Source organism: Enterobacter sp. RHBSTW-00901, from assembly GCF_014103115.1.
GTDB classification, from domain to species: domain Bacteria; phylum Pseudomonadota; class Gammaproteobacteria; order Enterobacterales; family Enterobacteriaceae; genus Enterobacter; species Enterobacter cloacae_P.
The window spans coordinates 1,030,121-1,087,791 of sequence record NZ_JABXPB010000001.1 but is presented as its reverse complement, the minus strand read 5'-3'; the positions used below and the strand labels follow the sequence as shown (position 1 = coordinate 1,087,791).

The 57,671-nt window shown below is 51.9% G+C and carries 57 protein-coding genes, 3 tRNA genes and 1 pseudogene (2 of these 61 running past the window's edge); 39 read left to right on the top strand and 22 right to left on the bottom strand.

Annotated features, from left to right (window positions below; translation table 11 throughout):
- Together fliG and fliF are read right to left on the bottom strand one after the other, a co-directional pair.
- Window positions 1-109: the start of a flagellar motor switch protein FliG gene (gene fliG / locus HV318_RS05360; protein WP_182271887.1), read on the bottom strand. 890 nt of this gene lie to the left of the window's left edge; 109 of the gene's 999 nt are visible here — the first part of the coding sequence; its start codon is at window positions 107-109; its stop codon lies off the left edge, out of view.
- Window positions 102-1,784 carry a flagellar basal-body MS-ring/collar protein FliF gene (fliF, locus tag HV318_RS05355; RefSeq protein ID WP_182271886.1) on the bottom strand — a complete coding sequence of 561 codons (1,683 nt, stop codon included), beginning with the start codon at window positions 1,782-1,784 and terminating at the stop codon, window positions 102-104. Before fliF ends, fliG begins: the two co-directional genes overlap by 8 nt.
- Before the next feature lie 228 nt (window positions 1,785-2,012).
- Between fliF and fliE the strand changes: the two genes are divergently transcribed.
- Together fliE and yedD are read left to right on the top strand one after the other, a co-directional pair.
- Window positions 2,013-2,327: a flagellar hook-basal body complex protein FliE gene (gene fliE / locus HV318_RS05350; RefSeq protein ID WP_182271885.1), complete on the top strand. Its 315-nt coding sequence runs from the start codon at window positions 2,013-2,015 to the stop codon at window positions 2,325-2,327.
- Window positions 2,328-2,402: 75 nt separating this feature from the next.
- Entirely contained in the window at window positions 2,403-2,816 is a 414-nt protein-coding gene (gene yedD, locus HV318_RS05345; protein WP_182274536.1) for a lipoprotein YedD, read from the top strand.
- A gap of 103 nt (window positions 2,817-2,919) precedes the next feature.
- Here yedD and amyA read toward each other — a convergent pair whose 3' ends face one another.
- From amyA to fliD, 4 genes are all read right to left on the bottom strand, one after another.
- Window positions 2,920-4,407: an alpha-amylase gene (amyA, locus tag HV318_RS05340; protein ID WP_182271884.1), complete on the bottom strand. Its 1,488-nt coding sequence runs from the start codon at window positions 4,405-4,407 to the stop codon at window positions 2,920-2,922.
- Between the two features lie 98 nt (window positions 4,408-4,505).
- Window positions 4,506-4,877: a flagella biosynthesis regulatory protein FliT gene (fliT, locus tag HV318_RS05335; protein WP_182271883.1), complete on the bottom strand. Its 372-nt coding sequence runs from the start codon at window positions 4,875-4,877 to the stop codon at window positions 4,506-4,508.
- A complete protein-coding gene (gene fliS, locus HV318_RS05330; RefSeq protein WP_182271882.1) occupies window positions 4,877-5,287 on the bottom strand; it encodes a flagellar export chaperone FliS in 411 nt (136 codons plus the stop codon). The genes fliT and fliS overlap by 1 nt, the downstream gene beginning before the upstream one ends.
- Window positions 5,288-5,317: 30 nt before the next feature.
- The gene (gene fliD, locus HV318_RS05325) at window positions 5,318-6,727 is read right to left on the bottom strand and encodes a flagellar filament capping protein FliD (RefSeq protein ID WP_182271881.1); all 1,410 of its coding nucleotides are present in this window, start codon (window positions 6,725-6,727) and stop codon (window positions 5,318-5,320) included.
- Between the two features lie 269 nt (window positions 6,728-6,996).
- Between fliD and HV318_RS05320 the strand changes: the two genes are divergently transcribed.
- The 8 genes from HV318_RS05320 to sdiA all read left to right on the top strand — a co-directional run bounded on the left by HV318_RS05320 (window position 6,997) and on the right by sdiA (window position 14,154).
- Window positions 6,997-8,295, top strand: a complete 1,299-nt coding sequence (locus tag HV318_RS05320; RefSeq protein WP_182271880.1) for a FliC/FljB family flagellin — start codon at window positions 6,997-6,999, stop codon at window positions 8,293-8,295.
- Between the two features lie 163 nt (window positions 8,296-8,458).
- Window positions 8,459-9,178, top strand: coding sequence for an RNA polymerase sigma factor FliA (locus HV318_RS05315; protein ID WP_181619939.1), 720 nt, complete (start codon window positions 8,459-8,461; stop codon window positions 9,176-9,178).
- A 54-nt stretch (window positions 9,179-9,232) separates the two neighbouring features.
- Window positions 9,233-9,784, top strand: coding sequence for a flagella biosynthesis regulatory protein FliZ (fliZ, locus tag HV318_RS05310; RefSeq protein ID WP_182271879.1), 552 nt, complete (start codon window positions 9,233-9,235; stop codon window positions 9,782-9,784).
- 86 nt (window positions 9,785-9,870) lie between these two features.
- Window positions 9,871-10,671, top strand: a complete 801-nt coding sequence (tcyJ, locus tag HV318_RS05305) for a cystine ABC transporter substrate-binding protein (RefSeq protein WP_182271878.1) — start codon at window positions 9,871-9,873, stop codon at window positions 10,669-10,671.
- Window positions 10,672-10,777: 106 nt separating this feature from the next.
- Complete coding sequence (gene dcyD, locus HV318_RS05300; RefSeq protein WP_182271877.1) at window positions 10,778-11,770, top strand: D-cysteine desulfhydrase; 993 nt, start codon at window positions 10,778-10,780, stop codon at window positions 11,768-11,770.
- Window positions 11,771-11,791: 21 nt separating this feature from the next.
- Window positions 11,792-12,460: a cystine ABC transporter permease gene (gene tcyL / locus HV318_RS05295; protein WP_182271876.1), complete on the top strand. Its 669-nt coding sequence runs from the start codon at window positions 11,792-11,794 to the stop codon at window positions 12,458-12,460.
- Window positions 12,457-13,209, top strand: coding sequence for an L-cystine ABC transporter ATP-binding protein TcyN (tcyN, locus tag HV318_RS05290; RefSeq protein ID WP_182271875.1), 753 nt, complete (start codon window positions 12,457-12,459; stop codon window positions 13,207-13,209). The genes tcyL and tcyN overlap by 4 nt, the downstream gene beginning before the upstream one ends.
- Window positions 13,210-13,431: 222 nt before the next feature.
- Window positions 13,432-14,154, top strand: coding sequence for a quorum-sensing transcriptional regulator SdiA (sdiA, locus tag HV318_RS05285; RefSeq protein ID WP_182274535.1), 723 nt, complete (start codon window positions 13,432-13,434; stop codon window positions 14,152-14,154).
- Between the two features lie 66 nt (window positions 14,155-14,220).
- Here the strand turns inward: sdiA and HV318_RS05280 are convergent, their stop codons facing one another.
- Both HV318_RS05280 and HV318_RS24490 read right to left on the bottom strand, forming a co-directional pair.
- The gene (locus tag HV318_RS05280; RefSeq protein ID WP_182271874.1) at window positions 14,221-14,445 is read right to left on the bottom strand and encodes a DUF2594 family protein; all 225 of its coding nucleotides are present in this window, start codon (window positions 14,443-14,445) and stop codon (window positions 14,221-14,223) included.
- Window positions 14,432-14,512, bottom strand: coding sequence for a hypothetical protein (locus HV318_RS24490; protein WP_419195719.1), 81 nt, complete (start codon window positions 14,510-14,512; stop codon window positions 14,432-14,434). The genes HV318_RS05280 and HV318_RS24490 overlap by 14 nt, the downstream gene beginning before the upstream one ends.
- A 401-nt stretch (window positions 14,513-14,913) precedes the next feature.
- On the opposite strand from HV318_RS24490, the gene uvrY reads away from it, so the two are divergent.
- From uvrY to HV318_RS05245, 7 genes are all read left to right on the top strand, one after another.
- Window positions 14,914-15,570 (top strand): UvrY/SirA/GacA family response regulator transcription factor, encoded by a 657-nt coding sequence (gene uvrY, locus HV318_RS05275; RefSeq protein ID WP_182271873.1) that lies wholly within the window; start codon window positions 14,914-14,916, stop codon window positions 15,568-15,570.
- Complete coding sequence (gene uvrC, locus HV318_RS05270) at window positions 15,567-17,399, top strand: excinuclease ABC subunit UvrC (protein WP_182271872.1); 1,833 nt, start codon at window positions 15,567-15,569, stop codon at window positions 17,397-17,399. The genes uvrY and uvrC overlap by 4 nt, the downstream gene beginning before the upstream one ends.
- Before the next feature lie 56 nt (window positions 17,400-17,455).
- Window positions 17,456-18,004, top strand: a complete 549-nt coding sequence (pgsA, locus tag HV318_RS05265; RefSeq protein ID WP_006176115.1) for a CDP-diacylglycerol--glycerol-3-phosphate 3-phosphatidyltransferase — start codon at window positions 17,456-17,458, stop codon at window positions 18,002-18,004.
- 152 nt (window positions 18,005-18,156) lie between these two features.
- Window positions 18,157-18,232: transfer RNA gene (locus tag HV318_RS05260), tRNA-Gly, on the top strand.
- Between the two features lie 51 nt (window positions 18,233-18,283).
- Window positions 18,284-18,357, top strand: a tRNA-Cys gene (locus HV318_RS05255).
- 11 nt (window positions 18,358-18,368) lie between these two features.
- Window positions 18,369-18,455, top strand: a tRNA-Leu gene (locus HV318_RS05250).
- A 321-nt stretch (window positions 18,456-18,776) separates the two neighbouring features.
- On the top strand, window positions 18,777-19,460 hold the full coding sequence (locus tag HV318_RS05245; protein WP_182271871.1) for a DUF2076 domain-containing protein: 684 nt from the start codon (window positions 18,777-18,779) through the stop codon (window positions 19,458-19,460).
- A gap of 496 nt (window positions 19,461-19,956) precedes the next feature.
- Here HV318_RS05245 and HV318_RS05240 read toward each other — a convergent pair whose 3' ends face one another.
- The 6 genes from HV318_RS05240 to HV318_RS05215 all read right to left on the bottom strand — a co-directional run bounded on the left by HV318_RS05240 (window position 19,957) and on the right by HV318_RS05215 (window position 26,481).
- A complete protein-coding gene (locus HV318_RS05240) occupies window positions 19,957-21,000 on the bottom strand; it encodes a sensor domain-containing diguanylate cyclase (RefSeq protein ID WP_182271870.1) in 1,044 nt (347 codons plus the stop codon).
- A 458-nt stretch (window positions 21,001-21,458) separates the two neighbouring features.
- Window positions 21,459-22,175 (bottom strand): ABC transporter ATP-binding protein, encoded by a 717-nt coding sequence (locus HV318_RS05235; protein WP_182271869.1) that lies wholly within the window; start codon window positions 22,173-22,175, stop codon window positions 21,459-21,461.
- On the bottom strand, window positions 22,172-23,047 hold the full coding sequence (locus HV318_RS05230) for an ABC transporter ATP-binding protein (RefSeq protein ID WP_182271868.1): 876 nt from the start codon (window positions 23,045-23,047) through the stop codon (window positions 22,172-22,174). Before HV318_RS05230 ends, HV318_RS05235 begins: the two co-directional genes overlap by 4 nt.
- Window positions 23,044-24,333, bottom strand: a complete 1,290-nt coding sequence (locus HV318_RS05225; protein ID WP_182271867.1) for a high-affinity branched-chain amino acid ABC transporter permease LivM — start codon at window positions 24,331-24,333, stop codon at window positions 23,044-23,046. Before HV318_RS05225 ends, HV318_RS05230 begins: the two co-directional genes overlap by 4 nt.
- Before the next feature lie 11 nt (window positions 24,334-24,344).
- Window positions 24,345-25,259 carry an ABC transporter permease subunit gene (locus HV318_RS05220; RefSeq protein WP_182274534.1) on the bottom strand — a complete coding sequence of 305 codons (915 nt, stop codon included), beginning with the start codon at window positions 25,257-25,259 and terminating at the stop codon, window positions 24,345-24,347.
- Window positions 25,260-25,359: 100 nt separating this feature from the next.
- On the bottom strand, window positions 25,360-26,481 hold the full coding sequence (locus HV318_RS05215) for a branched-chain amino acid ABC transporter substrate-binding protein (RefSeq protein WP_182274533.1): 1,122 nt from the start codon (window positions 26,479-26,481) through the stop codon (window positions 25,360-25,362).
- A 416-nt stretch (window positions 26,482-26,897) separates the two neighbouring features.
- On the opposite strand from HV318_RS05215, the gene HV318_RS05210 reads away from it, so the two are divergent.
- A complete protein-coding gene (locus tag HV318_RS05210; protein ID WP_182271866.1) occupies window positions 26,898-27,566 on the top strand; it encodes a YecA/YgfB family protein in 669 nt (222 codons plus the stop codon).
- 31 nt (window positions 27,567-27,597) lie between these two features.
- Here the strand turns inward: HV318_RS05210 and tyrP are convergent, their stop codons facing one another.
- Complete coding sequence (gene tyrP, locus HV318_RS05205; RefSeq protein ID WP_182271865.1) at window positions 27,598-28,809, bottom strand: tyrosine transporter TyrP; 1,212 nt, start codon at window positions 28,807-28,809, stop codon at window positions 27,598-27,600.
- Between the two features lie 204 nt (window positions 28,810-29,013).
- Here tyrP and HV318_RS05200 point away from each other — a divergent pair, with 204 nt between their 5' ends.
- Window positions 29,014-29,250, top strand: a complete 237-nt coding sequence (locus HV318_RS05200; protein ID WP_182271864.1) for a YecH family metal-binding protein — start codon at window positions 29,014-29,016, stop codon at window positions 29,248-29,250.
- A gap of 37 nt (window positions 29,251-29,287) precedes the next feature.
- Here the strand turns inward: HV318_RS05200 and ftnA are convergent, their stop codons facing one another.
- The 3 genes from ftnA to HV318_RS05185 form a co-directional block, all read right to left on the bottom strand.
- Entirely contained in the window at window positions 29,288-29,785 is a 498-nt protein-coding gene (gene ftnA / locus HV318_RS05195) for a non-heme ferritin (RefSeq protein ID WP_182271863.1), read from the bottom strand.
- A gap of 203 nt (window positions 29,786-29,988) precedes the next feature.
- On the bottom strand, window positions 29,989-30,327 hold the full coding sequence (gene yecR / locus HV318_RS05190; RefSeq protein WP_182271862.1) for a YecR family lipoprotein: 339 nt from the start codon (window positions 30,325-30,327) through the stop codon (window positions 29,989-29,991).
- A 104-nt stretch (window positions 30,328-30,431) separates the two neighbouring features.
- Entirely contained in the window at window positions 30,432-32,597 is a 2,166-nt protein-coding gene (locus HV318_RS05185; protein WP_182271861.1) for an HD domain-containing phosphohydrolase, read from the bottom strand.
- Between the two features lie 246 nt (window positions 32,598-32,843).
- Between HV318_RS05185 and HV318_RS05180 the strand changes: the two genes are divergently transcribed.
- Window positions 32,844-33,482, top strand: a complete 639-nt coding sequence (locus HV318_RS05180; RefSeq protein ID WP_182271860.1) for an RpiB/LacA/LacB family sugar-phosphate isomerase — start codon at window positions 32,844-32,846, stop codon at window positions 33,480-33,482.
- Between the two features lie 134 nt (window positions 33,483-33,616).
- Window positions 33,617-33,868: a DUF2766 family protein gene (locus tag HV318_RS05175; RefSeq protein WP_008500405.1), complete on the top strand. Its 252-nt coding sequence runs from the start codon at window positions 33,617-33,619 to the stop codon at window positions 33,866-33,868.
- Window positions 33,869-33,942: 74 nt separating this feature from the next.
- Here HV318_RS05175 and HV318_RS05170 read toward each other — a convergent pair whose 3' ends face one another.
- On the bottom strand, window positions 33,943-35,286 hold the full coding sequence (locus HV318_RS05170) for an anaerobic C4-dicarboxylate transporter (RefSeq protein WP_182271859.1): 1,344 nt from the start codon (window positions 35,284-35,286) through the stop codon (window positions 33,943-33,945).
- Window positions 35,287-35,458: 172 nt separating this feature from the next.
- Window positions 35,459-35,962, bottom strand: a complete 504-nt coding sequence (locus HV318_RS05165; RefSeq protein WP_182271858.1) for a non-heme ferritin-like protein — start codon at window positions 35,960-35,962, stop codon at window positions 35,459-35,461.
- Between the two features lie 883 nt (window positions 35,963-36,845).
- Between HV318_RS05165 and araF the strand changes: the two genes are divergently transcribed.
- The 5 genes from araF to otsA all read left to right on the top strand — a co-directional run bounded on the left by araF (window position 36,846) and on the right by otsA (window position 42,792).
- A complete protein-coding gene (gene araF / locus HV318_RS05160) occupies window positions 36,846-37,835 on the top strand; it encodes an arabinose ABC transporter substrate-binding protein AraF (protein ID WP_182271857.1) in 990 nt (329 codons plus the stop codon).
- Window positions 37,836-37,906: 71 nt separating this feature from the next.
- Window positions 37,907-39,421: an L-arabinose ABC transporter ATP-binding protein AraG gene (araG, locus tag HV318_RS05155; RefSeq protein ID WP_182271856.1), complete on the top strand. Its 1,515-nt coding sequence runs from the start codon at window positions 37,907-37,909 to the stop codon at window positions 39,419-39,421.
- 14 nt (window positions 39,422-39,435) lie between these two features.
- The gene (araH, locus tag HV318_RS05150; RefSeq protein WP_032666953.1) at window positions 39,436-40,416 is read left to right on the top strand and encodes an L-arabinose ABC transporter permease AraH; all 981 of its coding nucleotides are present in this window, start codon (window positions 39,436-39,438) and stop codon (window positions 40,414-40,416) included.
- 176 nt (window positions 40,417-40,592) lie between these two features.
- Window positions 40,593-41,393, top strand: coding sequence for a trehalose-phosphatase (otsB, locus tag HV318_RS05145; protein ID WP_182271855.1), 801 nt, complete (start codon window positions 40,593-40,595; stop codon window positions 41,391-41,393).
- A complete protein-coding gene (otsA, locus tag HV318_RS05140; protein ID WP_182271854.1) occupies window positions 41,368-42,792 on the top strand; it encodes an alpha,alpha-trehalose-phosphate synthase in 1,425 nt (474 codons plus the stop codon). The genes otsB and otsA overlap by 26 nt, the downstream gene beginning before the upstream one ends.
- Before the next feature lie 15 nt (window positions 42,793-42,807).
- Here the strand turns inward: otsA and uspC are convergent, their stop codons facing one another.
- The gene (gene uspC / locus HV318_RS05135; protein WP_182271853.1) at window positions 42,808-43,236 is read right to left on the bottom strand and encodes a universal stress protein UspC; all 429 of its coding nucleotides are present in this window, start codon (window positions 43,234-43,236) and stop codon (window positions 42,808-42,810) included.
- 797 nt (window positions 43,237-44,033) lie between these two features.
- Between uspC and flhD the strand changes: the two genes are divergently transcribed.
- The 7 genes and pseudogenes from flhD to HV318_RS05100 form a co-directional block, all read left to right on the top strand.
- Window positions 44,034-44,375 carry a flagellar transcriptional regulator FlhD gene (gene flhD, locus HV318_RS05130; RefSeq protein ID WP_220471151.1) on the top strand — a complete coding sequence of 114 codons (342 nt, stop codon included), beginning with the start codon at window positions 44,034-44,036 and terminating at the stop codon, window positions 44,373-44,375.
- Window positions 44,376-44,386: 11 nt separating this feature from the next.
- Window positions 44,387-44,965, top strand: coding sequence for a flagellar transcriptional regulator FlhC (flhC, locus tag HV318_RS05125; protein WP_010432486.1), 579 nt, complete (start codon window positions 44,387-44,389; stop codon window positions 44,963-44,965).
- 123 nt (window positions 44,966-45,088) lie between these two features.
- A complete protein-coding gene (motA, locus tag HV318_RS05120; protein WP_008500417.1) occupies window positions 45,089-45,976 on the top strand; it encodes a flagellar motor stator protein MotA in 888 nt (295 codons plus the stop codon).
- A complete protein-coding gene (motB, locus tag HV318_RS05115; RefSeq protein WP_182271851.1) occupies window positions 45,973-46,902 on the top strand; it encodes a flagellar motor protein MotB in 930 nt (309 codons plus the stop codon). The genes motA and motB overlap by 4 nt, the downstream gene beginning before the upstream one ends.
- Window positions 46,903-46,906: 4 nt before the next feature.
- Entirely contained in the window at window positions 46,907-48,943 is a 2,037-nt protein-coding gene (gene cheA, locus HV318_RS05110; protein ID WP_182271850.1) for a chemotaxis protein CheA, read from the top strand.
- Between the two features lie 19 nt (window positions 48,944-48,962).
- Window positions 48,963-49,466, top strand: a complete 504-nt coding sequence (cheW, locus tag HV318_RS05105; protein ID WP_182271849.1) for a chemotaxis protein CheW — start codon at window positions 48,963-48,965, stop codon at window positions 49,464-49,466.
- A gap of 217 nt (window positions 49,467-49,683) precedes the next feature.
- Window positions 49,684-49,911, top strand: a pseudogene (locus HV318_RS05100) (IS4 family transposase); the annotation flags it as partial.
- Window positions 49,912-50,011: 100 nt separating this feature from the next.
- On the opposite strand, the gene HV318_RS05095 reads toward HV318_RS05100, so the two are convergent.
- A complete protein-coding gene (locus HV318_RS05095) occupies window positions 50,012-51,271 on the bottom strand; it encodes a dicarboxylate/amino acid:cation symporter (RefSeq protein ID WP_182271848.1) in 1,260 nt (419 codons plus the stop codon).
- 419 nt (window positions 51,272-51,690) lie between these two features.
- On the opposite strand from HV318_RS05095, the gene HV318_RS05090 reads away from it, so the two are divergent.
- The 6 genes from HV318_RS05090 to tar all read left to right on the top strand — a co-directional run.
- Window positions 51,691-52,263 (top strand): Csu type fimbrial protein, encoded by a 573-nt coding sequence (locus HV318_RS05090; protein WP_182271847.1) that lies wholly within the window; start codon window positions 51,691-51,693, stop codon window positions 52,261-52,263.
- Between the two features lie 14 nt (window positions 52,264-52,277).
- A complete protein-coding gene (locus HV318_RS05085; protein ID WP_182271846.1) occupies window positions 52,278-52,826 on the top strand; it encodes a Csu type fimbrial protein in 549 nt (182 codons plus the stop codon).
- Window positions 52,827-52,842: 16 nt separating this feature from the next.
- Window positions 52,843-53,601, top strand: coding sequence for a fimbrial biogenesis chaperone (locus tag HV318_RS05080; protein WP_182271845.1), 759 nt, complete (start codon window positions 52,843-52,845; stop codon window positions 53,599-53,601).
- The gene (locus HV318_RS05075; protein WP_182271844.1) at window positions 53,577-55,961 is read left to right on the top strand and encodes a fimbria/pilus outer membrane usher protein; all 2,385 of its coding nucleotides are present in this window, start codon (window positions 53,577-53,579) and stop codon (window positions 55,959-55,961) included. Before HV318_RS05080 ends, HV318_RS05075 begins: the two co-directional genes overlap by 25 nt.
- Window positions 55,958-56,920, top strand: coding sequence for a Csu type fimbrial protein (locus HV318_RS05070; protein ID WP_182271843.1), 963 nt, complete (start codon window positions 55,958-55,960; stop codon window positions 56,918-56,920). Before HV318_RS05075 ends, HV318_RS05070 begins: the two co-directional genes overlap by 4 nt.
- 84 nt (window positions 56,921-57,004) lie before the next feature.
- Window positions 57,005-57,671: the 5' portion of a methyl-accepting chemotaxis protein II gene (gene tar, locus HV318_RS05065; RefSeq protein WP_182271842.1), read on the top strand. It continues 1,001 nt past the right edge of the window; the window shows 667 of its 1,668 coding nt (coding positions 1-667); it begins with the start codon at window positions 57,005-57,007; the stop codon falls past the right edge of the window.

Sequence of the window (57,671 nt, the reverse complement as noted above, 5' to 3'; positions counted from 1 at the left end):
TTTGTACTTCTCGTTGGGAGAGGTGTTTAAACACCTCTGCCGCACGGTCTTCACCAATGGTCATCAGCAGGATGACGCTTTTATCGGTGCCTGTAAGCGTGTTACTCATGTTCGTTACCCATCCACTGACGGATGACCAGCGCGACGACGCGCGGATCGTTATCTGACATTTCGCGAATGCGCTGGCTCATCACCTCGGCACCCATGCGCTGGTTAGCACGACGCTGCTGCGTTTGTTCGTCTTTACTCAGACGGACTTCAACCGCTTCTTCCACTTCCTGACGCGAATTCATCTGCTCCAGAGCGGCTTTCTCGGCTTCAGCACGACGCTGGAGCTGCGGACGAACGCCCTTACGCCACAGCAGCCACGCGACAATCAGAACCAGCAGCCAGCGACCAGCGGACATCAGTTGATCAATAAACGCCTGCTGTTTCCAGAACGGCAGCTCGCCACCCGTTTCATCAACGGAGTTGAACGGTGAGTTCACCACGTTGAGGGTATCGCCACGTTTTTCCGTGTAACCCATTGCTTCGCGGGTCAGGTTTTCGATCTGCTTCATCTGCTCGGCCGTCAGCGGCAGCGATTTACCGTCCGGCAGCGTTTTGTAGTTCACGACCACGGCAACAGAAAGACGCTGAATATCGCCCACGTTCAGTTTGGTGTGGCGGATAGTACGGTCAACTTCATAGTTGGTGGTTTCGTTACGGCTGCTGGTATGCGGGCCTGCATTGCTGCTTGCCGTAGAGGTCGTCTGCTGATTATTTTGCTGTCCGTTCTGCTGGTTTGCCGGAGGAGTAGAAATAGGGGCAGCGTTAGCCGGAGCCGGTTGGTTCGACAGCGCACCCGGCACACCGCCAGGGTAAGGGCCACCGACCTGCTCGTTCGAGTTGATCTGGCGAGAACGCATGACGGCCTGAGACGGTTCACCGTTCGGGCTGTATTGTTCTTCAGTTTGTTCTTTATTAGCGAAGTCAATTTGCGCGGTCACCTGCGCATGCACATTGCTGTTACCCACAACCGGGCCAAGGATCGCTTCAATACGGCGCTGGAGGCGGTTTTCCACATCGGCTGCGTATTTCAGCTGAGCATCGTTCAGATCGCGACCCGCGGTATTGGACTGGGTCAGCAAATGGCCGCTCTGATCGACCAGCGTCACGTTACCCGGCGGTAAGCCTGCAACGGCGCTGGACACCAGATGCGTCACGGCGCTGATTTGCCCTTCATCCAGCGCGCGGCCAGGTTCAAGGTTAACGGTAACGGAAGCCGACGGGGATTTTTGCTCACGAACAAACAGAGACGGTTTAGGCATGGCCAGATGCACGCGGGCACTCTTCACCGGGCCTAAGGTTTCAATCGTACGGGCCAGTTCACCTTCCAGCGCGCGCTGGTAATTCACCTGCTCGCTGAACTGACTGATACCGAATTTTTCCTGATCCAGCAGTTCAAAACCGACCGCACCCCCCTTCGGCAGACCTTGCTGAGCCAGACGCAGACGCAGCTCATGTACCTTATCCGCGGGCACTTCAAGCGCACCGCCGTTATCGGCAAAGCGATAAGGGATGTTCATCTGGGTAAGCTGGGTGACGATGGCACCGCCATCCTGATCGGAAAGGTTGCTATAGAGCGTGCGGTAATCAGGGCTTTTTGCCCACAAGACCATCGCTACAAGGATCGCAATTGCGGCAGCGCCTGCCACGATCAACGGGATTTTAGGGTTCGCGCGAAGGCGGTTCATCCACTCGAGTGATTTATTTTGTGGCGCTGTTGATGCTGTTGCAGTCATTGCGCACCTCTTAAATCCTGGTGGTTTACGTTATTCGTGTAGAGAAACAAAACTGACTCCCGGGTCGGCAAACACGACAAAAGTTCCATATTGATGGCCCTGCCATTATTTGATGATTCGGGATTTTCTATGCGTCAAATAACCTGGTTTTTTCACGTTATTTACCGCCATTATCTTATTGACAAGCTGTTAGTCTTGACCGCGTAAAAAACCATCCAGGGGAGAGTCATGGCTATACAGGGCATTGAAGGGGTAATCAGTCAGTTGCAGGCAACGGCGATGACGGCCCGTAATCAGAACGTGGCAGCAGAACAGCCGGCCATCAGCTTTGCGGGGCAACTGCACGCCGCTCTTGACCGTATCAGCGATACCCAGACCGCTGCGCGTACGCAGGCGGAAAAGTTCACCCTCGGTGAGCCGGGCGTGGCGCTAAACGATGTGATGACCGATTTGCAAAAAGCATCGGTCTCCCTGCAAATGGGGATCCAGGTGCGTAATAAGCTGGTGTCTGCGTATCAGGACATCATGTCCATGCAGGTGTAGGCGCTTCATATCTTCTTCTGGCGGCTTCCGCGCTTTAATGCCACAATATTTTTTTCTTCGCATGCAGGAAAGATGATGAAAAAAATAGCAATTATGGGTGCGCTGCTGGCACTGACCGGGTGCGCTCAGGTTGATAACTATCAGGACGTGATAAAACATCCTGTTCCGGCGCATCTGGCGGGATATTGGCAGTCAAAAGGGCCGCAGAGCAACATGGTCAGCCCGGAGGCGATTGCCACGCTGGTGGTGACGGAGGAGGGCGATACGCTGGATTGCCGTCAGTGGCAGCGCGTATTGGCCGTGCCGGGTAAAATTATGCTGCGTTCAGAAAACTATTATAACGTGACCCGCAAGCTGGATATCTACCCGCTGGCGCGTGATGGCCTGACGCTTGAGTATGATGGTATGGTGTTGCAGAAGGTTGACCGCCCAACGGTGGAATGCGCAGATTATCTGAGCAAAAACCCGCTGGAGAGTAAGCTGCCCTGAGGGTAAAAGCAAAACGGCAACCTTGTTGCCGTTTTTTGTGTTTTCGTCCTCTCCTTGTGGGAGAGGGACGGGGTGAGGGCATCAGGTTGTACTTTTTCCAGCGCTACAGCACATCCTCCATTACCCACACGCTCACACTTCCACCTTTGCAGGTAAACGTACCTTCACCGTCCGCCGCTGTTATGACGCTTTCTTCGCAATTGCCCAGAAAATCACGCCACGTTCTGTTGCCGTAGTTTTCCCCGAGACAAATGACCTTCTCACCATCATCACCATTGGAAAGCACCACCACACAACCGGGATCGTCCTCGGTGCCGCTGCGGCTAAAGGCGATACAGTTAGGATGGTCAAAAAACAGCGTCTGAACGCCGTGGGCAAAGCGCTGGCGCGCCAGAATCAGCTCGTGAAGCTGTTCAATAACCGGCATATCAATGTGATACGTTTTACCGTCGCCCCCGGTATCGTCATAGCGTGCGCCGAACAGATCCGGATAAAACACGCTCGGCACACCGTTTTCCCGCAGCAGGATCAGCGCATACGCCAGCGGTTTAAACCAGGCTTCAACCGGCGCTTCCAGCGCCTGCAAAGGCTGGGTGTCGTGGTTGGCAACCAGCGTCACCGCATGAAACGGATCGGCTTCCACCAGCGTGCCGGTGAAGATCTGGCTCATGTCATAGTTTCGCCCCTGGCGCGAAGCTTCATGAAATTTCATCTGCAGAGGGGCGTCGAACAGCATTGTTTTTCCGTCGACCTGGTTGATGTAATTCTGCAGTTTATCGACTTCATGCGACCAGTATTCGGCCACGATAAACAGCGGCTTACTGGCAACCTCCTGAACGTGTTCAATCCACTCCTTATAAAACCAGGCTGGAATGTGTTTTACCGCATCCAGACGAAAGCCGTCGCACTGTGTTTGCGCCATCACCCAGCGCGCCCAGTATTTTAATTCCTCCGTAACGGCGTGATTGCGAAAATCGATATTTTCGCCCATCAGATAATCAAAATTACCCATTTCATCATCGACCTGGTCATTCCAGCCTTCGCCAGTGTAGTCGTTGACGATTTTAAAGATGTTGTCTTCAGTGGGGTTTTCGATGTGGTCGATACCGCTGAAGCATTTAAAATCCCAGATAAACTGTGAATATTGCCCGGCGCGGGCAGGGAAGGTGTAGCGCGTCCAGGCCTCGCATTCGATAACGTCATCATCGATTTGCGTACGATCCTGCTCGTTCACACGCTGCACGCGGATGGACTCTTTTTCATCTGCCCCCATTTTGTGGTTCACCACCACATCAAGCAGCACGGCGATTTGATTGCTCTTTAAGGCGTCGAGGGCTTCCAGAAGCTGGGGTTTATCACCGTATTTTGTCGCGATGCTGCCTTTCTGGTCGAATTCACCCAGGTCGAAAAGATCGTAAGAGTCGTATCCAACCGAATACCCGCCTGATGCGCCTTTATACGCCGGGGGTAACCAGATCATATTGACCCCAATTTCATTAAGATTAGGGGCCAGGGCCGTAATTTCCCGCCACAGTTCACCGCCAGCGGGGTAATACCAGTGAAAGCATTGCAGTAAGGTGGGATTGCGCATGCACCATCTCCATGAGGTCGCGAAACTCAAGTATGGCGTAGCGGGGGAATAAATGCCTGGCGAACGACGCGAGAGGAGTTCGTTCGCCAGTAAAGTGGCTAACTGACTTCAGGATTACCTTGCGGAACCAGAACGTGACCGCCCTGGTTGCTGTAGGTCGACAGAACGGTTTTTTGCATGGAGGATTGACCCACCAGCTTTGCCAGCTCATCCATTCTGGCTTGCAGCAACGTTTTAACCTGACTTTCATTATCCAGAATCACCCGTAGCGTCGGACGAAGCTGCTCCTGCAATTGTGCGGAAGGGGCGGTTTCCTGAGTGAGTCTGGCCAGAGAGTGCACCGCATTAACATAATCGGTTTCACAGGTGATGAGATCATCCCATAACCCCTGACGAGCAAGTCGCAGCATCAACTGGCTCTGCTCAAGGAGTTGTTGATAGAGAGAATAAAGTTGCGGTGCATTACTCATTAGACGGCGTCCTGAATCAGTTGTGGCGAACCGGCAACCTCCTTCCAGCCGTCAGCGATATTGCGCAGCAAGATTTCCACCTCTTCGATGGCGCTGGCATCATTATTCACGTTGGCATGCAGGAGTCGTCTTACCATATAGGCATAAAGGGCAATCAGATTTTGTGTCAGCTCATCACCATTCCCTTCAACCAGGCCGATTTTGAGCCCGTTTTCGATAATGTTGATGGCTTTTGAAAGCGCCAGCCCTTTTGCCGGGATGTTGCCGTCCTGCAGAAACAGACGCGCGCGTACCAGCGCGCTGAGGGCTCCATCAAATAGCATGATAACCAGCTGATGCTGGCTGGCGCTCATCACCGCGCTTTCAACTTCTATTTTTGCGTAGGCTTGCGTGCCTTTTGCGCCGTACATGTTATCCCCCTCGGGTCTGGTTAGCGTTTACTACTTGCTTGACGAGCTGGTATCAAACTGCTGCGTCAGGTAGCTGCTGGTGTTGTTCAGCGAGGTCATCATGATGTCCAGTTGGGTAAACTGGGCTTTATACTGTGCAACTGTCGCATCGATGCGATCGCTCACGGCGTTGTACTGATCCGTCAGCTTGTTTAGCGTTTTGCTGACACCATCTTTTGCTGTCTGAATAATGCCTTTGCTGGACAGCCAGTCAGTCATGTGAGTCGCCATGTTGGTAGTGATACCGGTGGTTTTACCGTCACCCACCACCAGGTCTTTCACAGCCTGCGAGTTATTGGTCAGCGCAGTTTGCAGCTTGGTGTTGTCCAGCTGCAGCTTACCGGTAGACGGATCGGAGGTAATGCCCACCTGCGACAGCGTTTTATAGGCCGTTCCACCTACTGAGGTGCTCAGCATGGTTTTCAACTGGGTCTGAATCGTACGCAGCGTGCTGTCACCCAGCAGAGCACCGTTGTTGGCATCCTGCGTGGAACCTACATCCACTGCCGTATATTTGGTCAGCGCGGCAAAGCTGTCCTGCAGGGTGTTGTAGGCATCAACCCATGCTTTAATCGTGGTTGATGCTTTAGACGTATCCTTGCTGATCGTCAGCGTCTGGTTACCACTCGTCACATCGTTCAGGTTCAGGGTGATATCTTCCAGCGCATCACTGATAGTGTTGCTGCTGTTTTCGATATCAACGTTGTTAACCTTCAGTTTTGCGTTTTGCGCGGTCACGCTTTCGCTCATACCGTTGCTGGCGTCGGTATTGGTACCGTTGTAACCCATGAAGGACTGCAGGGCACTGTCACCACTTACGCCAATGCTAACGGCATTTGCAGAACCGGTATTGGTTGAGGTAATGGACAGACGGTACTGACCATTGCCAACGTTGATAATACTGGCGCTCACACCCGCTTCAGCTTTGTTGATCGCATCGCGGATACCGGTTAACGATGAGTTTGCTGCGCTGATGCCGATGCTTACCGGCGGTTTACCATTACCGGCGGTAAAGGTGATTGTGCTGTCAGCCGAAGCGATAGCGGTTGTGTTATCTGCCCGGGTATTTTTCGTGGTCAGCGTCTGCGCCTGTGCCAGCTGTGACACGCTGATGGTGTATTTCCCGGCGATCGCACTCCCGGTTGTGGTTGCACTAAACGCGGTGGTGCTGCTTGCCGTGCTGGTCGCGGTAAACAGGTCGGCGTTATTTAGCGCGGTGTTGGCCGTCTGAAACGCTGCCAGCGAACTATTTAACGTGCCGTAGGCGCTGAGCTTGGCGGTATAGGAGGTCTGCTGTTTGGAGATCGGCGTCAACTGTGCTTTTTCCGCAGTCGTCAGGCTATCCAGAATGTCCGCTAACTTTAGGCCCGAACCGATTCCCAATGATGAAATACTTGCCATATTTATTCCTTAATGTATCGACACGTAGAACGAATAATGGGGTTATCGGCCTCAACAGGGGAAAGTTTACGATTAATTTCTTTTTTCTAATGGCAGGAATAAGGCATATAGAGAAGAGTATTTCCGTGGCTAAAAAAATTATCGAGATCCTGAAAAAAAATCTAAAGGTTGTTTTGGGGCAGACGATAACACCTTTGACGGCGATGAAGCCGAAGGGTGGAAACCCAAATCTAACCAAACAGATTTGATGAACAACAGGAAACGTAATCATGGCACAAGTCATTAATACCAACAGCCTCTCGCTGATCACTCAGAACAACATCAACAAGAACCAGTCTGCTCTGTCTTCTTCTATCGAGCGTCTGTCTTCCGGTCTGCGCATCAACAGCGCAAAAGATGATGCTGCGGGCCAGGCGATTGCCAACCGCTTCACGTCTAACATCAAGGGTCTGACTCAGGCTGCACGTAACGCAAACGACGGTATCTCTCTGGCGCAGACCACTGAAGGCGCACTGTCTGAAATCAACAACAACTTGCAGCGTGTTCGTGAACTGAGCGTTCAGGCAACTACCGGTACTAACTCCGCTTCTGACCTGACTTCAATCCAGGACGAAATCAAATCCCGTCTGTCTGAAATTGACCGTGTATCTGGTCAGACTCAGTTCAACGGCGTGAACGTACTGGCTAAAAACGGCTCTATGGCGATTCAGGTTGGCGCGAACGATGGCCAGACCATCAACATCGACCTGCAGAAGATCGACTCTTCTACTCTGGGCCTGGGCGGTTTCTCTGTATCTCAGAACTCCCTGAAACTGAGCGATTCTATTACTCAGATCGGTGATACCAGTGCAGCGTCTCTGAACGTTAACCTGAGCACCGTTGCTACTACTCTGGGCGTGAACGCAAGCAGCCTGAGCCTGCACGAAGTTCAGAACAACGCTGGTGCAGGTACCGGTACATTTGTAGTGAGCTCTGGCAGCGATAACTACGCTGTATCTATCGACAAGGCTACTGGTAATGTTAACCTGAACACCACTAAAGTCACTTATGATGACTCTGCAAACGGTGTTACTGGCGCGGTGCAGAACGGTCAGCTGATCAAAGTGACCTCTGATGCTAACGGCGCAGCTGTAGGTTTCGTCACCATCCAGGGTAAAAACTATCAGGCTGGTACTACCGGTGTTGACGTTCTGGTGAACAGCGCGGCAGCAGCTCCAACGACTGGCGTAGCTACCGGTACTCTGCAGCTGAGCGGTGCAACTGCAACGGCAGAACTGAAAGGTACTGCGACTCAGAACCCACTGGCTCTGCTGGACAAAGCTATCGCTTCTGTAGATAAACTGCGTTCTTCTCTGGGTGCGGTACAGAACCGTCTGAGCTCTGCTGTAACCAACCTGAACAACACCACCACTAACCTGTCTTCTGCTCAGTCCCGTATTCAGGACGCCGACTATGCGACCGAAGTGTCCAACATGTCTAAAGCGCAGATCGTTCAGCAGGCGGGTAACTCCGTGCTGTCTAAAGCTAACCAGGTTCCTCAGCAGGTTCTGTCTCTGCTGCAGGGCTAATTGCCTGAATAAGCTCAAACCCCGCTTCGGCGGGGTTTTTTTCCGCTAAAATTTGCCCGTAACCCCTAAATAACCCCTCATTTCACCCACTATTCACCCAATTAAAACCCCTGCAGAATCGGATAATCATGCCGATAACTCAATTAACGCAGGGCTGTTTATCGTGAATTCACTCTATACCGCTGAAGGTGTAATGGATAAACACTCGCTGTGGCAGCGTTATGTCCCGCTGGTGCGTCACGAAGCATTGCGCCTCCAGGTGCGTTTGCCGGCGAGCGTGGAACTGGACGATCTGCTACAGGCGGGCGGTATCGGGTTATTGAATGCAGTTGACCGATACGACGCTCTGCAAGGAACGGCATTTACTACTTACGCAGTTCAGCGTATTCGTGGTGCGATGCTGGACGAGCTGCGCAGCCGCGACTGGGTGCCGCGCAGCGTTCGCCGCAACGCGCGCGAAGTGGCGCATGCGATGGGGCAGCTGGAACAGGAACTGGGACGTAACGCGACGGAAACTGAAGTAGCGGAACGTCTTGGCATTGCTGTTGAAGAGTATCGTCAGATGTTGCTCGACACCAATAATAGCCAACTCTTCTCTTATGACGAGTGGCGTGAAGAGCATGGCGATAGCATCGAGCTGGTGACGGATGAGCATCAGCAAGAAAACCCGTTACACCATTTACTGGAAGGTAATCTACGCCATCGCGTCATGGAAGCGATTGAAGCTTTACCCGAACGTGAACAACTGGTGTTGACCCTCTATTACCAGGAAGAGCTTAACCTCAAAGAGATTGGCGCTGTTCTGGAAGTGGGTGAATCGCGGGTGAGCCAGCTGCACAGTCAGGCCATTAAACGCTTACGGACGAAACTGGGTAAGTTATAGGTGATTGATTCATCTGAAAAATGCCGCACAACGTATTGACAACCAGGAGTTATCATGACGGTGCAGCAATCTAAAAGACGGCCTTTAAGCCGCTACCTGAAAGACTTTAAACACAGCCAGACGCATTGCGCCCACTGTAACAAGTTACTCGATCGTATCACGCTGGTTCGTCGCGGTGAAATCGTTAATAAAATTGCGATTTCTCGTCTCGACACGTTGATGGATGAAGCCGCATGGCTCGAAGAGCAAAAAGAGTGGGTGGCGCTTTGCCGTTTCTGTGGCGATCTTCACTGCAAAGAACAAAGCGATTTCTTCGATATCATCGGCTTTAAACAATTCCTGTTTGAACAAACGGAGATGAGTCATGGCACTGTACGCGAATATGTGGTTCGCCTGCGTCGTCTTGGCCAGCATCTGACCGTACAAAACATTTCTCGCGATCTGCTTAAAACTGGGTATCTGGATGAGAATCTGGAGCCGTGGTTGCCTGCAACCAGCACCAACAACTACCGTATTGCGCTGCGCAAGTATGCACAATATAAGGTACAAATGCCCGGTGCTGTAGAGCAGAAAGTCCACGCCGGAACAACTTCTGATATATATTAAAAAGGAATAAGATGTAGCGCAGTTGCCTTTGACGTTGCAGGCGATTTCACTACACTACTCAAAAATTCCACTATATCGGGGTACTTATGAAATTAGCACTTCTGGGTCGTCAGGCGCTGATGGGCGTAATGGCCGTTGCGCTGGTCGCGGGTATGAGCGTGAAAACGTTCGCGGCAGAAAACCTGCTGAATAAAGTGAAAGAGCGCGGCACATTGCTGGTCGGGCTGGAAGGAACCTATCCTCCGTTCAGCTTCCAGGGTGATGACGGTAAACTGACCGGTTTCGAAGTGGAATTTGCACAGGAACTGGCGAAACATCTCGGCGTGCAGGCATCCCTGAAACCCACTAAATGGGACGGCATGCTGGCATCGCTGGATTCCAAACGTATTGATGTGGTGATCAACCAGGTGACCATTTCTGACGAGCGTAAGAAGAAATATGATTTCTCTACGCCGTACACTGTGTCTGGTATTCAGGCGCTGGTGAAGAAAGGCAACGAGGGCACCATTAAGTCCGCTGCTGACCTGAAAGGTAAGAAAGTGGGCGTCGGCCTGGGGACGAACTACGAAGAGTGGCTGCGCCAGAACGTTCAGGGTGTGGATATCCGCACCTATGATGATGACCCGACGAAGTACCAGGATCTCCGTGTTGGCCGTATCGACGCCATTCTGGTTGACCGTCTGGCCGCGCTGGATCTGGTGAAGAAAACGAACAATACCCTGGCGGTGGCTGGTGATGCGTTCTCTCGCCAGGAGTCGGGTGTTGCAGTGCGTAAAGGTAACGAAGATCTGGTGAAAGCCATTGATGCCGCCATTGCGGATATGCAAAAAGACGGCAGCCTGAAGGCACTCTCTGAGAAGTGGTTCGGGGCTGACGTGACTAAATAAGTCTCTGACGATAAAAAAAGGCGCTTTTAAAAGCGCCTTTTTTATTTCTGGCACGACAACGTGCATAATAAAAATATTACATAAAAACAGCGTTACCGGAGGATCCATGTCACTACAGAATTTAACGCGTTTTCCCCGTCTGGAGTTTATCGGTGCACCGACGCCGCTGGAGTACTTACCGCGGTTTTCTGATTATTTAGGACGCGATATTTTTATTAAGCGTGATGATGTGACGCCAATGGCGATGGGCGGTAACAAGCTGCGCAAACTGGAGTTCCTCGCGGCCGATGCGCTGCGTGAAGGTGCGGATACGCTGATCACCGCAGGAGCAATCCAGTCTAACCACGTTCGTCAGACGGCTGCAGTTGCGGCAAAACTCGGGCTGCACTGCGTGGCGCTGCTGGAAAACCCGATCGGCACGCGCGCGGAAAATTACCTGACCAACGGCAACCGCCTGCTGCTGGATCTGTTTAATGTACAGGTCGAAATGGTTGATGCTCTGACTGACCCGGCTGCACAGCTCGGGGAGCTGGCCACGCGGCTGGAAGCGCAGGGGTTCCGTCCGTATGTCATTCCTGTGGGCGGCTCGAATGCGCTGGGGGCGATGGGGTATGTGGAAAGTGCGCTGGAAATTGCCCAGCAATGCGAAGGTGCTGTTAGTTTGTCCTCCGTGGTCGTCGCTTCTGGCAGTGCGGGTACACACGCGGGGCTGGCTGTCGGCCTGGAACAACTACTGCCGGATGTGGAGCTTATTGGCGTGACGGTATCCCGCAGCGTTGCGGAGCAGAAGCCGAAAGTGGTGACTTTACAGCAGGCGGTGGCAGAGCAGCTGGAGCTGAAGGCGAAGGCGAAGGCGGATATTGTACTCTGGGATGACTATTTTGCACCGGGCTATGGCACGCCAAATGAAGAGGGGATGGAAGCCGTGAAATTGCTGGCGCGCCTCGAAGGGATCCTGCTTGATCCGGTCTATACCGGCAAGGCGATGGCGGGTCTTATTGACGGTATCGCGCAGAAACGCTTTAAGGATGAAGGGCCGATTTTGTTTGTTCACACCGGCGGGGCACCTGCGCTGTTTGCCTACCATCCTCACGTTTAAAAGTCAGGTCGAAAAATAATAATGCAAGAAAGTATTCAACTGGTTATTGATTCGCTACCGTTCCTGCTCAAGGGGGTGGTGTTTACGTTACAGCTCAGTATCGGCGGGATGTTCTTCGGTCTGGTGCTCGGGTTTGTGTTGGCCTTAATGCGTATGTCGCCCGTCTGGCCGGTACGCTGGCTGGCGCGTTTTTATATCTCTGTGTTTCGCGGTACGCCGCTCATCGCTCAACTCTTTATGATCTACTACGGTTTACCGCAGTTTGGTATTGAGCTTGATCCGATCCCGGCGGCAATGATTGGGCTGTCGCTGAATACCGCGGCGTACACCTCGGAAACCCTGCGGGCGGCCATCTCGTCTATTGATAAAGGGCAATGGGAAGCTGCGGCCAGTATCGGTATGACACCGTGGCAAACGTTGCGTCGGGCAATCCTGCCACAGGCGGCGCGCGTGGCCTTGCCTCCGCTCAGCAACAGTTTTATTAGCCTGGTGAAAGACACCTCGCTGGCGGCAACGATCCAGGTACCAGAGTTGTTCCGTCAGGCGCAGCTTATCACTTCGCGCACGCTTGAAGTGTTCACCATGTATCTGGCGGCCTCGCTGATTTACTGGGTGATGGCGACGGTGCTGTCTGCGTTGCAAAACTACTTTGAAAACCAGCTTAACCGCCAGGAGCGTGATCCGAAATGAGTGCTATCGACGTTAAAAACCTGGTGAAAAAGTTCCACGGGCAAACGGTGCTCCACGGAATCGATCTTGAGGTTGAGCAGGGCGAAGTGGTGGCGATTATTGGGCCAAGCGGCTCAGGAAAAACGACGCTGCTGCGCAGCATCAACCTGCTTGAACAGCCTGAGGGCGGAACGATTCGGGTGGGGGATATCACTATTGATACCGGTAAGTCTATCAACCAGCAGAAGGGGTTAATCCGTCGTCTGCGTCAGCACGTTGGCTTCGTTTTTCAGAACTTCAATCTGTTCCCGCACCGGACGGTGCTGGAGAACATTATTGAGGGGCCGGTTATCGTGAAAGGTGAGCCTAAAGACGAAGCAACGGCGCGAGCGCGCGAACTGCTTGCTAAGGTAGGGCTGGTGGGTAAAGAAACCAGCTATCCGCGCCGTCTGTCTGGGGGGCAGCAACAACGCGTGGCGATAGCCCGTGCGCTGGCGATGCGCCCTGATGTGATCCTGTTCGATGAACCAACCTCGGCGCTTGATCCAGAACTGGTGGGCGAGGTGCTGAATACTATCCGCCAGCTGGCGCAGGAAAAGCGCACGATGGTTATCGTAACCCACGAAATGAGCTTTGCCCGTGATGTTGCAGACCGGGCTATTTTCATGGATCAAGGACGGATTGTGGAGCAGGGGCCAGCGAAGCGTTTATTTGCAAACCCACAGCAGCCGCGAACCCGTCAGTTCCTTGAAAAATTCCTCATGCAGTAGCATTTTTACGTTAATTTGCTCCAGGTTTGTTTTCTGGAGCAAATTATTCTCCTGTTATGTCTCTTCTTCTGTTTTTTAATTCCGCTAACTTCGGTTAAACCGCATTAAAACTAAAGTTAATTGTAATAATGCCGATATTTCGTAGTAAGAAAGAAGTTTTATGTGTTAGGTTATATTCACCATAATAATGATTATCTTTATCAGAGGTTTTATTCACTAAGTATGAGGGATTCAGACTTTTTCAACTGGCGACGGGAATGCTTCCTCCGGTTTCAGGCGTTGACCTGTGCCGACGAGGTATATCAGGAACTCCAGCTGCAAACGCAGGCACTCGAGTTTGATTATTTCGCTCTCTGCGTGCGCCACCCCGTGCCATTTACGCGCCCCAGGATTTCAGTACATTCCAGTTATCCGCAACAATGGATGGCGCAATATCAGTCAGAGAATTATTTTTCCATCGATCCGGTACTGAAGCCGGAGAATTTCATTCAGGGGCATTTACCCTGGACTGATGAATTATTCGCAGATGCCCAGGAATTATGGGACGGTGCGCGCGATCACGGTTTACGTAAGGGAATAACACAGTGCCTGATGCTGCCTAATCATGCACTTGGCTTTCTGTCGGTTTCTCGTACGAGTGTACTGGCAAATTCGTTAGCCAACGAAGAAATAGAGTTGCGGCTGCAAATGCTGGTGCAAATGGCCTTAACGTCTCTGCTTCGTTTTGAACATGAAATGGTGATGCCGCCTGAAATGAGGTTCAGCAAACGTGAGCGGGAAATTCTGAAATGGACCGCAGAAGGGAAAACCTCTGCAGAGATAGCAATCATTCTCTCAATCTCTGAGAATACGGTTAACTTCCATCAAAAGAATATGCAGAAGAAATTCAATGCGCCAAACAAGACGCAGATAGCCTGTTATGCAGCGGCGACGGGATTGATCTGATTAGACAAAATGTTCTGCGTGCCAGACGAAATAACGGCTGAATGCATCGCATCCAGCCGTTTTTTTTCACTGACGGTAAGCTTGTTTAATTTGCTTAACGGTATTGGCAAATACCGCGGATTCAGCCTGGCCTTCCATCTGCGCGATTTGTTTTTCCATCTTAATGATCACACGACCAGCATCAGCCTGGCCCATAGCCTGCAGCATGAGCGTCAGCAGTGCTTTCAGGCAGTTTACTTCCTGTGCCAGTTCCTGGTTATTCTCTGCAGTGGCAAAATCAGGTGTGCTCATTTATTTTCCTCATTATTAAACAGCGCTTGAGCGCGACGATGAAAGTTAAGGCGGCGGAGTATACCACAAGCTGAACCAAAAAATGCAGCGGTTGTTTTTTGTACTTTCCCGTCAGGTGTTTATTTGCGTAAACATGGCAGCGGAGTAAAGTGAACAACTGTTTATCAGCTATTAATTGTTTATCACCGGTTCGCTTGTCGTTAATTATTGTTACAAAAAGTTGAGAGTTGTTCTTTTTGCTGATGATGCCAGCGGTTTTTTGTAACGTTTTGAATGCAGATGCTTAAAAATAGCTGCAAAAGCGCTGGCTGTGCGGGTTTTCTTTCCACCCTCTGTACAGGCTAATTTCCAAAAACGAGAGCAAAATCGAAGCGTCGGGTTTTTAGCGTTTTAATCTTGCGGTGAAAACCGTTAATATAAACCAAATTAGCAGTCAGTAGCGTTATCCCTATTCTGGAGACATTTCCTTTGATCAACGTCCTTCTTGTTGATGACCACGAACTGGTGCGCGCAGGGATACGACGCATTCTTGAAGACATAAAGGGTATCAAAGTTGCCGGTGAGGCGTGCTGTGGCGAAGACGCGGTGAAGTGGTGTCGTGCTAACTCGGCAGACGTTGTGCTGATGGATATGAACATGCCCGGTATTGGTGGGCTTGAAGCAACGCGTAAAATCGCCCGCACGTTTGTTGATACCAAAGTCATCATGCTGACCGTGCATACTGAAAACCCACTGCCCGCGAAAGTTATGCAGGCGGGAGCAGCCGGTTACCTGAGTAAAGGTGCGGCACCACAGGAAGTGGTCAATGCTATCCGTTCTGTGTTTGCCGGGCAGCGTTATATTGCTTCCGACATTGCTCAACAAATGGCGCTGAGCCAGATTGAACCGGAGAAAACGGAATCACCGTTTGCCAGTTTGTCTGAGCGCGAATTGCAGATTATGCTGATGATCACCAAAGGTCAGAAGGTGAATGAGATCTCAGAACAACTGAATCTCAGCCCCAAAACGGTGAACAGCTATCGTTATCGTATGTTCAGTAAACTGAACATCCACGGCGACGTCGAACTGACTCATCTGGCCATTCGTCATGGTCTGTGCAATGCGGAGACGTTAATAAGTCAGTGAGTGATGTGTTCGATTCAAAAGCATTTCTGAAAACCGTCACCAGCCAGCCAGGCGTCTATCGCATGTATGACGCTGGCGGTACGGTTATCTACGTGGGGAAGGCGAAAGATCTCAAAAAACGCCTTTCCAGTTATTTCCGCAGCAACCTTGCCTCCCGTAAGACCGAAGCGCTGGTCGCACTCATCCAGACTATTGATGTCACCGTTACGCATACGGAGACAGAAGCGCTGCTGCTTGAGCATAACTATATTAAGCTGTATCAGCCGCGCTATAACGTCCTGCTGCGCGATGATAAGTCCTACCCGTTTATCTTCCTGAGCGGTGATACTCACCCCCGGCTCGCCATGCACCGTGGTGCAAAACATGCAAAGGGAGAGTATTTCGGACCGTTTCCTAACGGTTATGCGGTGCGTGAAACTTTGGCGCTGCTGCAAAAAATCTTTCCGGTTCGCCAGTGTGAAAACAGCGTCTACCGTAACCGCTCCCGCCCGTGCCTGCAGTACCAGATTGGTCGCTGCCTGGGGCCGTGCGTTGCCGGTCTGGTGAGCGAAGAAGAGTACGCGCAACAGGTTGAATATGTGCGTCTGTTTTTAGCCGGAAAAGATGACCAGGTATTGACCCAACTGATCGCCCGTATGGAGAAAGCCAGCGCGGCGCTGGAATTTGAAGAGGCCGCGCGTATACGCGACCAAATCCAGGCAGTACGCAGGGTGACCGAGAAACAGTTCGTGTCGAATACCGGCGACGATCTCGACGTTATTGGCGTTGCCTTTGACGCCGGGCTGGCCTGCGTGCATGTGCTGTTTATTCGCCAGGGCAAAGTACTTGGCAGCCGCAGCTATTTCCCGAAAGTCCCTGGCGGTACCGAGCTGGGTGAAGTGGTCGAAACCTTTGTCGGTCAGTTCTACCTGCAGGGAAGCCAGATGCGCACGCTGCCGTCGGAGATCCTGCTTGATTTTAATCTCGATGACAAAACCTTGCTGGCCGATTCGCTGTCTGAACTGGCTGGCCGTCGGGTTAACGTACAAACCAAACCGCGGGGCGACCGTGCGCGTTACCTGAAACTGGCGCGCACCAACGCGGCGACAGCACTTACCACCAAACTTTCCCAGCAATCGACGGTCAGCCAGCGGTTAACCGCCCTGGCAACGCTCCTGAAACTGCCGGCCGTCAAACGCATGGAATGTTTCGACATCAGCCACACGATGGGCGAACAGACCGTGGCTTCCTGCGTGGTGTTTGATGCGAATGGTCCGCTGCGTGCCGAGTATCGTCGCTATAACATTATGGGGATCACGCCGGGCGATGATTATGCGGCAATGAACCAGGTGCTGCGTCGCCGCTATGGTAAAGCCATCGAAGAGAGCAAAATCCCGGATGTCATTCTTATCGACGGTGGGAAAGGGCAGTTGGGGCAGGCTAAAGCGGTGTTTGAATCGCTGGATGTGGTCTGGGATAAAAACCATCCGTTGTTGCTCGGGGTGGCGAAAGGGGCAGATCGTAAAGCCGGGCTGGAGACATTGTTCTTCGAACCGGAAGGTGAGGGCTTTAGCCTGCCGCCGGATTCCCCCGCGCTGCATGTGATTCAGCACATTCGTGATGAATCACACGATCATGCGATTAGCGGGCACCGCAAAAAACGGGCGAAAGTAAAAAATACCAGTACGCTGGAGACGATTGAAGGCGTTGGGCCAAAACGCCGCCAGATGCTGCTGAAATATATGGGCGGATTGCAAGGATTACTCAACGCCAGCGTGGACGAAATTGCAAAAGTGCCGGGTATTTCGCAAGGGCTGGCAGAAAAGATCTACTACTCGTTGAAACATTAAGGGCTCTGTAGCAACATAGAGCTAAATTTTACTGACAACAGACAGTTACCGTCATTATGCGATTTAATATCCCTACGTTGCTCACTCTCTTTCGCGTCGTGCTCATCCCATTCTTTGTACTGGCATTTTATCTGCCGGTTGTCTGGGCTCCCTTTGCCTGTGCGCTGATTTTCCTGGTTGCCGCCGTCACCGACTGGTTTGATGGTTATCTGGCGCGTCGCTGGAATCAAAGCACCCGCTTTGGGGCGTTCCTTGATCCAGTGGCCGATAAAGTGATGGTCGCTATCGCGATGGTGCTGGTGGCTGAGCATTATCATACCTGGTGGGTGACGCTGCCTGCGGCAACCATGATTGGCCGTGAGATAATCATCTCTGCCCTGCGTGAGTGGATGGCGGAGCTGGGTAAACGCAGCAGCGTGGCGGTATCCTGGATCGGTAAAGTTAAAACAACCGCGCAGATGGCGGCTCTGGTCTGGATGCTGTGGCGTCCAAATGCCTGGGTTGAGTGGGCGGGTATTGGTTTGCTGTGGGTTGCCGCAGTGCTGACGCTGTGGTCCATGCTGCAATATTTGAACGCTGCGCGCGGAGATTTGCTTGAACAGTGATCGTTTCGCCGTAAATTTCAGCAAACGATCCAGGGATGTAAAAAATAACGTTGACTCAAAACGTCATATCAGTAGAATGCAACGCATCGAACGGCGGCACAGTTAGCCGGACGATAATGAAATCAAGTGGTTAGCTGTTAACTTGATGACATGCGGGAATAGCTCAGTTGGTAGAGCACGACCTTGCCAAGGTCGGGGTCGCGAGTTCGAGTCTCGTTTCCCGCTCCAGATTAAATGCATCGGCAATTGCGGGTGCTGGTCGAAAGACAAAAGATTTAAGGCGCGTTAGCAAAGCGGTTATGTAGCGGATTGCAAATCCGTCTAGTCCGGTTCGACTCCGGAACGCGCCTCCACTTTCTTCCCTGGCCGGATGGTGGAATCGGTAGACACAAGGGATTTAAAATCCCTCGGCGTTCGCGCTGTGTGGGTTCAAGTCCCACTCCGGCTACCATGGGAAACAAAGAATAAAATCAATGATAAGCAGTGTCGTGAAACCACCGAAAGGTGGTTTTTTTGTGCCTCCAGTCTGGGCGCTATTGCAACTGTGAAAAATGGTTACCTGCTTTTCATCCCACCAATAGGTGTAATGTCAGTCACTTAAGGTGACTGGCATTGTATTTAAAAGGGTATTTGGATTTTTTTCGCCCCGAAAGCAGAGCGAGTTTCAGCTAACTTGCAACCAATCTTAAACAAACCTTTTGCTCGTCAGACACAGGTTGTCGCCGCTGATAAACTAGATGGTATCCACCCTGGAGAGCGGAAGGTTATTGTCATGCAATATGAAGAACAACAGCTTATCAACGGCCTTTTCGAACGTCTGAAACAGACCGGACAACAAAACAGCCAACGGGATGCAGATGCAGAGCGTCAGATCGCGGAATTCGTCAGACAGCAGCCTGCGGCCCCCTACTATATGGCGCAATCGATTTTGATTCAGGAAGCGGCGCTGAAACGCCTGCAGGCCCGGGTTCAGGAGCTTGAAAGCGAATTAGCCGCGCAAAAAAGCAAACCCTCGACGGGCGGCAGTTTCCTCGGCGGCCTGTTTGGTGGTGGGAAAAGCAACCCGCAGCCGGACAACAGCTGGAATGCCCAGCCGCAACAGCCACCGGCGCAGGATTATTCACGGGCGTCAGCGCCGGCTTTGGCTCCTCGCGGCGGCGGTTTTATGGCAGGCGCGCTCCAGACAGCCGCTGGCGTGGCCGGTGGCGTCGTGCTGGCCGAGATGCTGACCAGTATGTTCCATCAGTCGCGGCCGGAAGAGATCGTGAACATCATCGAAGAACCGACAACACCCGCCGGTGGTGAGCCGTTTGTCGGTAATCAGTACGGCGACTTTAATAATGTCTCTGACACCCGTTTCCTCAACCAGGATGATCCGTTCGGCAATAATAACGACACCTGGCAGAACGACGATGCAGATGACGACTACAGCAATGATGACGACAGTTTTATTTAACGACGTTAACGCTGGATAGAAAAAGAGGCCTTACGGCTAATGCCAGTCACTTAAGGTGACTGGCATTGTGTTTAAAATCCCTCGGCCTTCGCACTGTGTGGGTTCAAGTCCCACTCCAGCTACCATGGGAAACAAAGAATAAAATCAATGATAAGCCGTGTCGTGAAACCGCCGAAAGGTGGTTTTTTTGTGCCTGAAATCCACATCCAGCGCTCACGGGGCACAATCTCCACTCTGGTTATTTCGTGCGAGTCCGTCAGGCAGGCAAAACATCGTCCAGCATCATTCTCCCGCGAAGTGAGTCGATGGAAGCCAGGGTTATTTCTCAGACAAATATTTTGACAGAAGAGATTGCGCACAGCCCCGGCTTCAATCGACATAATCAGGTGCTCAGTAAACGGGCTATGATATCCGGGAGAAATTTTATTAAAGATTTAAAAACGAAAGATAAAATTATCGGCAGGCTTTTACACTTATTATTCTATAAATCAGGTGGCTATGTTGAAAATTTAACAATGTTTCTTCCCGAATTTTTTGCATTGTAAAGGGCTTTGTCGGCTCTTGCATAAATATCCTCAATTTGAACGTCGCCCTCATGAATTGCGGTGAAACCAATACTGGCAGTACATGTTATAGTTTCATCGAAATATTTTATAGTTATATTTTTTATGAGTTCACGTATTGAGTTGTAGAATGTGTAAGCCGAATTTTGAGATAAATTTGATGAGGTTGCCAGAGCAAATTCTTCACCTCCAATGCGGGCGAAGAAATATCCAGAAGGAATGGTGGATGTTATCTCCAGAGATATTGTTCTGAGTATAACATCGCCAGCGGCATGCTCATAATAATCATTTAGCTTTTTGAAATGATCAATATCCAGTATGCCAAAGAAAAAAGCTTCTCTATCTTTGTTGTAATGATGTATTTTCTCGCTAATGAATTTATTAAACTCACGGCGGTTGGGTACGCCTGTTAAATAGTCTGTTGAAGCAAGTTTATCCATTTCCATTACCTGCAAATGCAAGGAGATGTTTAGAGCGATCCAGTTTGCCAGACACTGCAGCTTCAACGCTTGAGACTTAGTATAATAGTGCTTATTTAAATGGCCTACATTCAGGGTTCCAATACATTTATTTGAAACCAGAAGAGGGGCATCCATGCACGTTTGAATACCATTAGCGAAGAGCATTTTACAATCGATCTCCTGGGATTTTGACAGATTATCACAAATCATTAATTTTCTTTTTGTAAAGGCTCTGCCAACAAATGATTGGTCGATTGGAACTTTGAAGTCAAGAGGTATTGCCTGATTACCAGAAATAGAATACAGTTCTAAATGCTTTTGGTTATTGTAGAGCGTTAAACTGACTCTGTCAGCATAGAATAAGATATTGACCCATTCTGAGAAAGTGTCCAAAACCATCTTAAGTGATCGAGACTCTGATAGCTTGTGGATAAAAGCTGCTGGCAGGATTATACTATTTTCCTCACCATTTCCCATTAGTAACTCTTGCGGGTCAAATTCTCTTTCGTAATCCATAAGCAATTCCGTAAGTATTTATAGTTATATCAGAATGTAGTGAATGAACTATCTAAATGATTTTGCTGAATGTTGCATGTAGTATACCATTTATCTATGGATTTGCACTCATTTTTCTTATCAATTCCATATGAATAAATGCATGGTGTAATATTACAGTTCAAATTTGCGGGCTACTTTCTTGATACTCTTCTTGCATAATAGATATCAGAATAAATTCATTAACTGTGCTAATAATTCATAATTGCATAGATACGAAGAAGTTTAATGATGCACAGTGAAGTGAGAACGAAAACTAATTTCATTATTTTTAATCTGTCTTATGAAGATCTGCGACAGGTGACATAAAACATCACATACTAAAAGAACAGTGTTCAAAAAGAATCTCATATTACAGAGAGTGACTTACTGAGATTGCCTGGTGATTTATTTTACGCTGCAGGGTTTCAGCTTCGCAATTAAACCCCTCCCAGATACGCTTTCCTCACCTCCTGATTTCCCAGTAGTTCTTCGCCGCTGCCACTCAGTCGAATCTGACCGTTCACCATGACATACCCACGATTGGACAGCTTCAGCGCGTGGTGCGCATTCTGCTCCACCAGAAAAATGGTCATTCCATTGCGGGCCAGCTCACGCAGCGTCTGGAAGATCTGTTTCACTACAATCGGAGCCAGGCCCAGGCTGGGTTCATCCAGCAACAGCAGCTTCGGGCGGCCCATTAATGCACGGGCGATCGCCAGCATTTGTTGCTCTCCGCCGGACATGGTCATGGCGCGCTGTTTGCGACGCTCTTTGAGACGCGGGAACAGGTCGAACATACTTTGCATATCACTGGTGGCATGCTGGTCCCCGATTGGGATGGTTCCCATCAGCAGATTCTCTTCAACGGTCATATCCGGGAAAATACGCCGACCTTCAGGAGCCTGCGCGATGCCGCCGGAAGCGACATAGTGGGTGGATTTATGGCTGATATCCTCCCCGCAAAAAAGGATCTGCCCGCTACGGATACGGGGTTGCCCAAAAATAGACTTCAGTAATGTCGATTTGCCCGCACCGTTAGCACCAATCAGCGCCACGGTTTCGCCTTTATTAACTTCCAGGGAGACCTGCTTCAACGCCTGGATCACGCCGTAGAACACATCCACGTCACGAAATGCCAGCATCGGTTCACTCATAAATTGACCTCGCTTTCATCGGTACCCAGATAGGCGGCAATCACTTTTTCATCATGCTGGATCTGCTCTGGCTTGCCCTGGGCAATGACGTCACCGTGGTCGAGCACGATAATATTGTCCGAAATCTCCATCACCATTCCCATATCATGCTCAATCAGTAATACCGTGATGTCGTGGTGGTCGCGCAGAAAACGGATGATGTTACTCAGCTTACGCGTTTCAACCGGGTTCAGCCCGGCGGCGGGTTCATCCAGACAGATCATCTCCGGCCCGGTGCACATCGCCCGCGCGATCTCCAGACGCCGCTGTTGGCCATACGACATCTCTCCCGCCAGACGATTCGCGCAATCCACCAGATCCACCACCTCCAGCCAGTAAAATGCCCTGTCCAGTGCATCACTTTCCGCCCGCCGGTAAGCCGGTGTATTCAGCACACCGGCCAGCAGATTACGATTAACGCGCATATGCTGCGCGACCAGCAGATTTTCAACGACCGACATTTCGCGAAAAAGGCGGATGTTCTGGAAGGTGCGCGCAAGCCCCGCGCGATTCACAAGATGGGTACCGCCGAACATTTTGTAGAAAAGACGTTTCCCGAACTGCGCCGGGTTTACCCAGTCGCCTGACTGGAATTTTTGTCCAAGCACCTGAATGACGTTGGTGGTTTGACTTCGCGTATTGAATAATATGCTGCCGCCAGACGCTTTATAGAAGCCGGTCAGGCAGTTAAACACGGTCGTTTTTCCCGCACCGTTTGGGCCAATAAGCGCCGTAATCGATCCACGCTGCACCTCAAGATTGACGTCGTTTAATGCCTTAATACCGCCAAAATGCATCATCAGGTGTTCAACGCATAATATCGTTCCGTTCATGGTGCAACACCCTTACGCACGGCAAACCCGCTGCGGTTAATGCGGATCAATCCGCGTGGACGCCAGATCATCATCACCACCATCAACATGCCAAACAGCAAGACGCGGTACTCTGCAAAGCTACGCAGAAGTTCCGGTGTGACGGTAAGCACAAAGGCTGCCAGCACGACGCCCAGCGTTGACCCCATCCCGCCCAGCACCACGATGGCGAGGATCAGTGCGGATTCAAAAAAGGTGAACGAGGTCGGGTTCACAAACCCCTGCCAGGTGGCGAAGAATACGCCTGCAATCCCGGCCGTTGATGCGCCCAGCGTAAAGGCTGAGAGCTTGACCAGAACATGATTTAACCCCATTGAACGACAGGCAATTTCATCTTCCCGTAGTGCCTCCCATGCCCGGCCAATCGGCATGCGCGTCAGACGGTGCTTGATGTAAAGCACCAGCAGCACCACCAGAAACAGTACCGCGTAGATAAAGATAAACTTCATGTTCGGGTTATATGTCAGGTGGAAAAATTCGTGAAACGGCACGCCGCCTTCTTTAGCGCGCCGGCCAAACTCGAGACCGAAGAAGGTGGGAGGAGGAGCCGAGACGCCGTTAGGGCCGCCGGTAAAGGCCAGCCAGTTGTTCAGGATCAGGCGGATAATTTCTCCGAACCCGAGCGTCACAATAGCCAGATAGTCACCATGCATACGCAGCACCGGGAAACCAAGCAAGGCACCCGCGGCGGCGGCCATCAGCGCCGCCAGCGGCAACATGCTCCAGAACCCTAATCCCAGATACTGATACCCCAGCGCCAGGCCGTACGCGCCAATGGCATAAAAGGCGACATAACCCAGATCCAATAACCCCGCCAGACCCACAACGATATTCAGTCCCAGACCAAGAAGAACATAGATCAGCCCGAGAATGGCAACCGTCAGCACATATTTGGTGGCGACAAAGGGAAAACAGATCGCCAGCGCGATGATCAGGGGGATTATCCAGCGCATGCGGCTCTTGTATTCCGGTGGCCGGACATAAACGCCCGCGCTGTCAGCGTCAAAACGTGCCTGGAAGCGTGCGCCAGCGGGAGTACCTAAAAAGGCGCTCAGCAGAAAACGCCCCAGCATAACGATGCCGACCATCCACGCCAGCCGCTGCCCGGCAAAGTTAAAGCTGTATCCGTCCAGCACCACGCCTGCGATAGGGCCGAAAATAATCAATGCAACCAGCCCGGAAAAAATGGCGTCCAGAATGCAGCGTTTAAGAGAGAAACCATCAGTCGAAACCGCGCGTGATCTCATTGCTTTCTCCCTCACACTTTGGCCACGATGGGCCGACCAAGCAGCCCCTGGGGACGGAAAATCAGGATCATGACCAGTAATCCAAACGAGAACACATCTTTATAATCCGAGTTCACCATGCCGGAGAATTGTGCTTCTGCTACGCCCAGAATCAGCCCGCCGAGCATCGCGCCTGGCAGGGAGCCAATGCCGCCGAGCACCGCCGCCGTAAAGGCCTTGATGCCAATGACAAACCCGACATAAAAATCAAAGGTGCCGTAGTTCATGGTGATTAACACACCCGCCAGTCCGGCCATCGCCGCACCGATGACAAACACCAGGGAAATAATCCTGTCGGTGTTAATGCCCAGAATGGAGGCCATTTTGCGATCCTGCTGTACCGCCCGACACATCCGTCCAAGGCGGGTATTGCTGATTATCCAGGTGAGCAGCAGCATTCCCGCGAACGAGGCGACCAGAATAAAAATTTTGGTGTAGGTTATCTGGACAAAACCTTCACCCAGATGCACGCGGAATACACCATCCAGCATGGTAGGCACCCCTTGCTGGCGCGGCCCCTGGCTTAACTGCGCATAGTTTTGCAGGATAAGCGACATCCCAATGGCGGAGATTAGCGGGGCAAGACGGGTGGAGTTACGTAGCGGTTTGTAGGCAATGCGCTCGATAGTCCAGCCGTAGACACCGGTTACCACAATGGTGAAGACCAGCGTGCCGAGGATCAGCAGGGGGAATGACTGCAGGCCGAAGAATGACAGCAGCGCCAGGCCAATGGCACAGAGATAGGCGGAGATCATATACACTTCGCCGTGGGCGAAATTAATCATACCAATGATGCCATACACCATCGTATAGCCGATGGCGATTAATCCGTAGACGGAACCCAGCGTTAAGCCATTGACTAACTGTTGCAGGAAGAATGTACTCATCATCGCGCGCTCGTGTTCTGAGGCCGCGCCTTGCGCGCAGCCCGGTGTTTATTACGCGTCGACAGGCGAACCTGCCGACGTTGAGCGTGACTCCGTCCCGTTACTGCACTTCCTTATATTTCCCTTTGTCGTCCCACTGATACACCACGTAGTCAGAGACTTTCAGGTCACCTTTGCCGTCCCAGGCTTTTTTGCCCATCACCGTATCGACGGAATTGGCTTTCAGCCATTCGCTGGCTTTGGCCGAGTCCTTGCCACCCGTGGCCTTAAAGGCGGCAGCAATCGCCTGAACTGAAGCGTAGGAGTAGAGGGTATAACCTTCCGGTTCGAATTTACCCGCGCGGAATTTCTCGATAACGGCCTTACCGTCCGGGATCAGTCGCGGATCTTTACCAAAGGTCATATAGATACCGTTGGTGTATTGCGGGCCGCCCGCCGCGGTCACCATCTCTTCGTTGACAATACAGTCACCGGAGAAGAACTTCGCCTGCACGCCCTGTTCGCGCATCTGGCGAACCAGTGGGCCTGCCTCCGGGTGACAGCCGCCGAAGAACACCACGTCCGGCTTTTGCGCCCCAATTTTAGTGACCAGCGCGTTAAAGTCTTTTTCCCCGCGTGATAACCCCTCGTACATCACATCCTGGACACCGCGTTTTGCCAGCGCGGCTTTGGTGGCATCCGCCAGACCCTGGCCGTACGTGTCTTTATCGTGGATGATCACCACGCGTTTGGCTTTCAGCTTGTCGATGATGAAATCACTGGCGACCTGGCCCTGCTGATCATCGCGGCCACACATGCGGAACATATCGCTCATGCCACGTTCGGTGATCAGTGGGTTGGTTGAGCCGGGGGTGATGGTAATAATGCCCGCATCGCTATACACCTCAGAGGCGGGCATGGTGGATGAGGAGCAGAAATGGCCGACAACCGCGTTGACTTTTTCCTGGTCGACCAGACGGTTGGCGACCGCGACGGCTTGTTTAGGCTCGCAGGCATCATCCCCCTGAACCAGTTTAATCTTTTCACCGTTGATCCCTCCTGCGGCGTTAATGTCTTCAGCGGCCTGCGTTGCGCCGTGCCAGTATTGATCGCCATAGGTGGCATTGGGGCCAGTAAACGGCCCGGCCACACCAATCACAATATCGGCCTGGGCGGAAAATGCCGTGGCCAGACAACCGGCCAATACAAGAGAAAGAGGACTTCTGATAAGTTTCAGCGACATCATTATGTTCCTTAGCAAAGAGGTTTTTGCACCACGGTAAAAATCCGAACGTCCGGCGGTGCAGCCAATCCAGAAGCAAGAGCGAGAACAAAATAACGAGCTCCAGACAACATCCTGCTTAATACGGCGAGGTTTCCTTGCGCGGTGAAGCGCACAGAACATTAAGCAAAATGGTTGCCAGAATGGCTAACCCATTGACTGGGTTGCGACATGTTTGAGTATAGAGCGCCGTTTTATGCAGCCTTGCGGAACGGCCTGAAATTACAGCGGAGATCACATCTCATTAACAATAAAGCCCATAAGTTGTGCAAGGGTCACGATTTGCACGTTTTTGCAGCAATAAAGACCTAAACTTCAGATAGGCACAGGCGGCGATATGTGTCAGGATCTTTCCTTTTTTATCAGGAGTGTCAGCAATGACTGAAGGCCCGTTAAATGAAAGTGAAATGGAGTGGCTGGAAGAGACGTTAATGTCCTACGGTCATGACGATGCGTCCGTGATTGACGTGTCCGAACTCGACGGCATGCTTACTGCAGTGCTTTCCGGCCCCGTTGTGGTTGAGCCAGATGCCTGGCTGGTGGCGGTATGGGGTGGCGAAAAGTACATTCCACGCTGGAAGAACGAACGTGAAATGAACCGTTTTATCGATCTCTGCTTTAAGCATATGAACGATATTGCTGAGCGCCTGAGCGAATACCCGGAACAGTTTGAGCCGATGTTTGGTTATAACGACGTTGACGGTCAGAGTTACACCGTCGTTGAAGAGTGGTGCTATGGCTACATGCGCGGCGTGGCACTGACAGACTGGTCAGCATTGCCGGAAGAACTGAAGGCCGACCTGGACGCTATTGCGCTGCACGGTACAGAGGGGAACGGCGAGAAGCTGGATGAACTGACCGAAGAGGAATACAAAGCCAGTATCGAGAGCATCCAGCCTGCGGCACTGCGTTTGTATAACTACTGGGTGGCTAACCCGCAGCAGCCGGAAGCGAAAAAGCCAGTTGTTAATGGAACGAAGGTCGGGCGTAACGATCCGTGTCCGTGCGGCAGCGGAAAGAAATTTAAGAGCTGTTGCTTGCACTGATAAAAAAGGGGCTACTGATAGCCCCTTTTCCTTAACCCACTTCCGGTAACATCCCTGCCGCAATTAACATCTGCACCAGAATAACCACGACCCCACAGCCAAATACTATACACAGCAGAGGTTTCCCGCCGGCAACGCGATACCCTTGTTGAGGATGCTGTTGGCGACTCTTCCATGCCAGCAGGGAAGGGAGCAGCAGGGCAAGGACGGATAACGCCACGCCCGCATATCCCAGCGCCATCACAAACCCACGCGGATAAAACAGTGCAAAGGCCAGCGGAGGCAGGAAGGTGATGGCACCCGTCTGTAAACGTCCGGTGACGGTATTGCGACGCTGGAACAGATCGGCCAGATAATCAAACAGACCGAGTGCCACGCCCAGGAACGAGGTCGCCAGCGCCAGGTCGGCAAACAGATGCACCGCCAGCTCAACGTGCGGAGAGGTCACTACCTCACGCAGTGCCAGCAGGAAACCATTCAGACCGGCGTGTTCCGCCATCAGGCCAGTGAAGGTCGACGCGTCAATACTGCCCAGCGTCACCAGTTGCCAGAAAATATAGGCAATCAGTGGAATGGCACTCCCGATGACAAAGACGCGGCGAAGTTTGCGAATGTCGCCATTCATATAGCTGACAATGCTCGGCACGCTACCGTGGAAACCAAATGAGGTGAAAATCACCGGAATGGCGGAGAGCGCCAGTCCTTTTTCCAGCGGCAGCGTCAGCAGGTTAATTTTGTGAACATGTGGTGCCAGCAGAACCAGCATGACAATCAGAAAGAGAATTTTGGCACTGAACAGAAAACGGTTAAACAGGTCGACCAGCGAGGTGCCGACACAGACCACGCCACCGCCAATGAGCGCAAAGAAGATGGCACCCGTCGCCGGTGTGATGTCAGAGCCGAACCAGTCGTTGACGCTGGAGGCGATCAATTCCCCGGCTCCGCTGATATAGGCTGCGGTCAGAGCGTACATCAGGAACATCATGCTAAAGCCGGTGACCCACTGGCCGTAGCGCCCCAGATAGCGCGCGGCAAGTGAACCCAATCCGGTATCGGCAGGCACGTGCTGATAAACTTCGAGCAGAAGCAGTGCGGTATAGCACATCAAAGCCCAGAGCGTGCCGAGCAGCAGCAATGTCACACCAAATCCGACGCCTGCGGCCGCCAACGGCATTGCCAGCATTCCTGCGCCAATCGTCGTTCCGGCGACGATAAAAATACTTCCCAGTGTTCTGTTTTTCACGCTTTCCTCTACAACGACTCTCAACCGCGACAAAATCTGCGGCGCAGAGTAAGGGAAAAGTCATACCTCGTCAAATCACCGTTACAACTGGTGTAATTAATTGTTTACGAATCTTTGGCGATTGGGGAGAGATAAACCTGCGCCAGCGCAAAGCGTGCTTCGGGACGAGCGTTTAGTCTGCTTGTTTTTTCAGAGGGGATGACAATGTCAATTCATGGACACGACGTGCTCAATATGATGATTGAGTCGGGCGAGCAATACACGGAACGCAGTCTGGTTGAGGCTATTCATGCACGCTTTGGTGAAACGGCGCGTTTTCATACCTGTTCAGCTGCAGATATGACTGCGGTGGAGCTGGTGGCATTTCTGGCGGCGCGCGGAAAATTTATTCCGGCGACGGACGGTTTTTCGACGCACGAAAGTAAAATCTGCCGCCATTAAAATAAAACGGTGCTGAAGGATCAGCACCGTGAGGGAATTAATTCTGGGTGTCGAGGGTAGAAAGTTCTTTATCGATAAAGTAAAGACCCTCACCTGATTTACCGGCCAGAGAGAGTTTGTCCAGTACGGATTTAAACAGTTTTTCTTCTTCGTGTTGCTCAGCAACATACCACTGCAGGAAATTAAAGGTCGGATAATCCTGGCTGGTCATTGCGGCATGAACCAGCTCGTTAATTTTCTGGGTGATCAGCTGCTCGTGCTCGTAGGTGGCGCGGAACAGTTCATCGAGCGAACCGTATTCAGCAAATGGTGACGCTACGGTTTCGATGCGCGGCAGGCTGCCCGTATCGGTCAGATAAGCAAACAGACGCTGCATGTGCGTCATCTCTTCCTGGGCGTGACGACGCAGAAACGCGGCTGCACCTTCAAAACTGTGATAGCTGCACCAGGCGCTCATCTGCTGGTAGAGCAGAGATGAAAAAAGTTCGAGGTTCATTTGTGCATTGAGCTTGTCGATCATTTCCGTTTTCAGCATGGTGAAGCTCCGGTGTATTATTTCTGGTTTATGATGAGCGATACTATAATTTGTTATTGAATTATTTGCAAAAAGTAAAATAAATAGATGCTTATTTAAAAATACGAATGGGAATAAAACGCATTGGCAATTTTTATATTTATTAATGCGAATTATTTTTGTTCTTAGTTAAATACACTGCCAGTAAGGACTGGCAGCGCTGATTAATACCACGGATTTTTGGCGTTAGGGTTAACGGCATATCCCATGCATTTGTACTGGATAGTCACGGTCTCGTTCAGACACACAGACCCGCTAATAAGGGTACAGGTTTTAATGGGCTGACCGTAGGCGGAGGCGGTGGCATATCCCATGGTCTGACACGCTTTTGCTGCAGTGCCGTTATTAACATACCCATCGGATTGGGCGTTTTGCAGTATCGCCTGGCCGTAATCAAGGCGGACTATCCCGTTTGGTGCGTCCAGACTGCTTACCTCTGCCTGGCGGTTAATGCTACACCCCGCGAGCAGCAGGATCGTACCGACAACGAATACTCTTTTCATAGTTCACTCTGAGTGAATGGAAATACGTTATCGTACCCGCAGACGTCCGGCGCAATGCCTGGAATAGCCGGACAATCTGCCCTTTCTCTTTGCAACGGGCCGGATTAGTCGGCAAGACTGTCAAAAATCGTTTTGAACTCAAGATGATGCTTACGGAACAGTGTAATAAGCTGCGGGTCAAAATGACGGCCAGCGCCCTCAAATATCACTTCGCAGGCCTGCTCGTGGGTAAAACTCGGCTTATACACCCGTTTTTGTCTCAGGGCGTCATACACATCCGCCAGCGCCAGAATGCGAGCCTCAATCGGGATTTGCTCGCCGTGCAGCCCCTCGGGATAACCGCTACCGTCCCATTTTTCATGGTGCAAGTGGATAATATTTTCTGCAACTGCTCCCAGCCCAAGCCCCTGAATGATTCGCCACCCCTTAACGGTGTGGAGTTTCATCTCAGCAAACTCTTCGGCGGTCAGTGGGCCTTGCTTACGCAGAATGCGATCCGGCACGGCGATTTTCCCGACATCATGCAGGGAAGCGAAATGTCCTATCTCACGGATCATTTGCCGTGATAGCCCAAGTTGGCGCGCCATTAATTCACAATATCTGGAAACGCGCTGAATATGGCTACCGGTTTCGTCGTCATGTGCGCGGTTTACCTTCTCCAGCGCCTGCACCATATTACGGTTAACAATCCGGCTTTGCCTCATATGGCGGCGCATCATAATGAGCATGCTGATACTGAACAGCGCAACGATCAGTAAAATTAGGCTAATAATTTTCAGCGTATTTTTGGTTAAATCGGGGAACCATTTCTGCTCTTCCTGACGTTCAATCTGGGTGCGGAATTCGGACAACCGATGGATCTGCATAAACAGATGAAAGAGAGGGTGGTTCGGTTCCACCCAGGGGCCAATGACAAACTCGGAGCGGGTGACGCCCGCCACTTTCAGCACCCCACGAAACAGCTCGTTGCCGCGAAGCGTTGATTCCAGCGAACTGAGATCGCCAAGAATATAATCAATTTTATTGTCCTCCATTGCATCAATAAGGCCATCAATGCTGCGGTGGGGCACGATTATCACATCACTACCAAAATGCTGGCGTAAATAATTCGCGGCAAAAGACCCATCCAGCACGCCTACACGCTGGCTTCGGATACTTTCTTCATCCCACAAAAATGGCTTGTCGATGCGGTTGTAATAAACGTTATGCCAGGCAATGTCCGGGCCAATGCGCCCCTCTGTGTGTTCTTCGTTGTACCGGTCGGCAATATCAACCAGCCGGATGGGCCACTGCTGCCGGGAGAGGTTCGAATAATTATCGACCAAATTGACATCGACCTTCATACCTAACAAATCACGCATGTCGTTAATCATATCCATTGCCGTGCCGTGGTAGCCCTTGCTGTCACGCCAGATTAGCGGTGCGAAGTTTTCATTTTTAGGCAGGGTGATGCGCAGACGGTTATTTGCAATCCAGGCACGTTCACTTTCCGACAGCGTAATACGGCTTAGCAGGTAATTGCGCTTACTCTCCTCCAGCATTTTGTGCATTTCGCCATTGCGATACCAGAGGCCAATGATGTCGTTGATGGGTTCACGCAGGGGCAGGAGTTCAGGGCTGAATGCCAGAACAACCGGAGTACGTAATTCAGGAAACGGTCGCGAAATGAGGTAGTAGCGTTGGGTGTTTTCCATCTCGGTGGCATCATTAATATAAAAATCAGCCTGATGTTCACCCAGTAAACGGAAGGCCTCGTCGCTGGTGTCCACGAGCCGCAGAGAGCGGAATTTGAGATCGGGATAACGTTGTTGCACGCTTTCGAGCGTCGCGTCATCTTTACGGAACAACACACGGGCATGGCTTAGCTGCTCTGGCGTTGCCGCTGTCATCGACAGGCTGGCGGCAACCACTTCATTATCAAATAATCGTGACGAGAGTATCTTGGTTTTGGCTCGTTTTTCGGTACGTAATACGCCCGCATACACTCCATAGCCATCATGCGCAAAACGTTGACCGATATCCGCACCGGAAAGCGGCCTGAGCTGTAAATTCATCCCCGTTTTTTGATTGATGGCATTAATTAAATCGGGATAGAACCCCTGTAATTCCCCCTGCGGTGTATGCCAGGATTCAAAATCATTGGCGTCATAAATCCAGACCGGGACAGGTTCTCCGGTCTTGGCTGCCCACAGAGCAGGGGGACAGATCAGCAGAAGACCTGTTAATCCGAATAAAAAGAGAATGCGAAGCTTCCGGCAGCGCGAATTCACAGGTGTTCACCAGGCGGTTTTTAGGGTGTTTTGTTGCAGTCTAGCTAACAGTTTCTACTGATGACAGATTTTTTTAACTTTTAAATAACGTCCAGAAGATCGTTGAGGCATAACAGAATTGTGAACACATTCTTCTTATTTAAAACGCAATTTCATTTAATTTGAAAGTTGGTTTTCTTGATAGTAAGGTGAGTGCCAAAAGGTATCTACGACGGGTTGACCCGCGTCGCACTCGGGAGAGACAAGATGAAAATTGCACTGATGATGGAAAACAGCCAGGCGGCTAAAAATGCCGGCATCCTTGCTGAGTTAAAAACGGTAGCCGATGAAAAAGGCTTCCCGGTTTATAACGTGGGGATGAGCGACGAGAACGATCACTCGCTTACCTATGTCCATCTGGGGATTATGGCGAGCATTTTGCTGAACGCTAAAGCGGTTGATTTTGTTGTGACGGGGTGTGGTACAGGCCAGGGCGCACTGATGTCTCTGAACATCCATCCCGGCGTTGTCTGTGGCTACTGCATTGATCCAGCTGACGCTTTCCTGTTCGCCCAGATTAACAACGGTAACGCGCTTTCCCTGCCGTTTGCAAAAGGGTTTGGCTGGGGAGCTGAACTGAATGTTCGTTTTATCTTCGAAAAAGCCTTCACTGGCCGTAAAGGTGAGGGCTATCCGCCAGAGCGCAAAGCACCACAGGTACGTAATGCTGCGATCCTGAACCAGGTGAAAGCGGCGGTGGTGAAAGACAACTATCTGGACACCCTGCGTGCAATTGATCCTGAGCTGGTGAAAACTGCCGTCTCCGGCTTGCGCTTCCAGCAATGTTTCTTTGAAAACAATCAGGACAAAGAGATCGACGCGTTTGTGCGTGCAATTGTCGGTTAATCACGTGTCTGGCGGGGATGATGCTCTGACAAAAACCTGCACTGGCAGGTTTTTTTGTACCCATCAGCGATGAGAAGGAGATGAAAGGGCGTGCGTTTTACTACTATGGCGGCCTTTACATGAGGAGAAAGTCCATGTCACAAAACCTGAGCGCCGATCAGGAACTGGTGTCTGACGTCGTTGCATGCCAGCTGGTTATCAAACAAATTCTTGATGTGTTAGATGTTATCGCACCCGTTGAAGTGCGCGAGAAAATGTCCACCCAACTGAAAAACATTGATTTCGCCAGTCATCCGGCGGCCGCCGACCCGGTTACGCTTCGCGCGATCCAGAAAGCCATCGCTCTGATTGAGCTGAGATTCACTCCGCAGGGTGAGTCTCACTGAGACAGGCTGATACGTTGAACCTGGTTTTCTGAGACAACGTGAAAGGGCGACAGTCTCTGTCGCCCGGAGAAGGGTCAGAAGAAGGCTTGTACCAGCAGATAGCTGGCCGCACACGCGCAGCTCACGCCAATCAACCCTGGCAGAATAAAGCTGTGGTTGATGATAAATTTGCCGATACGGGTCGTACCTGAACGGTCAAACCCGATGCAGGCCAGGTCGCTTGGGTAGGTTGGCAGCACAAAGTATCCGTAAGACGCGGGGAAGAAGGCGATCAGCATTTTGGGTTCGATTCCCAGCATTAAGCCCATTGGCGCAACAGCGGTGAGCGCCGCCGCCTGGCTGTTCACCAGCTTAGAGACCAGGAAAAGCACAATGGCATACGTCCACGGGTGACTTTTCACCACGCCTTCCAGCGCCATTTTTAGCTCGTCGAGGTGTGCCTGGAAAAACGTATCACTCATCCACGCGACGCCAAACACCGAGAAGATTGCGACCATCCCCGCTTTAAACACCGCTCCGTTAGAAATGGCAGAGGCTTTTACCTGGCAGGACATCAGCATAATGGCCCCGGCAATGAGCATCATCATCTGTATGACAAGGTTCATCGACAGCGCTGTCATTTTGCCTTTCACCTCGAAGGCAGGGCGCAGCTCAGGCAGTGCCCCCAGGAGGACAACAACGGCAATCCCGGCGAAGAAGATCCAGGTTGACCAGTAAGCTTGCTTAGGAAAACGCTGATTCATCAGCGTTTCAGCCCCACCGTAGATAAACTCGCGCTGTTTCGGATCTTTCAGCTTTTCCTGAAACTCCGGGTCATCCGCCAGATCTTTACCCCGGCGCAAACTCCACAATGCGGCAATGGCGACGCCAAATAGCGAGGCAGGAACCGATACGGCGAGAATTTCGAGGATCCCCCACGCGTGGCCGATACCGTGTTGCGCACCCAGGATGGACACCAGTGACACGACGGCAACCGAAACCGGGGAGGCAGTGATCGCCATTTGCGACGCTACCGACGCCACGGCCATTGGTCGTTCCGGGCGGATCCCTTTTTTCAGCGCAATATCCGCAATAATGGGGAACATGGTGTACACCACGTGCCCTGTTCCGCACAGAAAGGTCAGCATCCAGGTGGTAAAGGGCGCGAGAAGGGTAATGTGTTGAGGATGTTTACGCAGCAGACGTTCTGCGAATTGCATCATCACATTCAGACCACCAGCGGTCTGTAAGGTGGCCGCACAGCCAATGACGGCCAGGATGGTCAGCATCACGTCAACCGGTGGTTTGCCGGGTTGCAGGCCAAAAATAAAACTTAAAATAAACAGGCCGATACCGCTTATCAGCCCAAGCCCCATGCCGCCGAAACGCGTACCAACCAGCAGGCAGAGAATAATGACAATAAACTCAATGGTGATCATGATGCTCCCTCGTCAATAATTATGTAACTAAATAAATCATTACATGTTGTGAGGCTATTCATTGGGAGCAAGATCTGATTTGTTAAAAGTCAGCAAAAGCAGAGAGTTGGTAGTAAAAGCGGAGGGGGGACGTGGGGCTGCCTGCACCTGGGTACAGGTACAGGCGGCAGAATCAGTGATGCTGGTAATTAACGACGTTGAGCACGTGCTTGTCGGTTTGTTCAGGACATAATCCGGCGCGTTTTGCATTGCGGATTTCGTTGGCCAGCGTTTTTAGCAGTACACCATCCTGTTGTTGCTCTTTGTCCATATCACGCAGGAAATTGAGCGTGGTACTGTCTTTTTGCGCTTTGGCTTCATCGGTCAGTTTGCTGAGGGTTGCGCAGCGTTGTTCATACTCTTCCAGTGTTTTCTGGAACAGGTCTTCCAGACAAGAGTAATCATCGTTCATGACATCCAGCGCTTTCACAATGGGATTCGCACCAGAGTCTTTCATAAAATCAAACACGCGCATCATATGTGTGACATTGCTTTGTGCCTGGGTGCGGAAGAAGGTGGCGGTACCGGTGAGACTGTTCTCTGAGCACCATTCACTCAGGTACAAGTGCAAATTTGAGGCATAGAACTCAAGGTTCATCTGTGCATTGAGCTTTTGAATCATCGCTTGGGTAGCCATACTAATATCCTTATTTATGTGGGACGCAAAGTCAGCTGCTTAACCTGGCTCTTCAGGCTGGAAATACCTATCGCGCATCACCATTACGCACGATAGCGGGTAACAGAATAGCGTTTTACTCTTTCTCCGGATGGTCTCGAATATTCACATCCTGTGTTCGATATCCACAAGCATACGCTGGTTATTCCTTTAAGAAAACTCCTGGTTTCGATAATTTTACGCTACATTACAAAATTTAATGAAGTTGAAGTTTTGCAATAAGGGAATGTGGGCGGATTTATTGTAATTTATTGAAATATATAATTTTATATATTTTATTTTTCGTTTTTATGGAAATGGTAGAGGTTCTCACTATTCACTGCATGATAATAAAAAATAAGTGCTGTTAATGTTATCAGATATATTCTTCGCTTTAAAAATTGCGCTAGATCATTTTTATTGACTACCCGACCAGGTCGCTCCTGCGCACGGTTATTTTTGTTTCAGATGAAAAAAAGGAACAAGGGTTTACATTATTTTTCCGGCTGAGGGGGGATGTGACGAAAGTTGCGGTGCCGTAACTACCAGGATTTGAGGAGCCAGAAGGCGTTACCACTATTCAGGGATTTCTTAGCTAATCTTATGGATGATTCTGCTCAGTGTGTTTTTATTTGTCTGACAATTACTGCCATTTTTATGTCATTTTTCGCTGAATTTATGTACGCAATTACTGTAATTCTGCGGTGTGATGGCGCTCTCTTATGGATGATTAATTTCCCGCTAAAACTATCACCAGCACTAACGCTTATGACGAGGTAAGCGCTAATGTCTTGTTTTAAGTCCGATTAAATAAGAAGTACGCACGTATTCCCTACAGAAAAGATTGCTAAAGCTGGAGTTTACCATGCACAAATTTACTAAAGCGCTGGCGGCCATCGGTCTGGCTGCTGTTATGTCACAATCCGCTATCGCAGAAAATTTAAAACTCGGTTTTTTGGTCAAACAGCCTGAAGAACCCTGGTTCCAGACCGAATGGAAATTCGCCGATAAAGCCGGGAAAGATTTAGGTTTTGATGTGATTAAAATCGCCGTGCCGGATGGTGAAAAAACGCTGAACGCCATTGATAGCCTGGCAGCCAGCGGCGCGAAAGGGTTTGTTATCTGTACGCCAGATCCAAAACTGGGGTCAGCCATTGCAGCCAAAGCGCGTGGTTACGGCATGAAGGTCATTGCCGTTGACGATCAGTTCGTCAATGCCAAAGGCAAACCGATGGACACCGTACCACTGGTGATGATGGCGGCGACCAAAATCGGCGAACGTCAGGGCCAGGAACTCTATAAAGAGATGCAAAAACGCGGCTGGGATGTGAAAGAGACTGCCGTGATGGCCATTACTGCTGATGAGCTGGACACCGCGCGTCGCCGCACTTCCGGTTCAATGGCCGCACTGAAAGCAGCCGGTTTCCCGGAAAAACAGATCTATAAAGTTCCGACCAAATCCAACGACATCCCGGGGGCTTTTGACGCGGCGAACTCCATGCTGGTGCAGCATCCAGAGGTGAAACACTGGCTGGTGGTCGGTATGAATGACAACACCGTGCTGGGTGGCGTGCGTGCAACGGAAGGTCAAGGCTTCAAAGCACCTGATGTTATCGGGATCGGTATCAACGGCGTTGATGCCGTCAGCGAACTGTCTAAAGCACAGGCAACAGGTTTCTATGGCTCTCTGCTGCCAAGCCCGGACGTGCATGGCTATAAATCCAGCGAAATGCTCTACAACTGGGTGACCAAAGGAGCCGAACCGCCGAAATTTACCGAAGTGACCGACGTGGTGCTGATCACCCGCGATAACTTCAAAGAGGAGCTGGCGAAAAAAGGACTGGGCGGTAAGTAATACGCTGTGATTGTGCCCCTCACTCACCGTGAGGGGCCTGACGTACACACTACAGGAATTACGGAGACGTTATGCAACAGTCCTTACCGTATCTCTCTTTTCGCGGCATCGGGAAAACGTTCCCCGGTGTCAACGCGCTGACCGATATCAGTTTCGACTGCTATGCCGGCCAGGTTCACGCCCTGATGGGGGAGAACGGCGCGGGGAAATCCACGCTGTTGAAAATCCTCAGTGGCAACTACACGCCAACGACCGGAACGCTGGCCATTCGCGGCGAAGACGTCGCTTTTGCCGATACCACAGAGGCGCTAAACGCCGGGGTTGCCATTATCTATCAGGAGCTGCACCTGATCCCCGAGATGACCGTGGCGGAAAATATCTATTTAGGACAGCTCCCGCACAAAAGCGGCGTGGTTAATCGCTCGCTACTTAATTATGAAGCGGGGCTGCAGTTAAAACACCTTGGTCTGGATGTCGATCCCCAGACGCCTCTGAAATATCTCTCCATCGGCCAGTGGCAGATGGTCGAAATTGCCAAGGCGCTGGCGCGTAATGCCAAGATCATTGCCTTCGACGAACCCACCAGTTCGCTTTCGGCGCGTGAAATCGAAAATCTGTTCCGCGTGATCCGCGAGCTGCGTCAGGAAGGCCGTATTATTTTGTACGTTTCGCACCGTATGGAAGAAATCTTTGCCTTAAGCGATGCCATCACCGTGTTTAAGGATGGCCGCTATGTGCGCACCTTTACTGATATGCAACAGGTTAACCATGATCAGCTTGTTCAGGCGATGGTCGGACGTGAGCTGGGGGATATTTACCACTGGCAGCCACGTGAATATGGTCCTGAACGCCTGCGTCTGGATAACGTGAAAGCACCTGGCGTGCGGACACCGATTTCGTTATCGGTGCGCAGCGGTGAAATCGTCGGGCTGTTTGGTCTGGTGGGGGCGGGACGCAGTGAGCTGATGAAAGGCTTGTTTGGCGGCACACGTATTACGCAGGGGCAGGTCTCTATTGACGGACAACAGGTTGATATTCAGAAGCCTGCTCATGCCATTAACGCAGGCATGATGCTCTGCCCGGAAGACCGCAAAGCAGAGGGGATCATTCCGGTGCACTCTGTGCGCGACAACATCAATATTTCTGCAAGGCGTAAATATATTCGGGCGGGATGTTTAATCAACGACAGCTGGGAATCGAGCAATGCCGACCACCACATTCGTTCACTGAACATCAAAACGCCGGGTGCTGAGCAACTGATCATGAATCTTTCCGGTGGTAACCAGCAAAAGGCCATTTTAGGCCGCTGGTTGTCGGAAGACATGAAGGTCATTTTGCTCGATGAGCCGACGCGCGGTATCGATGTGGGGGCAAAACACGAGATTTATAACGTGATTTATGAACTGGCAAAACGCGGTGTGGCGGTGCTGTTCGCCTCCAGCGATCTGCCCGAGGTGCTTGGCGTTGCTGACCGTATCGTTGTGATGCGTGAAGGTGAAATTGCCGGTGAATTGCTGCATGAACAGGCGAATGAACAACAGGCGTTGAGTCTCGCCATGCCTAAAGTTAGCCAGGCTGTCGCCTGAGTAAGGAGTTAATGATGTCCTCTGTTACTACATCCGGAGTGCCGAAGTCGGCTTTCAGTTTTGGACGCATCTGGGATCAGTACGGCATGCTGGTAGTTTTTGCCGCACTGTTCCTCGCCTGCGCGATATTTGTACCTAATTTTGCCACCTTCATTAATATGAAAGGGCTGGGGCTGGCTATTTCCATGTCCGGCATGGTGGCCTGCGGGATGCTGTTCTGCCTGGCGTCCGGTGATTTCGACCTGTCCGTGGCCTCCGTGATTGCCTGTGCAGGCGTCACGACGGCGGTGGTGATCAACATGACCGAAAGCCTGTGGATTGGCGTGCTGGCAGGTCTGCTGCTGGGTGTCATCAGTGGCCTGGTGAACGGTTTTGTGATTGCGCGTCTGAAGATTAACGCGCTGATCACGACACTCGCGACCATGCAAATTGTGCGCGGTCTGGCCTATATCATCTCTGACGGTAAAGCCGTGGGGATTGAAGACGAGCGCTTCTTTACCCTGGGCTATGCCAACTGGCTGGGCTTGCCTGCGCCAATCTGGCTGACGGTGGCCTGCCTGATCCTGTTCGGTTTCCTGCTCAACCGTACTACCTTTGGCCGCAATACGCTGGCTATCGGCGGTAATGAAGAAGCGGCACGCCTGGCGGGTGTTCCGGTTGTGCGTACCAAAATCATTATCTTTGTGCTTTCCGGGCTGGTATCTGCTGCGGCGGGGATTATTCTGGCTTCACGTATGACCAGCGGCCAGCCAATGACCTCCATCGGTTACGAGCTGATCGTGATTTCAGCCTGCGTACTGGGGGGCGTTTCCCTGAAAGGCGGCATCGGAAAAATCTCATATGTGGTGGCCGGGATCCTGATCCTGGGGACCGTTGAGAACGCCATGAACCTGCTGAATATCTCTCCGTTCTCGCAGTATGTGGTTCGCGGTCTGATCCTGCTGGCAGCGGTGATTTTCGACCGTTACAAGCAAAAAGCGAAACGTACCGTATAACGCGATCCCTGTCTTTTTATTGCTCAACTTATAACCATAGTTGACTTCTCAACCGCTCCGCCAGTTTTGCTGGCGGGGCGGTGGTCAAATGGCGAGCAACGTCACACTGTCTATACTTACATGACGATGATTGAGGTAATGGCTTTTACCTCTCGAAAACTGTAAGGAGGAAAAGGGTGGCTGACTCGTTAACCGCACCGCCTGTACTGCCCGGAAATTTTGCATTCTTTTTTGACCTCGATGGCACGCTTGCTGAGATAAAACCACATCCTGACCAGGTGGCGATCCCTGCCACGGTTCTTCAGATGTTGCACCAACTCTCGCAGATGAATGAGGGAGCACTGGCATTGATATCAGGGCGCTCAATGGCTGAGCTGGATCAGCTCTCCAGGCCTTATCGCTTTCCGCTAGCCGGTGTACACGGAGCGGAGCGCCGCGACATCCATGCTCACACGCATATCGTTTCACTCCCCGATGCATTAACACAAACGCTACAGGCGCAGCTCTCTTCGGCACTGGCTGAACTGCCAGGCACGGAGCTGGAAGCCAAAGGTATGGCGTTTGCTTTGCACTACCGGCAGGCCCCACAGCATGCCGACGCGGTACTTGCGCTGGCCGCTGAGATCGTCAGCAGGTACCCACAGCTGGCCCTGCAGCCGGGAAAATGCGTGGTGGAACTGAAGCCCAAAGGGGTTAATAAAGGTGCGGCGATTGCCGCGTTTATGGTGACGCCGCCTTTTCGCGGCAGGACGCCGCTCTTCATGGGAGATGACCTGACCGATGAGGCAGGGTTTTGCGTGGTGAACCAGGCCGAAGGGATCTCAGTCAAAGTGGGGCCAGGTGAAACCATCGCCGGATGGCGTCTGGCCAATGTCGCCAGCGTCTGGCAGTGGATCACTGACGTCGCCAGCCAGCAACAACACATAGCGCGAAACAACGGGGGAAACCATTATGGGTCGTTTAATCGTCGTTTCTAACCGTATCGCAGCGCCTGATGACAAAAAGGTCAGTGCCGGTGGACTGGCAGTAGGCGTTTTAGGTGCCTTAAAAGCCGCTGGTGGGCTGTGGTTTGGCTGGAGTGGTGATATCAGTGATGAAGAAAAACCGCTCAAAAAAGTGACGCGCGGCAATATCACGTGGGCATCCTTTGCCCTGAAGGAGAAAGATTACGAAGAGTATTACTCCGGGTTCTCCAATGCGGTGCTGTGGCCTGCATTTCACTACCGTCTTGACCTGGTAAAATACCAGCGCGATGCCTTTGATGGCTATATGCGGGTAAATGCACTACTGGCGGATAAACTGCTGCCCTTAGTCGGGAAAGACGATATTTTATGGATCCACGATTACCATCTGCTTCCCTTCGCCAGAGCGTTGCGGGAGCGGGGGGTGAATAACCGGATTGGCTTTTTCCTGCATATTCCGTTTCCTACACCGGAAATTTTTAACGCCATTCCGCCACATGAAGATCTGCTGGAGGCGCTGTGTGACTACGATTTGCTGGGCTTTCAGACGGAAAATGATCGGCTGGCATTCCTGGACTCTGTATCAGGCAAAACGCGGCTGGTGACAAAAGGCGGTAAAACGCACACAGCCTGGGGAAAGGCATTTCACACCGAAGTGTATCCGATCGGTATTGAGCCGGAGGAGATTGCCGAACAAGCATCCGGGCCATTGCCACCAAAGCTGGCGCAGCTCAAGAACGAACTGAAACACGTAAAGAATATCTTTTCAGTGGAACGGCTCGATTATTCCAAAGGGTTGCCGGAGCGTTTTCTGGCGTACGAAACCCTGCTGGAAAAGTATCCTCAACACCGCGGTAAGATCCGTTATACGCAGATAGCGCCAACGTCGCGGGGTGAAGTTCAGGCTTATCAGGACATCCGCCATCAACTGGAGATGGAGGCGGGGCGGATTAATGGTCGCTATGGACAGCTAGGCTGGACACCGCTGTTTTATCTGAATCAGCATTTTGAACGCAAGATCCTGATGAAGGTGTTACGCTACGCCGATGTTGGCCTGGTCACGCCGCTGCGTGACGGGATGAATCTGGTCGCAAAGGAGTATGTGGCAGCACAAGATCCTGCTGATCCTGGCGTGTTGGTGTTATCTCAGTTTGCAGGAGCCGCGAATGAGCTAACGTCAGCGCTTATCGTTAACCCTTACGATCGCGATGATGTTGCTAATGCGCTCGATCGTGCGTTAACAATGCCGCTAACGGAACGTATTTCCCGCCATGCTGAGATGATGGACACTGTCCGTAAGCATGATATCAACCACTGGCAGGCGCGTTTTATTCACGATCTGCGCAAAATCATCCCGCAAAATCACGCCATGCAGTTGCAAAAAAAGATCGCAACATTCCCTAAACTGGCGTGATATTCCTCCTGGGGGTTAATGGCCCCCAAGAGGCACTAACAAAATATCAACCTGGCTTGAGGCAACAATCGATTTTGCCGCACAGGCTGCGCGAGAAAAAAAACTGTGGTTATGATTACCGCAAATAACCAAATCAATATTCTGCTTACGGCACATGCTAAGAATATGTTCGTTTAATTCCCCTGTTGCAATGACAGTCTGGTGAACAGGGTATTGAGCCTTTTCGACCAGCTCCAGCAGAAATTGCTGCGTTTCCTCCTGAAGAACGTCACGAATATCTTCAAGCATGGGCGCTGCCAGTTGATTATACATTTCAGGTTCTGCTGCAAGGGTGATCAGGCTGATACGGGCATTGTTCGGTCTGGCGATGGAGACAGCACGGGCGACAAGCTGGTGGCTTTCCGGTGAAACAGCAACAGAAACAAGAAGATGAGTGTAACCCATCGCATACTCCTTAGACGTCTGAAACACGGTGTTTTAGCCAGCTTTACCGCGAATCTCCCGCTTCTGCAAGAGGTGAATACGACATTAGTGTGAAGCTTATCATAATTATTCATTAATTATTCTTATAAGAAGAATAATTGAAAACGAAGTCTCGATGAAAAAAATTAACAACTTAACGTAAATCACACAAATTTCTGTTTGCAGCATGAAATCGTTGTGGCGGGGGATAAACACAATTCGAATGATTAGGGTGCGAAATTGTTACCTTGCGCACTGATTATAACTATATGTTTTTTATGAATAATAAAAATCACCCTCCGGGTGTGGTATGACCTGTTCAGGTGGCGTAGTCAATAATGCGCAATAAAGCAATTGGTGCTACCCCGCCAGACCATGCTTTTGCATGAGTATTCGTCTTCTAAGAATACAAAATAGCATTTTTTGTTTAAAAAACGACCAAATTACAAGTCACGCTGATGGATTTATGGGTAATATTCACTTAAATTGTGTGATGTGGATCACATTTTTTTTAAATTTGGGAGTGGCTGCATTGTATGTGGCAAAACTGACGAGTAGAGTTTGCGTCGAATTAGGAAAAATCTTAGTTATTTGTAAGAAATGATAAAGCGTGTAAGGGCACATTTTTGTGTACCTGTTGCGCGTTTTGCTGCATACAAACCTTAATTCAACTATGCATTTGGCCTTTTCTTTTTTTTATACCGGGTGTTTTCCCGGCGACATCACGGGGTGCGGTCTTTCCGCATAAAAATAATAGTTGGTTATTCGGGATGGGAAAAATGCATACATCCGAGTTGCTAAAACATATCTATGACATCAATTTGTCATATTTACTGCTTGCACAGCGTTTGATTAGTCAGGACAAGGCGTCCGCGATGTTTCGTCTTGGCATTAACGAAGAAATGGCCACCATGCTGGGCGGATTAACGCTCCCGCAAATGGTAAAGCTGGCCGAAACGAATCAACTTGTTTGTCAGTTCCGCTTTGATAATCCGCAGACCATCACACGTCTGACACAGGAATCCCGTGTTGACGATCTTCAGCAGATCCATACCGGTATTCTTCTTTCCACTCGCTTGCTCAACGAAATCAGCCAGCCTGATGACGTAGCCCGTAAGTAAAGAGCTTAAAAATGAGCGAAAAAAGCATTGTTCAGGAAGCGCGTGACATACAGCTGGCAATGGAACTGATTACGCTGGGTGCTCGTTTGCAAATGCTGGAAAGCGAAACTCAGCTGAGCCGTGGTCGTCTCATCAAACTGTATAAAGAGTTACGCGGTAGCCCTCCGCCAAAAGGGATGCTGCCGTTTTCAACAGACTGGTTTATGACCTGGGAACAGAACATCCATGCATCGATGTTCTGTAACGCCTGGCAGTACCTGCTAAAAACCGGTTTGTGCAGCGGCGTTGATGCCGTGATCAAAGCGTATAAACTCTACCTTGAGCAATGCCCACAGCAGGAAGATGGCCCCCTGCTGGCGCTGACCCGCGCATGGACGCTGGTGCGTTTTGTTGAAAGTGGAATGCTTGAACTGTCGCGCTGTAATTGCTGCGATGGCAATTTTATTACCCATGCTCATCAGCCTGCTGGCAGCTTCGCCTGTAGTTTATGCCAGCCTCCATCCCGTGCAGTAAAAAGACGTAAACTTTCCCGGGATGCTGCCGATATTATTCCACAACTGCTGGATGAACAGATCGAACAGGCTGTTTAACCCGAACGTGTGGGCAAGATTCCAGCAGCGGTAAGCAATTACCGCTGCTTTTTTTTACCCCGCGTTCCGGTAACACACTCGAAATGAACGTCCTGCCTTAGTCACTAGCGGAAGGATGATGTCGTGCTTATCTTATTAGGTTACCTGGTAGTTCTCGGTACAGTTTTCGGCGGTTACATGATGACCGGCGGGCACCTTGGAGCACTCTATCAACCGGCTGAACTTATTATCATTGGCGGCGCAGGGGTAGGGGCTTTTATCGTTGGTAACAACGGTAAGTCGATCAAGGGAACGCTGAAAGCGATTCCGTTGCTGTTCCGTCGCTCGAAATACACCAAAAGCATGTACATGGACCTGCTGGCGCTGCTCTATCGTCTGATGGCGAAGTCCCGTCAGCAGGGGATGTTCTCGCTGGAGCGAGACATCGAAAATCCAAAAGAGAGCGAAATCTTTGCCAGCTATCCGCGTATTCTGGCTGATGCCATGATGCTGGATTTCATCGTCGATTACCTGCGTCTCATCATCAGCGGCAACATGAATACCTTCGAAATCGAAGCACTGATGGACGAAGAGATCGAAACCCACGAGAGCGAATCCGAAGTGCCGGCAAACAGCCTGGCGCTGGTGGGCGATTCCCTTCCTGCCTTCGGTATCGTTGCGGCAGTGATGGGGGTGGTCCACGCGCTGGCCTCCGCTGACCGTCCTGCGGCAGAACTGGGCGCACTGATTGCTCACGCGATGGTGGGAACCTTCCTCGGTATTTTGCTGGCGTACGGCTTTATCTCTCCGCTGGCCAGTGTTTTGCGCCAGAAGAGCGCCGAAACCACCAAAATGATGCAGTGCGTGAAGATCACGCTGCTCTCTAACCTCAACGGTTATGCACCACCTATCGCCGTGGAATTTGGCCGTAAAACGCTGTACTCCAGCGAGCGTCCGTCGTTTATCGAACTGGAAGAACACGTGCGTGCGGTGAAAAACCCAAACCAACAGACGACAACTGAGGACGCATGAAAAATCAGTCCCATCCGATCGTCATCGTAAAAAAGCGCAAGCACAAGGGGCATGGGCACGGTGCGCATGGCTCCTGGAAAATTGCTTACGCCGACTTTATGACCGCTATGATGGCGTTCTTTCTGGTGATGTGGTTGATTTCCATCTCCAGCCCGAAAGAGCTTATCCAGATTGCGGAATATTTCAGAACGCCGCTGGCGACTGCGGTGGCTGGTGGGCCACGCATTTCTAACAGCGACAGCCCAATCCCCGGTGGCGGCGATGATTACACCCAACAGAAGGGTGAGGTGAAAAAAGAGCCTAACATCAACGAACTGAAAAAACGGATGGAGCAGGCGCGTCTGAAGAAACTGCGTGGCGACCTGGACCAACTGATTGAAGCCGACCCGAAACTGCGCGCACTGCGACCACACCTGAAGATCGATCTGGTGCAGGAAGGTTTGCGTATCCAGATTATTGATAGCCAGAACCGCCCGATGTTCAAAACTGGCAGTGCGGAAGTTGAACCCTACATGCGCGATATTTTGCGCGCAATCGCACCGGTGCTGAATGGTATTCCAAACCGGGTGAGCCTTTCAGGACACACGGATGATTTCCCGTATGCCTCGGGTGAAAAGGGATACAGCAACTGGGAACTTTCAGCCGATCGTGCCAACGCCTCGCGTCGCGAGCTGGTGGCGGGTGGGCTTGATGATGGCAAAGTACTGCGCGTAGTCGGCATGGCAGCAACCATGCGCCTTTCCGACCGCGGGCCGGGTGATGCCATCAACCGTCGTATCAGTCTTCTGGTGCTGAACCAACAGGCGGAGCAGGCCATCCTGCATGAAAACGCCGAAAGTCAGAATGAGTCACTGGACGATTTAAAACAGCCTGGGGCCGTTCCTTCGGCTGCCGTTCCAACATCGCCACCAGCCAATCCGAGGTGATAGCGTGAGCATGGATATTAGCGATTTTTACCAGACATTCTTTGATGAAGCCGACGAATTGTTGGCCGATATGGAGCAACACCTGCTGGATCTGGTGCCCGAAGCACCAGATTCAGAGCAGCTCAATGCCATCTTCCGTGCAGCGCACTCTATTAAAGGCGGAGCCGGAACGTTTGGATTTACCATTTTGCAGGAAACGACCCATTTAATGGAGAACCTGCTTGATGAAGCACGACGCGGTGAGATGCAGCTCAATACCGACATTATCAACCTGTTTTTGGAAACCAAAGATATTATGCAGGAACAGCTCGACGCCTATAAAAGCTCGGCAGAGCCTGATGCCGCCAGCTTTGAATACATCTGCAATGCACTGCGCCAGTTAGCGCTGGAAGCAAAAGGTGAAGTGGCCGCAGCCGTTGTCCCCGCGGCGAAACTGAGTGTTGTCGATGCCGTTGCCGGACAAGATGCTGCACCGGCCGCAGCACAACCGGGCAAATTGCGCGTTGTGCTGTCTCGCCTGAAAGAGAGCGAAGTTAACCTGCTGGAAGAAGAACTGGGTAACCTGGCGACATTAAGCAATGTGGTGAAAGGCAAAGACAGCCTTGCCGCGACGCTTGACGACGGTATCAGCCAGGACGACATCGTGGCGGTGCTGTGCTTTGTTATTGAAGCGGATCAGATTGCTTTTGAAACCGAAGCCGCGGTGGTGGAAGCACCTGCCGGGGTGGAAGAAGTGGCTGTGGTTGCACAAGCGGCTGCACCTGCCGTGGTGCCAGCTGCGCCTGCACTGAAAGCGGTGCCAAAAGATGCCGCTGCACCAGGTCGTGGTGAAAAACCGGCCGCCCGTTCCAGTGAGTCCACCAGTATTCGCGTAGCCGTTGAGAAGGTTGACCAGCTGATTAACCTGGTTGGCGAACTGGTGATCACCCAGTCGATGCTGGCGCAACGTTCTAACGAACTGGACCCGGTAACCCACGGCGATCTCATCACCAGCATGGGGCAGTTACAACGTAACGCCCGCGATCTGCAGGAATCGGTGATGTCCATCCGTATGATGCCGATGGAATATGTCTTCAGCCGCTTCCCGCGTCTGGTACGTGACCTGGCCGGTAAGCTGAACAAGTATATAGAACTGACGCTGATGGGCAGCTCTACCGAGCTGGACAAGAGCCTGATTGAACGCATTATCGACCCGTTAACGCACCTGGTGCGTAACAGCCTCGACCACGGGATTGAACTGCCGGAAAACCGCATAGCCGCAGGGAAATCGCCGGTTGGCAACCTGATCCTGTCAGCGGAACACCAGGGCGGTAACATCTGTATCGAGGTGACGGATGACGGTGCGGGTCTGAACCGGGAACGTATCCTGGCGAAGGCCATTTCGCAGGGAATGGCTGTTAACGAAAACATGACCGACGAAGAAGTGGGCATGCTGATCTTCGCACCGGGCTTCTCCACGGCAGAGCAGGTGACGGACGTCTCCGGGCGCGGTGTCGGTATGGACGTGGTGAAACGTAACATCCAGGAGATGGGTGGCCACGTTGAGATCAAGTCTAAGCAAGGTTCAGGTACCACCATACGCATTCTGCTGCCGCTGACGCTGGCGATCCTGGACGGTATGTCTGTCAAAGTGGCGGACGAAGTCTTTATTCTGCCACTGAACGCGGTGATGGAATCGCTGCAGCCGCGTGAAGAAGATCTGCACCCGCTGGCGGGTGGTGAACGTGTCCTCGAAGTGCGTGGTGAATACCTGCCGCTGGTGGAACTGTGGAAAGTCTTCGAAGTGGACGAGGCCAAAACCGAGGCCACGCAGGGTATCGTTGTGATCCTGCAAAGCGCGGGTCGCCGCTATGCGCTGCTGGTCGACCAGCTGATTGGTCAGCATCAGGTGGTGGTGAAAAACCTCGAAAGTAACTACCGTAAAGTGCCAGGTATTTCTGCCGCCACCATTCTGGGTGATGGTAGCGTGGCGCTGATCGTCGATGTGTCGGCGCTTCAGGGATTAAATCGTGAACAACGTGTGGCGTACACAGCCGCCTGATTAAGTAAAAGGTAATAACATGACCGGTATGAGTAATGTAACGAAACTGGCGGGCGAGCCATCAGGACAGGAATTCCTGGTATTCACTTTAGGCGATGAGGAGTACGGCATCGATATCCTGAAAGTGCAGGAAATCCGTGGTTACGATCAGGTGACCCGCATCGCTAACACGCCTGCATTTATTAAAGGTGTTACTAACCTGCGTGGCGTGATTGTGCCAATCGTTGACCTGCGTGTGAAATTCAGCCAGGGCGACGTTGACTACAACGACAACACCGTGGTGATTGTCCTGAATCTGGGTCAGCGCGTGGTGGGTATTGTGGTGGATGGTGTGTCTGATGTGCTGTCGTTAACGTCTGACCAAATCCGCCCGGCACCGGAGTTCGCGGTCACGCTGTCCACCGAATACCTGACAGGGCTGGGTGCGCTCGGCGATCGTATGCTGATTCTGGTGAACATTGAGAAGCTGCTGAACAGCGAAGAGATGGCACTGCTGGATATCGCGGCGAATCACGTAGCGTAGGTAAAAGCAAAACGGCAACTTCGGTTGTAATGCCGATCAGTTAAGGATCGGTTGACCGATCCAGTGGCTGTGTAAGAATCCGGAAATGCTCACCCGTTTCCGGATTTTTTTATGCACATTGGACAGGCTCTTGATCTGGTATCCCGTTACGATCCTCTGCGTAACCCGCTGACTTCTCTGGGCGATTATCTGGACCCGGAGCTCATTTCCCGCTGTCTGGCCGAATCAGCTGAGCTTCTCAGAATCATGCGGAATGGTCATGAGAATGCTGATGACCCTGCAGGGAGCGTCACCAGGTCGTATCCCTGAGCTAATGCGAGATCTGGAAAGTATGGGGCAGATGGTCAGGTTGCCGACAAGAAGGGAAAGGGCCTTCCAGAGGGTGGTGAATGAGAGGCCCTGGAGATACCCCACAGCCCCGAAAAAGGGCCAGTCAGTTGCTTAACTGACTGGCATTACAACTGAGGTTGCCGTTTTTAGTGTTTGCTCCCTCTCCCGTGGGAGAGGGTTGGGGTGAGGGCAACAGACCTCACCTTTTTTACATCTTAAGCTTCCTGCTCCACCAGCTCCGTTTCCGCTTCCCGCTTCCCTTCATTTTGCGACAGCATCGCAGTAGCAATACCGTTACCCAACACGTTAATAGCGGAACGGCCCATATCCAGGAAGTGATCGATACCCATCAGTAACAGAATACCTGCCACCGGAATATTGAAGCTTGGGATAGTCGCTGCCAGTACCACCAGAGAAGAGCGTGGTACGCCTGCAATCCCTTTTGAAGCCAGCATCAGGGTCAGCATCAGTACCGTAACTTCCGAGAAACTCAGGTGAATGTTGTACGCCTGTGCAATAAACATCGAGGCAAAAGAGCAGTACACCATTGAACCTACCAGGTTAAAGGAATAACCAATTGGCAGGACGAAAGAGGCGATATTGCGTGAGCAGCCAAAACGTTCCAGCTGTTCCAGCGTTTTTGGATATGCTGCTTCAGAGCTGCTGGTGGTAAACGCAACCAGCACCGGATCTTTCAGCATGCTGACCAAACGAAACACCTCTTTTTTCAGCACCATGTAGCCCACTGCCAGCAACACCATGCAGGTGAGGAAGATCGCCACATAGTAACCGCCAATGAAGGAGGCATAGTTCAGCAGGATGCCGAGACCCTGTGTGGCAATAACGGATGAAATGGCGGCGAAAATTGCCAGCGGTGCCACGTACATCACGTAACCGGTCACTTTCAGCATGATGTGAGAGACGACGTCCAGCGCTGCCACCAGCGGGGCGTTGAATTTCTGCCCCAGAGACGCGCCGCCAATGCCGAAGAACATGGAGAACACCACGATCTGCAGAATTTCATTGTTCGACATTGCCCCGGCGATGCTGGTGGGAATGGTATGAGACAGGAAGGCTTTCAGCGTCATTCCGCCGACTGCCAGGCCGGTATCCACCGCTTCCGTTGGGATTGTCAGGTTCAGACCACTACCCGGGTGTTCCAGGGTGACAATAAACAGCCCCACCAGAATAGACAGCACGGATGAGCTAATAAACCACACCATCGCTTTACCGCCTACGCGACCAATGGTGGACGTTTCGCCCAGTTTCATGATACCGACCGTTAACGTACTGAAGACCAATGGTGCAATCACCATTTTAATCAGTCGCAGGAAAATATCGGTCAGGAGTGTGATGTTATCCGACCAGGTTTTGATGGCATCCGGTGAGGCATATTCATGAATTGCCGCCCCTGAAAGAATACCCGCCAGCATGAATATCACAATGAAGAGTGTGAGTTTGTTTGCACTTGCCACGAAAAAAGACCCTCTATGCGCTTAAGAGTGAGCCCACGCTGCTACATATAGAATTTTTATTACAGCGCAGGAAAAGATTCGGCACATAAATTGAAGTAAAGCGGGGGGAGATACAACTGATTTTTAATTTTTATTAAATTTGTTGTCGCTGTTACGACGATATATTGTGAAGTAGATCACGTTTTCATGGGTATATACTCAGACTCTGGAAAGAAAATTTTCTTTAAATCATTATAACGAATTGTATTTAAAGTGAATTTCTTGTCAATACAACAAATGTAGCAGGGGGTGGTTGAAGTAGTAACCATAAACTAGATTCTCAATAACCCCCCTTTGCGGCGTATTTAGCGGGGCTAACATGCTGAGCGGTATAAATAAAATTTGGAAAGCGAACGGAAACGTCTTCTGGAGGTGGGTAAATGAAAAGAAAACGCCTTTTGATATGTGCAGGAGCCTTGCTGCCCGTCGTAACAGCCCCGCAGGCGCTGGCGGTAACCAGTAGTGGCACCATCGGGGTAACGCTGACACTCACCAATGGCTGTCTGATCAACAGCTCGCCAACCCAAAACGGCATTAACTTCGGCACCCTGGATTTCGGGACCCATCCTGCAACCTTTTCCACGCTGACCACCCAACTGAGCGGAGCCAGCGGCGGCAATACCTTCACCATCCAGTGTACAACTGCCAGCTATTCGGTGGCGATCACCGGCAACACGAATGCCACGGCACCAGGCAACGTTGTTGGCACGCCAGGCACGCCCGAGCGTTATCTGATTAATACCGCCAATGCGGCGCAGGGGGTGGCCTATAGCCTTTACAGCGACGGTGGGTTTAACACCGTGGTTGCCAATAACGTCGCTCTGCCGGTTGCGTCGACGGCAGGTGGGGTTGATAGCTATACCCTCTACGGGCGGATCACCGGGGGTGGCAACAGCGTCACGGTTGTGCCAGGTACCTACACCGATACCATTAACGTTAGCGTGACCTACTAACTTCAGAGCCAGACATGAGGGAAGCCATTTCGCGTTTGCGCTCGGGCGCAAAGGGTGTGTTGTGCATGTTTTTTACGCTGGCGATGGGGGGAATGGTGGCTCTCCCGGCTCTGGCAGTGACTTCTCAGTCCTTTAAAGTCAGCGCGACCATTGTGCCGGGATGTTCGGTCTCTACCGGAACCGGAGGGCTACTTGGCTCGCTGGATTTTGGCACGCATAACGGCGTGGAGAGCGCCCCGGTTAGCACCAGTTTTGTACCCAGCGGTGCGTTGTCTATCGCCTGTACGCCTGGCGTGTCGTTGAGCATGAGTATTGACGGCGGGCTGCATTACGCCTCAGTACGAAGGATGCAGCGTGCCGGTGGCACTGACGTGGTGGGTTATCGACTTTATAGCAGCAGTTCGCTGGCCGCTAACAGTGAGATTGGGGTCAACCAGGCAATCGCGGTGACCTATACCAACAGTAATAACATCGCGCTACCGCTTTTTGGCGTGGCGCTTATGACGGGGTTCAGCCCCGCAGGCACGTATTCTGATCAACTTACTGTGACATTGTCATGGTGATAAAGGGAGATAATCGATGAAGCTGTCTGTCTGGCATTTGTGCCTGGTGAGTCTGTTGGGGGTGACCGTCGCAAAGAATGATGCAAATGCAGCGGCGACCATTCTGTTATGGCCCATTGATCCCTGGCTGTCGGCAGACGCCAGTGCGACGGAGTTATGGATCCAGAATCAGGGCAACAGTGCGACAACCATGCAGGTTCGCATCGTGCGCTGGCAGCAGGAGAATGGCTTTGAACGTTATACCGCGCAGCAGGATGTCGTCGCCAGCCCGCCGATTGTGACAATCGGCACAGGAAACAAGCAGCTTATCCGCCTGATCCGACAGGGCACGATCCCGAAGGGGGTTGAACAAGCCTACCGCATTATTGTGGATGAAATTCCCCAGCCTGATGTGAAAGCGAGCCCGGCTATTGGCCTGCGGCTACAGATGCGATATTCCATTCCACTCTTCGTTTATGGTCAGGGGATCCCGACGGTCAAAGAGGGCGCATATCATGCGCTGGTTGATACTAAAAACCTGAGCTGGCGGGTGATGCAGGAAGGTGGTCACCCCGTACTTGAGGTGCGTAATCAGGGGGATGTTCACGTCAGGCTGAGCCAGGTGGCGCTGGAACAGGGGGGACAGACGCGTACGGTGGCGCAGGGGTTACTGGGTTATGTTCTGCCAAACAGCTTTCGCAGCTGGCCAATACCAGCAGGAATACGCCAGCCAGATCAGATAAGCGCGCAGATTAATGCCAGGGATGCACAATGGCAGTCGACGCCCGTCAACTGAAGCCGCTGATGATGATTCTGCTTTGCGTCAGTACCCGCTCCTGGGCCGAATCCGGTGATGACCGTTTACCGCCACCACCGGATGCGCAGGCGATCAATAGCGAGGCGGTATTCCAGCTTGCCATCGTACTGAATCACTATGACACCGGTCTGGTGGTGCCTGTGACGCAGCGTAGCGGTGCGTTTTTTATCTCCAGTGCCGATCTGCTACGCGCAGGGTTGCCGCCAGAGCACGTACCGACAGGCGAGGTTAATCTTTCCACGCTGTCGCAGGTTCGCGTGGAGTATGACAGCGCTGCACAGCGTTTACTGCTAACGGTTCCCCGGGACTGGGTGGCTTCCCGTGTCACCTCCTTTAGCGAACAAACGGCGCAAAACAAACCCCATTTTGGCCGGGGGGCGCTACTGAATTACGATCTCTATACCAACCGTACCGAACATCTCGGTGGACAGGCCTCCCTCTGGCATGAGTTTCGTTATTTTAACGAGAAAGGTTCACTCTCTTCGACCGGCTATGTCCGGGAAAATTTCGACGGTAATGCAGATCAGCAGCAAGGGTATGTACGCTATGACACCACTGTGCTGATGACCAACGAGGAGGATGCAATCACCTGGAGCGCAGGCGACGTGATCAGCGACGCGCTGAGCTGGAGCTCCAGCGTGCGGATGGGCGGGATCAGCTACGGGCGTGATTTTTCCCTGCGTCCTGATCTGGTGACCTGGCCGTTGCCTGAATTCTCCGGTGAGGCTGCGGTTCCTACCTCGGTTGACCTCTTTATTAATGGCTACCGCTCCGGCTCGACCCAGCTGCAGCCTGGGCCGTTCACGCTCACCAATCTGCCGTATATCAACGGCGCGGGGGATGCGGTACTGATCACCACCGATGCGCTGGGTCGCCAGGTGAGCACTACGTTGCCGTTTTACGTCACCAGCGATTTGCTTAACGCTGGGCTGAGTGACGGGGCTATGACGCTGGGCAGTCTGCGGCGCAACTACGGTATCAAGAACTTTGACTATGGCCCGGCGGCAGGCAGTGGCTCGTATCGCTATGGGATGACGGACTGGTTAACGCTGGAAGGCCATGCCGAAGGGGCAGAAGAGCTGGCGCTGGGAGGGGTGGGGACGGTGGTAAAGCTGGGGCGCTTTGGTGTGGTGAACTCCGCGTATACCCGCAGCCACATGCGCGGGGAAGATGGTGGGCAAATCAACTGGGGATACCAGTACAGCACCAGCACATTTAGCGTGGCCACGCAGCATACCCGGCGTGACCGCGAGTTTGGCAACCTGGCATTGTATGACCAGCCGACCGTCTATGATGAAAACGACAAACCCATCGCCAGCCTTAGCCGCAATACCGACCAATATTCCCTGACGTTTAACCTCGGCCAGTACGGCAATATTGGTACAGCCTGGATAGGCGTCGAGAGCTTTGACAGGCAGAAAACCGAGCTGTTGAATCTCTCCTGGAGCCGCAATTTGTGGGGCCGTAGCAGTGTTTATCTGGCGGCCAGCCGCGATCGGCAACAGGGTGACTGGACCTTTGCGCTGTCACTGCAGGTGCCGCTGGGTGAACGCGAAAGCGCTGCTGTCTCTTTTGAGAAAACACCAGATGCCGGCAGCACGCAGCGCATTAACTACAACCACTCCATGCCATCCGACGGCGGGTTCAGCTGGAATATGGCGTGGGCCAATCAGTCGCAGTCGGACAACTATCAACAGGCCACGCTGGGCTGGCGCAACAGTAACATTGAACTGCAGGGGGGCGGCTATGGCGAGCAGGACATGATGACCTGGTGGGGTGAGGCGATGGGCTCCCTCGTGCTGATGGATGGTGAGCTGTTTGCGGCGAACAAAATCAATGATGCTTTCGTGGTGATCAGCACCGACGGTCATCCGGATGTCCCGGTTAACTATGAAAACCAGCCGGTCGGGAAAACCAATAATCATGGCTATCTGCTGGTCAGCGGCGTGTCAGCCTATTACCCGGCAAGCTACAGCATTAATACCCTCAACCTGCCCGCCGATACCCGCCTGAAAGAGACGGAACGGCGGGTTGCTGTTCGCCGTCACAGCGGCTATCTGGTGGATTTCCCGATGGAGCAGGAGCGGGTGGCCAGCGTTATTCTGCATGATGCGCAGGGGCAAGTTCTTCCTGTGGGAAGTCTGGTAAGTCGAGCTGCGCGTAGCAATGCCGTTGTGGGATATGACGGTATTGCCTGGCTGGAAAATCTTGATGGTGTGAATGCGCTCGACGTGACAATGCCCGACGGGAAGCACTGTCAGGCCACGCTGACAGTGGATGCAAACCCGGAACACAAGCTGAAAACTTATGGTCCACTGGTTTGCCGGGAGCAGCCATGAAGCGCGTGCTGCTGTGGATTTTACTGCTTATCTCCGGCGGTAGCTGGGCGGCGTGTACCGTCAGTACGGTGAATGCGTCTTTTGGCAGCGTCAGTTCATTTGCCCTCAGCGGCACCGGGGAAGTGGAAACGACCGGTACGCTGGTTGTGTCCTGTGATGCGGTGCTTAACCTGCTGACCAACGACTCGATAACGCTCAACTACACGGCGGCGTCGGTATCAGGTAACAACCGAGCCACCCTGAAACGCACCGATGATTTGACCGTCACGGACGTTATCCCCACGCGTCTGTGCGGACTATCGGGCTGCGCGAGCAGCAGTGAAGTGCAAATCAGTAAAGCGTATACCTGGAGTGGTAACACCCTGCTCGGTCTGCTGGGCTCAAAACAGTACAACATTCCGCTCTATTTTCGCACGGTACCCGGGCAGAACGTTACGGCAGGGCCATACCAGGTACAGCTCACTTTTAGCGTCAACTATGACGTCTGTTCAGTCGGTGCGCTTGGCCTTTGTACTATCTCGCAAACCGGCACGGCGACGACCAGCATTCTGCTCAATATGACCGTGACCAACGACTGCAGCACCATGAGCACACCCGATGTGAACTTCAACAGCGCACCGCTGGTACAAAGTTTCCCGACCGTTTCACAGGCTGTCGCCGTGACCTGCACCAAAGGCAGTACCTACACCATCGGTATTAATAATGGTGCAAACGCGCTCAATAACGTGCGCAGGATGGTCAGCGGCAGTAACTACATGAGCTACGACATCTATAAAGAAGCCACAACCAACCGCTGGGGTGGCAGCGGTACTGAACGCTGGGCCAGCGCGTTGTCCTCACAGGTCAGCACCGACGGGCTTTTGCGGACTTACAACTACACCGCCAAAATCCTTACCAACCAGAGTACTCCGCCTGCGGGTACTTACAGCGATACGCTGATCGTTGACGTTGCGTTTTAACCCCACGCTTTTCCCTTTCGCAAATGTAAAGTTCCTGTGGGCAGTGCCGATAACACCGTTAATAAATCTATGAGAAGGTGTTGTATGTTGAACCGTATCCGCGTTGTCACAATGCTCATGATGGTGCTGGTCATTTTCGCACTTCTTCAGCTCACTTCTGGCGGGCTCTTTTTCTCGTCGTTGAAACAAAACCAGGACAGCTTTGTCACCTCGAACGATCTGCGCGAGCAGCAGAGTGAACTGACCTCGACCTGGGATCTGATGCTGCAAACGCGCATCAACCTGAGCCGTTCGGCTGCCCGCATGATGATGGATCCAAACAATCAGCAGAGCAGTGCGAAAACAGATCTATTGAAAAATGCGCGAGCCACGCTCGCGGACGCCGCAAAACATTACGACGCCTTTAAGAAGATCACCCCGCAGCCTGCAATGGAGCAGGTGAGTCAGAATATTGACGAAAAATACAACGCCTACTTTGCCGGTCTGACGGAGCTTATTCAGTTCCTGGAAGGCGGCAATATGGACGCCTATTTTGCCCAGCCGACGCAGGGAATGCAAAACGCACTGGGTGCGGCACTGGGCGAGTACGCCAAAGCCAGTAGCGAGCTGTATCACACAGCATTTGCGGAAAGTCAGAATGATTACCGTTTTGCCAAATGGCAGATGGCCATTCTGGCGCTGGCCCCGGTCATCGTGCTGGTGGCCGTGTGGTACGGCATTCGCCATATCCTTCTTAACCCGCTTGGCCGCG

Coding starts and splice junctions, on each gene's coding strand:
- HV318_RS05230 (WP_182271868.1), bottom strand. CDS start 23,047: ATGAACGGAACGATATTATGCGTTGAACACCTGATGATGCATTTTGGC.
- HV318_RS05280 (WP_182271874.1), bottom strand. CDS start 14,445: ATGAGCACACCTGATTTTGCCACTGCAGAGAATAACCAGGAACTGGCA.
- flhC (WP_010432486.1), top strand. CDS start 44,387: ATGAGCGAAAAAAGCATTGTTCAGGAAGCGCGTGACATACAGCTGGCA.
- HV318_RS05235 (WP_182271869.1), bottom strand. CDS start 22,175: ATGAGTGAACCGATGCTGGCATTTCGTGACGTGGATGTGTTCTACGGC.
- fliT (WP_182271883.1), bottom strand. CDS start 4,877: ATGAGTAATGCACCGCAACTTTATTCTCTCTATCAACAACTCCTTGAG.
- fliD (WP_182271881.1), bottom strand. CDS start 6,727: ATGGCAAGTATTTCATCATTGGGAATCGGTTCGGGCCTAAAGTTAGCG.
- HV318_RS05240 (WP_182271870.1), bottom strand. CDS start 21,000: ATGGATTACGAAAGAGAATTTGACCCGCAAGAGTTACTAATGGGAAAT.
- araG (WP_182271856.1), top strand. CDS start 37,907: ATGCAACAGTCCTTACCGTATCTCTCTTTTCGCGGCATCGGGAAAACG.
- HV318_RS05090 (WP_182271847.1), top strand. CDS start 51,691: ATGAAAAGAAAACGCCTTTTGATATGTGCAGGAGCCTTGCTGCCCGTC.
- cheW (WP_182271849.1), top strand. CDS start 48,963: ATGACCGGTATGAGTAATGTAACGAAACTGGCGGGCGAGCCATCAGGA.
- HV318_RS05320 (WP_182271880.1), top strand. CDS start 6,997: ATGGCACAAGTCATTAATACCAACAGCCTCTCGCTGATCACTCAGAAC.
- HV318_RS05085 (WP_182271846.1), top strand. CDS start 52,278: ATGAGGGAAGCCATTTCGCGTTTGCGCTCGGGCGCAAAGGGTGTGTTG.
- HV318_RS05170 (WP_182271859.1), bottom strand. CDS start 35,286: ATGATCACCATTGAGTTTATTGTCATTATTCTCTGCCTGCTGGTTGGT.
- HV318_RS05225 (WP_182271867.1), bottom strand. CDS start 24,333: ATGAGATCACGCGCGGTTTCGACTGATGGTTTCTCTCTTAAACGCTGC.
- HV318_RS05175 (WP_008500405.1), top strand. CDS start 33,617: ATGTCACAAAACCTGAGCGCCGATCAGGAACTGGTGTCTGACGTCGTT.
- ftnA (WP_182271863.1), bottom strand. CDS start 29,785: ATGCTGAAAACGGAAATGATCGACAAGCTCAATGCACAAATGAACCTC.
- HV318_RS05080 (WP_182271845.1), top strand. CDS start 52,843: ATGAAGCTGTCTGTCTGGCATTTGTGCCTGGTGAGTCTGTTGGGGGTG.
- fliS (WP_182271882.1), bottom strand. CDS start 5,287: ATGTACGGCGCAAAAGGCACGCAAGCCTACGCAAAAATAGAAGTTGAA.
- yecR (WP_182271862.1), bottom strand. CDS start 30,327: ATGAAAAGAGTATTCGTTGTCGGTACGATCCTGCTGCTCGCGGGGTGT.
- dcyD (WP_182271877.1), top strand. CDS start 10,778: ATGTCACTACAGAATTTAACGCGTTTTCCCCGTCTGGAGTTTATCGGT.
- amyA (WP_182271884.1), bottom strand. CDS start 4,407: ATGCGCAATCCCACCTTACTGCAATGCTTTCACTGGTATTACCCCGCT.
- flhD (WP_220471151.1), top strand. CDS start 44,034: ATGCATACATCCGAGTTGCTAAAACATATCTATGACATCAATTTGTCA.
- yedD (WP_182274536.1), top strand. CDS start 2,403: ATGAAAAAAATAGCAATTATGGGTGCGCTGCTGGCACTGACCGGGTGC.
- HV318_RS05245 (WP_182271871.1), top strand. CDS start 18,777: ATGCAATATGAAGAACAACAGCTTATCAACGGCCTTTTCGAACGTCTG.
- uspC (WP_182271853.1), bottom strand. CDS start 43,236: ATGGGTTACACTCATCTTCTTGTTTCTGTTGCTGTTTCACCGGAAAGC.
- sdiA (WP_182274535.1), top strand. CDS start 13,432: ATGAGGGATTCAGACTTTTTCAACTGGCGACGGGAATGCTTCCTCCGG.
- araF (WP_182271857.1), top strand. CDS start 36,846: ATGCACAAATTTACTAAAGCGCTGGCGGCCATCGGTCTGGCTGCTGTT.
- otsA (WP_182271854.1), top strand. CDS start 41,368: ATGGGTCGTTTAATCGTCGTTTCTAACCGTATCGCAGCGCCTGATGAC.
- araH (WP_032666953.1), top strand. CDS start 39,436: ATGTCCTCTGTTACTACATCCGGAGTGCCGAAGTCGGCTTTCAGTTTT.
- HV318_RS05215 (WP_182274533.1), bottom strand. CDS start 26,481: ATGTCGCTGAAACTTATCAGAAGTCCTCTTTCTCTTGTATTGGCCGGT.
- tcyN (WP_182271875.1), top strand. CDS start 12,457: ATGAGTGCTATCGACGTTAAAAACCTGGTGAAAAAGTTCCACGGGCAA.
- fliF (WP_182271886.1), bottom strand. CDS start 1,784: ATGACTGCAACAGCATCAACAGCGCCACAAAATAAATCACTCGAGTGG.
- tcyJ (WP_182271878.1), top strand. CDS start 9,871: ATGAAATTAGCACTTCTGGGTCGTCAGGCGCTGATGGGCGTAATGGCC.
- motB (WP_182271851.1), top strand. CDS start 45,973: ATGAAAAATCAGTCCCATCCGATCGTCATCGTAAAAAAGCGCAAGCAC.
- HV318_RS05180 (WP_182271860.1), top strand. CDS start 32,844: ATGAAAATTGCACTGATGATGGAAAACAGCCAGGCGGCTAAAAATGCC.
- HV318_RS05075 (WP_182271844.1), top strand. CDS start 53,577: ATGGCAGTCGACGCCCGTCAACTGAAGCCGCTGATGATGATTCTGCTT.
- HV318_RS05165 (WP_182271858.1), bottom strand. CDS start 35,962: ATGGCTACCCAAGCGATGATTCAAAAGCTCAATGCACAGATGAACCTT.
- HV318_RS05070 (WP_182271843.1), top strand. CDS start 55,958: ATGAAGCGCGTGCTGCTGTGGATTTTACTGCTTATCTCCGGCGGTAGC.
- HV318_RS05210 (WP_182271866.1), top strand. CDS start 26,898: ATGACTGAAGGCCCGTTAAATGAAAGTGAAATGGAGTGGCTGGAAGAG.
- tcyL (WP_182271876.1), top strand. CDS start 11,792: ATGCAAGAAAGTATTCAACTGGTTATTGATTCGCTACCGTTCCTGCTC.
- fliZ (WP_182271879.1), top strand. CDS start 9,233: ATGACGGTGCAGCAATCTAAAAGACGGCCTTTAAGCCGCTACCTGAAA.
- pgsA (WP_006176115.1), top strand. CDS start 17,456: ATGCGATTTAATATCCCTACGTTGCTCACTCTCTTTCGCGTCGTGCTC.
- HV318_RS05220 (WP_182274534.1), bottom strand. CDS start 25,259: ATGAGTACATTCTTCCTGCAACAGTTAGTCAATGGCTTAACGCTGGGT.
- HV318_RS05200 (WP_182271864.1), top strand. CDS start 29,014: ATGTCAATTCATGGACACGACGTGCTCAATATGATGATTGAGTCGGGC.
- fliE (WP_182271885.1), top strand. CDS start 2,013: ATGGCTATACAGGGCATTGAAGGGGTAATCAGTCAGTTGCAGGCAACG.